This window comes from Escherichia sp. MR, from assembly GCF_005280595.1.
GTDB classification, from domain to species: domain Bacteria; phylum Pseudomonadota; class Gammaproteobacteria; order Enterobacterales; family Enterobacteriaceae; genus Escherichia; species Escherichia ruysiae.
In genome coordinates, this window is sequence record NZ_SZVK01000032.1 from 1 (window position 1) to 48,621 (window position 48,621).

At 51.0% G+C, this 48,621-nt stretch carries 51 protein-coding genes, 1 tRNA gene and 3 pseudogenes; 27 read left to right on the plus strand and 28 right to left on the minus strand.

The annotated features are described in order from the left end of the window. Positions 1-49: 49 nt before the first annotated feature. The 3 genes and pseudogenes from FC814_RS14300 to FC814_RS14315 form a co-directional block, all read right to left on the minus strand. Positions 50-567: pseudogene (locus FC814_RS14300) on the minus strand (integrase core domain-containing protein); the annotation flags it as partial. A 350-nt stretch (positions 568-917) separates the two neighbouring features. Beyond that, positions 918-993: transfer RNA gene (locus tag FC814_RS14310), tRNA-Phe, on the minus strand. Between the two features lie 104 nt (positions 994-1,097). Beyond that, entirely contained in the window at positions 1,098-1,805 is a 708-nt protein-coding gene (locus tag FC814_RS14315) for a DUF554 domain-containing protein (protein WP_000234488.1), read from the minus strand. A 152-nt stretch (positions 1,806-1,957) separates the two neighbouring features. Here FC814_RS14315 and FC814_RS23200 point away from each other — a divergent pair, with 152 nt between their 5' ends. Then, positions 1,958-2,041, plus strand: a complete 84-nt coding sequence (locus tag FC814_RS23200; protein WP_212741836.1) for a hypothetical protein — start codon at positions 1,958-1,960, stop codon at positions 2,039-2,041. 161 nt (positions 2,042-2,202) lie between these two features. Continuing rightward, entirely contained in the window at positions 2,203-4,338 is a 2,136-nt protein-coding gene (gene speC, locus FC814_RS14320; protein ID WP_137326086.1) for an ornithine decarboxylase, read from the plus strand. Positions 4,339-4,385: 47 nt separating this feature from the next. On the opposite strand, the gene nupG is transcribed toward speC, so the two are convergent. From nupG to mutY, 4 genes are all read right to left on the minus strand, one after another. After that, entirely contained in the window at positions 4,386-5,642 is a 1,257-nt protein-coding gene (gene nupG / locus FC814_RS14325; protein ID WP_001049785.1) for a nucleoside permease NupG, read from the minus strand. Positions 5,643-5,844: 202 nt separating this feature from the next. Further along, positions 5,845-6,924: a membrane-bound lytic murein transglycosylase MltC gene (mltC, locus tag FC814_RS14330; RefSeq protein ID WP_000760323.1), complete on the minus strand. Its 1,080-nt coding sequence runs from the start codon at positions 6,922-6,924 to the stop codon at positions 5,845-5,847. 64 nt (positions 6,925-6,988) lie between these two features. After that, positions 6,989-7,264, minus strand: coding sequence for an oxidative damage protection protein (locus FC814_RS14335; RefSeq protein WP_000091700.1), 276 nt, complete (start codon positions 7,262-7,264; stop codon positions 6,989-6,991). A gap of 27 nt (positions 7,265-7,291) precedes the next feature. Further along, positions 7,292-8,344, minus strand: coding sequence for an A/G-specific adenine glycosylase (mutY, locus tag FC814_RS14340; protein WP_137326087.1), 1,053 nt, complete (start codon positions 8,342-8,344; stop codon positions 7,292-7,294). Positions 8,345-8,504: 160 nt separating this feature from the next. On the opposite strand from mutY, the gene trmB reads away from it, so the two are divergent. From trmB to FC814_RS14365, 5 genes are all read left to right on the plus strand, one after another. Beyond that, positions 8,505-9,224 (plus strand): tRNA (guanosine(46)-N7)-methyltransferase TrmB, encoded by a 720-nt coding sequence (gene trmB, locus FC814_RS14345; protein WP_000786919.1) that lies wholly within the window; start codon positions 8,505-8,507, stop codon positions 9,222-9,224. Then, positions 9,224-9,550: a YggL family protein gene (locus FC814_RS14350; RefSeq protein ID WP_001107564.1), complete on the plus strand. Its 327-nt coding sequence runs from the start codon at positions 9,224-9,226 to the stop codon at positions 9,548-9,550. Before trmB ends, FC814_RS14350 begins: the two co-directional genes overlap by 1 nt. Positions 9,551-9,732: 182 nt before the next feature. Continuing rightward, positions 9,733-10,452, plus strand: a complete 720-nt coding sequence (locus tag FC814_RS14355; protein WP_000984799.1) for a DUF2884 domain-containing protein — start codon at positions 9,733-9,735, stop codon at positions 10,450-10,452. Positions 10,453-10,627: 175 nt separating this feature from the next. Further along, on the plus strand, positions 10,628-11,674 hold the full coding sequence (gene ansB, locus FC814_RS14360) for an L-asparaginase 2 (RefSeq protein WP_032226203.1): 1,047 nt from the start codon (positions 10,628-10,630) through the stop codon (positions 11,672-11,674). Positions 11,675-11,790: 116 nt separating this feature from the next. Next, positions 11,791-12,798, plus strand: coding sequence for a DUF1202 family protein (locus tag FC814_RS14365; RefSeq protein ID WP_000745197.1), 1,008 nt, complete (start codon positions 11,791-11,793; stop codon positions 12,796-12,798). 62 nt (positions 12,799-12,860) lie between these two features. Here the strand turns inward: FC814_RS14365 and hemW are convergent, their stop codons facing one another. The 5 genes from hemW to yggS are packed head-to-tail and all read right to left on the minus strand — an operon-like array spanning position 12,861 to position 16,166. Beyond that, entirely contained in the window at positions 12,861-13,997 is a 1,137-nt protein-coding gene (gene hemW / locus FC814_RS14370) for a radical SAM family heme chaperone HemW (protein WP_000239990.1), read from the minus strand. Beyond that, the gene (locus tag FC814_RS14375; RefSeq protein ID WP_001174758.1) at positions 13,990-14,583 is read right to left on the minus strand and encodes an XTP/dITP diphosphatase; all 594 of its coding nucleotides are present in this window, start codon (positions 14,581-14,583) and stop codon (positions 13,990-13,992) included. The genes hemW and FC814_RS14375 overlap by 8 nt, the downstream gene beginning before the upstream one ends. 7 nt (positions 14,584-14,590) lie before the next feature. Continuing rightward, on the minus strand, positions 14,591-14,881 hold the full coding sequence (yggU, locus tag FC814_RS14380) for a DUF167 family protein YggU (protein WP_001277222.1): 291 nt from the start codon (positions 14,879-14,881) through the stop codon (positions 14,591-14,593). Beyond that, positions 14,878-15,444 (minus strand): osmotic shock tolerance protein YggT, encoded by a 567-nt coding sequence (gene yggT, locus FC814_RS14385; protein WP_001094831.1) that lies wholly within the window; start codon positions 15,442-15,444, stop codon positions 14,878-14,880. Before yggT ends, yggU begins: the two co-directional genes overlap by 4 nt. Before the next feature lie 17 nt (positions 15,445-15,461). After that, the gene (gene yggS / locus FC814_RS14390; RefSeq protein WP_137326088.1) at positions 15,462-16,166 is read right to left on the minus strand and encodes a pyridoxal phosphate homeostasis protein; all 705 of its coding nucleotides are present in this window, start codon (positions 16,164-16,166) and stop codon (positions 15,462-15,464) included. Between the two features lie 17 nt (positions 16,167-16,183). Between yggS and FC814_RS14395 the strand changes: the two genes are divergently transcribed. Further along, a complete protein-coding gene (locus FC814_RS14395; RefSeq protein ID WP_137326089.1) occupies positions 16,184-17,164 on the plus strand; it encodes a PilT/PilU family type 4a pilus ATPase in 981 nt (326 codons plus the stop codon). Positions 17,165-17,372: 208 nt separating this feature from the next. Here the strand turns inward: FC814_RS14395 and ruvX are convergent, their stop codons facing one another. The 8 genes from ruvX to metK form a co-directional block, all read right to left on the minus strand. Beyond that, positions 17,373-17,789, minus strand: coding sequence for a Holliday junction resolvase RuvX (ruvX, locus tag FC814_RS14400; protein ID WP_000017102.1), 417 nt, complete (start codon positions 17,787-17,789; stop codon positions 17,373-17,375). After that, on the minus strand, positions 17,789-18,352 hold the full coding sequence (locus FC814_RS14405; RefSeq protein WP_137326090.1) for a YqgE/AlgH family protein: 564 nt from the start codon (positions 18,350-18,352) through the stop codon (positions 17,789-17,791). The genes ruvX and FC814_RS14405 overlap by 1 nt, the downstream gene beginning before the upstream one ends. 108 nt (positions 18,353-18,460) lie before the next feature. Next, entirely contained in the window at positions 18,461-19,411 is a 951-nt protein-coding gene (gene gshB / locus FC814_RS14410) for a glutathione synthase (protein ID WP_000593254.1), read from the minus strand. Between the two features lie 12 nt (positions 19,412-19,423). Further along, a complete protein-coding gene (gene rsmE / locus FC814_RS14415; protein ID WP_010350368.1) occupies positions 19,424-20,155 on the minus strand; it encodes a 16S rRNA (uracil(1498)-N(3))-methyltransferase in 732 nt (243 codons plus the stop codon). Positions 20,156-20,234: 79 nt separating this feature from the next. Next, entirely contained in the window at positions 20,235-20,942 is a 708-nt protein-coding gene (endA, locus tag FC814_RS14420) for a deoxyribonuclease I (protein WP_137326091.1), read from the minus strand. Between the two features lie 94 nt (positions 20,943-21,036). Then, positions 21,037-21,534 (minus strand): SprT family zinc-dependent metalloprotease, encoded by a 498-nt coding sequence (locus FC814_RS14425; protein ID WP_000858393.1) that lies wholly within the window; start codon positions 21,532-21,534, stop codon positions 21,037-21,039. Positions 21,535-21,610: 76 nt separating this feature from the next. Next, a complete protein-coding gene (gene galP / locus FC814_RS14430) occupies positions 21,611-23,005 on the minus strand; it encodes a galactose/proton symporter (protein WP_029399876.1) in 1,395 nt (464 codons plus the stop codon). A gap of 482 nt (positions 23,006-23,487) precedes the next feature. Beyond that, the gene (gene metK, locus FC814_RS14435) at positions 23,488-24,642 is read right to left on the minus strand and encodes a methionine adenosyltransferase (RefSeq protein WP_001062128.1); all 1,155 of its coding nucleotides are present in this window, start codon (positions 24,640-24,642) and stop codon (positions 23,488-23,490) included. A gap of 55 nt (positions 24,643-24,697) precedes the next feature. Between metK and FC814_RS23205 the strand changes: the two are divergent. The 6 genes and pseudogenes from FC814_RS23205 (at position 24,698) to speB (ending at position 29,346) form a co-directional block, all read left to right on the plus strand. Beyond that, positions 24,698-24,949, plus strand: a pseudogene (locus FC814_RS23205) (hypothetical protein). Positions 24,950-25,059: 110 nt separating this feature from the next. Further along, positions 25,060-25,203, plus strand: coding sequence for a hypothetical protein (locus tag FC814_RS23210; RefSeq protein WP_272941840.1), 144 nt, complete (start codon positions 25,060-25,062; stop codon positions 25,201-25,203). A 95-nt stretch (positions 25,204-25,298) separates the two neighbouring features. Further along, positions 25,299-25,430: an acid stress response protein YqgB gene (yqgB, locus tag FC814_RS14440; RefSeq protein WP_001338822.1), complete on the plus strand. Its 132-nt coding sequence runs from the start codon at positions 25,299-25,301 to the stop codon at positions 25,428-25,430. A gap of 8 nt (positions 25,431-25,438) precedes the next feature. After that, entirely contained in the window at positions 25,439-27,415 is a 1,977-nt protein-coding gene (gene speA, locus FC814_RS14445) for a biosynthetic arginine decarboxylase (RefSeq protein ID WP_010350365.1), read from the plus strand. A gap of 143 nt (positions 27,416-27,558) precedes the next feature. Beyond that, the gene (locus tag FC814_RS14450) at positions 27,559-28,290 is read left to right on the plus strand and encodes a hypothetical protein (RefSeq protein WP_000758924.1); all 732 of its coding nucleotides are present in this window, start codon (positions 27,559-27,561) and stop codon (positions 28,288-28,290) included. 135 nt (positions 28,291-28,425) lie between these two features. Next, positions 28,426-29,346, plus strand: coding sequence for an agmatinase (gene speB / locus FC814_RS14455; RefSeq protein WP_114007459.1), 921 nt, complete (start codon positions 28,426-28,428; stop codon positions 29,344-29,346). A 208-nt stretch (positions 29,347-29,554) separates the two neighbouring features. Here speB and loiP read toward each other — a convergent pair whose 3' ends face one another. After that, positions 29,555-30,313 carry a metalloprotease LoiP gene (gene loiP / locus FC814_RS14460; protein ID WP_010347931.1) on the minus strand — a complete coding sequence of 253 codons (759 nt, stop codon included), beginning with the start codon at positions 30,311-30,313 and terminating at the stop codon, positions 29,555-29,557. Between the two features lie 277 nt (positions 30,314-30,590). Here loiP and tkt point away from each other — a divergent pair, with 277 nt between their 5' ends. After that, positions 30,591-32,582 carry a transketolase gene (tkt, locus tag FC814_RS14465; protein WP_000098618.1) on the plus strand — a complete coding sequence of 664 codons (1,992 nt, stop codon included), beginning with the start codon at positions 30,591-30,593 and terminating at the stop codon, positions 32,580-32,582. A gap of 217 nt (positions 32,583-32,799) precedes the next feature. Here the strand turns inward: tkt and FC814_RS14470 are convergent. Then, positions 32,800-33,112: pseudogene (locus FC814_RS14470) on the minus strand (prohibitin family protein); the annotation flags it as partial. 353 nt (positions 33,113-33,465) lie between these two features. Between FC814_RS14470 and cmtB the strand changes: the two are divergent. The 6 genes from cmtB to FC814_RS14500 are packed head-to-tail and all read left to right on the plus strand — an operon-like array spanning position 33,466 to position 38,820. Beyond that, positions 33,466-33,909, plus strand: coding sequence for a PTS mannitol transporter subunit IIA (gene cmtB / locus FC814_RS14475; protein ID WP_001236693.1), 444 nt, complete (start codon positions 33,466-33,468; stop codon positions 33,907-33,909). 27 nt (positions 33,910-33,936) lie between these two features. Then, positions 33,937-35,325 carry a PTS mannitol transporter subunit IICB gene (gene cmtA / locus FC814_RS14480; RefSeq protein WP_000428775.1) on the plus strand — a complete coding sequence of 463 codons (1,389 nt, stop codon included), beginning with the start codon at positions 33,937-33,939 and terminating at the stop codon, positions 35,323-35,325. A 14-nt stretch (positions 35,326-35,339) separates the two neighbouring features. Continuing rightward, a complete protein-coding gene (locus tag FC814_RS14485; RefSeq protein WP_000853234.1) occupies positions 35,340-36,617 on the plus strand; it encodes a zinc-binding dehydrogenase in 1,278 nt (425 codons plus the stop codon). Then, positions 36,614-37,579 (plus strand): class II fructose-bisphosphatase, encoded by a 966-nt coding sequence (gene glpX, locus FC814_RS14490; RefSeq protein ID WP_000987295.1) that lies wholly within the window; start codon positions 36,614-36,616, stop codon positions 37,577-37,579. Before FC814_RS14485 ends, glpX begins: the two co-directional genes overlap by 4 nt. A gap of 21 nt (positions 37,580-37,600) precedes the next feature. Next, the gene (fumE, locus tag FC814_RS14495) at positions 37,601-38,110 is read left to right on the plus strand and encodes a fumarase E (RefSeq protein WP_137326092.1); all 510 of its coding nucleotides are present in this window, start codon (positions 37,601-37,603) and stop codon (positions 38,108-38,110) included. Then, a complete protein-coding gene (locus FC814_RS14500; RefSeq protein ID WP_137326093.1) occupies positions 38,107-38,820 on the plus strand; it encodes a nucleoside/nucleotide kinase family protein in 714 nt (237 codons plus the stop codon). The genes fumE and FC814_RS14500 overlap by 4 nt, the downstream gene beginning before the upstream one ends. Here the strand turns inward: FC814_RS14500 and FC814_RS14505 are convergent. The 5 genes from FC814_RS14505 to FC814_RS14525 are packed head-to-tail and all read right to left on the minus strand — an operon-like array spanning position 38,792 to position 41,868. Beyond that, positions 38,792-39,469, minus strand: a complete 678-nt coding sequence (locus tag FC814_RS14505) for an ABC transporter ATP-binding protein (protein WP_137326094.1) — start codon at positions 39,467-39,469, stop codon at positions 38,792-38,794. The two genes, FC814_RS14500 and FC814_RS14505, sit on opposite strands and share 29 nt — an antisense overlap. After that, positions 39,463-40,140, minus strand: coding sequence for an ABC transporter ATP-binding protein (locus FC814_RS14510; RefSeq protein ID WP_000256984.1), 678 nt, complete (start codon positions 40,138-40,140; stop codon positions 39,463-39,465). The genes FC814_RS14505 and FC814_RS14510 overlap by 7 nt, the downstream gene beginning before the upstream one ends. Next, positions 40,128-40,835 carry an energy-coupling factor transporter transmembrane component T gene (locus FC814_RS14515; RefSeq protein ID WP_137326095.1) on the minus strand — a complete coding sequence of 236 codons (708 nt, stop codon included), beginning with the start codon at positions 40,833-40,835 and terminating at the stop codon, positions 40,128-40,130. Before FC814_RS14515 ends, FC814_RS14510 begins: the two co-directional genes overlap by 13 nt. After that, positions 40,836-41,414 (minus strand): ECF transporter S component, encoded by a 579-nt coding sequence (locus FC814_RS14520; protein ID WP_000124032.1) that lies wholly within the window; start codon positions 41,412-41,414, stop codon positions 40,836-40,838. A gap of 22 nt (positions 41,415-41,436) precedes the next feature. Next, positions 41,437-41,868 (minus strand): PPC domain-containing DNA-binding protein, encoded by a 432-nt coding sequence (locus FC814_RS14525; RefSeq protein WP_137326096.1) that lies wholly within the window; start codon positions 41,866-41,868, stop codon positions 41,437-41,439. Between the two features lie 371 nt (positions 41,869-42,239). On the opposite strand from FC814_RS14525, the gene epd reads away from it, so the two are divergent. The 6 genes from epd to FC814_RS14555 all read left to right on the plus strand — a co-directional run bounded on the left by epd (position 42,240) and on the right by FC814_RS14555 (position 48,423). Beyond that, entirely contained in the window at positions 42,240-43,259 is a 1,020-nt protein-coding gene (gene epd / locus FC814_RS14530; protein ID WP_137326097.1) for an erythrose-4-phosphate dehydrogenase, read from the plus strand. A 49-nt stretch (positions 43,260-43,308) separates the two neighbouring features. Beyond that, positions 43,309-44,472, plus strand: a complete 1,164-nt coding sequence (pgk, locus tag FC814_RS14535) for a phosphoglycerate kinase (RefSeq protein WP_000111269.1) — start codon at positions 43,309-43,311, stop codon at positions 44,470-44,472. A gap of 214 nt (positions 44,473-44,686) precedes the next feature. Beyond that, positions 44,687-45,766 (plus strand): class II fructose-bisphosphate aldolase, encoded by a 1,080-nt coding sequence (fbaA, locus tag FC814_RS14540; RefSeq protein ID WP_000034372.1) that lies wholly within the window; start codon positions 44,687-44,689, stop codon positions 45,764-45,766. A gap of 190 nt (positions 45,767-45,956) precedes the next feature. Next, complete coding sequence (gene mscS, locus FC814_RS14545) at positions 45,957-46,817, plus strand: small-conductance mechanosensitive channel MscS (RefSeq protein ID WP_000389806.1); 861 nt, start codon at positions 45,957-45,959, stop codon at positions 46,815-46,817. A 137-nt stretch (positions 46,818-46,954) separates the two neighbouring features. Further along, a complete protein-coding gene (argO, locus tag FC814_RS14550) occupies positions 46,955-47,590 on the plus strand; it encodes an arginine exporter ArgO (protein ID WP_000493354.1) in 636 nt (211 codons plus the stop codon). 92 nt (positions 47,591-47,682) lie between these two features. Further along, complete coding sequence (locus FC814_RS14555; RefSeq protein ID WP_000669825.1) at positions 47,683-48,423, plus strand: oxidative stress defense protein; 741 nt, start codon at positions 47,683-47,685, stop codon at positions 48,421-48,423. A gap of 138 nt (positions 48,424-48,561) precedes the next feature. Here the strand turns inward: FC814_RS14555 and FC814_RS23535 are convergent. Further along, positions 48,562-48,621 (minus strand): IS1 family transposase (locus tag FC814_RS23535; RefSeq protein ID WP_071528444.1); only part of this gene is annotated, 60 nt, incomplete at its 5' end.

A 48,621-nucleotide genomic window follows, 5' to 3' on the forward strand; every position in this document is an offset into this window, starting at 1 on the left:
GCTGATAGAAACAGAAGCCACTGGAGCACCTCAAAAACACCATCATACACTAAATCAGTAAGTTGGCAGCATCACCCGGGCGTTTACCGTTATATTCTGACAACCATTTTTCCGTGATTTTCCGCACTTCATTCCGTGTTCTGAACAGATAAAAATCGGACGGTATGTCCGTTTATAACGCTCAATGAAAGCGTTCTGTGTCGGCTTATCCAGCTGAATAAACTCCAGTTTTACTGCATGTTTCTCTGTCCATTCAGCCATTGTGATTCCACAAATATCCCTCTCGCCGCAGAAAAGTGTCGGAAAACTGTATCGTGGATATCGCTCTTCCATCGCCTGCAAGACGACAATAACGGGTTCGTCACGCGTGGTATCCGGACGATAATGATAAACCGTTCTGCTCAGGTTCAGACTCCAGCAGGCCTGACGAATACTGAGTCTGAACGACGTTATCAGATGAGTGAGCAGCTCACGCTTAAAGGCTGGTTTTAAAGTTTGTTTCGATAACGTCTTTCAGGCTCGGTTCTTCAGGTTATGGTCGGCAATCATCTGTTTGAGACGGTGGTTTCCGGGCGCTGTTGGGTATGATTAATGTCATTGTGTGCAGGAAATTGCTGAGCCATGTCAGCATCACATCAACGCTGGAATCCATTGATGAAAGTGTTGATAGTCTGCGGGATATACTGGAAACAGAGTTGATGTAGTGGCCTGATGAATATGGCGTTGACACAATTTGATATTCGCAACGAAGAACTGTAAATATTACGGACGAAAAAAAACAGACTTGCGTCAACAAGTCTGTTCTTCAAGAGATTTTCTTTCAACTACGGTAACAACGTTACATCGTGTTTTTACTGGCTAGCTTTCGTGTCCGTCAGGATTGCATCTTGCAAAACTGACCAACCGGCTTTGAATAGTGGTGCCCGGACTCGGAATCGAACCAAGGACACGGGGATTTTCAATCCCCTGCTCTACCGACTGAGCTATCCGGGCAACGGGGCGCATTAAACCTGATTCGCCTCGTCTCGTCAATCAAATTTCTTCAAATTACTGCAGACTGCACAATCTATCATCACTTTGCCGCTATTACACACATTTCAGGCAAACCAGGCGGTCCAGGCGGCGGAAAGAGGCATTGCCAGAAGCAGTGCTGGAAGCATGTTGACTACCGGGAACATTTTAATGCCACAGATGCGCAAACCGGTCGCCAGAAGCAATAAACCGCCTACGGCGCTAAAGTCCGCCATCATCGCCGGTGTCGTTAGCGGTAATATCAGCGCGGCTCCCCAGGCCAGTGTTAACTGGATGATGAGCAATGGAATGCTAATCACTGATACCGCAATCCCCAGAGAGCAGGCGAAGATCATCGCCGTAAAGAAATCAAGAAATGACTTGGCGATTAAAATACTCGGATCGCCGGTCATTCCTTCATTCATCGCGCCGAAGATCCCTGTACCGCTGGCACAAAACAGGACGATAATCGCAACAAAATTTTGAATAAATGATTCATGCGCTGGCTTCTTGTGCGAGTGGCGAAACAGATTTTGCGCTCTGGCAACCGCTGTATTGACTCCTTTCTCCAGCAAACACATTTCGCCGATTAGAGCGCCAAGTAGCGTTGCTAAAACCATCGCCGGAAGGTTGGCGCATTTCACCACCAGTAAAATACCAATCCCCAACGATGCTAGACCAAAAATCGATGTCATTGAGACGCGGATACGTTCCGGTAAACGTTGGCTAAGCAGTGCGCCGAGAATGCCACCCAGTAATACTGCACTCGCGTTGATAAAAGGGCCGATGACCACAAGAGTTCCTGTTAACTGTATTGTTTGATTTTTTTATTATGAACTTTTTGCCCCGTTTATAGCTTGCCTGGACGCAAAGTCCTGGCTTGCACGCTTTAGCGAAAGGTGCCATGATTGCGCGAATTTTCTCCTCTCTGTACGGAGTTTGCCTGATGCATGCCACCTCCTTACATTCTCTCGCTCCTCGCCGTTTTGCGCGAAAATATTCCCTTTCCATGTTACTGCTCATGCGGTGAAGTTAACGCACGCTCACTGCAGGACAACAGTAAAATCAGAGCGTTTCTGCTTTTACTGATGTCTGGCGGTCGGAGCTGGTGACCAGTTTGACCCCCATCTCATGGGGCAAGGTTTTTCACCTTGTCCGATATTCTTACCTCCCCGAAACGGGTTTGCGTTTATGAAATCAATGAGTATTGCCGCCAGTAATGAACTGGTTTCCCGACTTTCTACCCATCGTCGCGTGGTGGCGCTGGAAGATACTGATTTTACGGACGTCGCGGCAGTCGTCATTACCGCTGCGGATAGTCGTAGTGGCATTCTTGCGTTACTTAAGCGAACCGGTTTTCATCTGCCGGTATTTTTGTATTCTGACAATGCTGTTGAAGTGCCTGCGGGCGTTACGGCGATTATCAACGGTAACGAGCAGCAGTGGCTGGAGCTGGAGTCTGCTGCTTGCCAGTATGAAGAGAATTTGCTGCCACCGTTTTATGACACGCTGGCGCAGTACGTTGAGATGGGCAACAGCACCTTTGCTTGCCCTGGGCATCAACATGGCGCGTTCTTTAAGAAGCATCCAGCTGGACGCCATTTTTACGATTTCTTTGGTGAGAACGTCTTTCGCGCCGATATGTGTAATGCTGACGTAAAATTGGGCGATCTGCTTATTCATGAAGGATCGGCGAAGGATGCGCAGAAATTCGCAGCCAAAGTCTTTCATGCCGATAAAACCTATTTTGTCCTGAACGGCACATCGGCAGCGAATAAAGTGGTGACGAATGCGCTGTTAACGCGTGGCGATCTGGTGCTCTTCGACCGTAACAACCATAAGTCGAATCATCACGGCGCGCTGATTCAGGCGGGGGCGACGCCGGTCTATCTGGAAGCTTCACGTAACCCGTTTGGTTTCATTGGCGGTATTGATGCGCACTGTTTTAATGAAGAGTATCTGCGCGAGCAAATTCGCGACGTTGCGCCAGAAAAAGCCGAGCAATCGCGCCCGTTTCGCCTGGCGATCATTCAGTTAGGGACCTATGACGGCACTGTCTACAACGCCCGTCAGGTGATCGATACCATTGGGCATCTGTGCGATTACATTCTGTTTGATTCCGCATGGGTTGGTTATGAACAGTTTATCCCGATGATGGCGGATAGCTCGCCGCTGCTGTTAGAACTTAACGAAAACGATCCGGGGATCTTTGTTACCCAGTCGGTGCATAAACAGCAGGCGGGATTCTCGCAGACGTCGCAGATCCATAAAAAAGATAACCATATTCGCGGGCAGGCGCGTTTTTGCCCACATAAGCGGTTGAATAATGCCTTTATGCTCCATGCTTCCACCAGTCCGTTCTATCCGCTATTTGCCGCGCTGGACGTCAATGCCAAAATCCATGAAGGGGAGAGTGGGCGTCGGCTATGGGCTGAGTGCGTTGAGTTGGGGATTGAAGCGCGCAAGGCGATTCTTGCGCGCTGTAAGCTGTTCCGTCCGTTTATTCCGCCCGTTGTCGATGGCAAATTGTGGCAGGATTATCCGACGTCAGTGTTGGCCAGTGACCGCCGTTTCTTCAGCTTTGAGCCAGGAGCAAAGTGGCACGGCTTTGAGGGATATGCCGCAGACCAGTATTTTGTTGATCCGTGCAAGCTGTTACTGACCACGCCGGGAATCAATGCCGAAACCGGTGAATATAGCGATTTTGGCGTACCGGCGACGATTCTGGCGCATTATCTGCGTGAGAACGGCATTGTGCCGGAAAAATGCGATCTCAACTCCATTCTGTTCTTATTAACGCCGGCTGAAAGTCACGAGAAGCTGGCGCAACTGGTGTCGATGCTGGCGCAGTTTGAACAGCATATTGAGGATGATTCGCCGCTGGCTGAGGTGCTACCGAGTGTTTATAACAAATATCCGGTACGCTACCGCGACTACACTTTGCGCCAGTTGTGTCAGGAGATGCACGATTTGTATGTCAGCTTCGACGTCAAAGACCTGCAAAAAGCGATGTTCCGCCAGCAGAGTTTCCCGTCAGTGGTGATGAATCCGCAGGATGCGCATAGCGCCTATATTCGCGGTGAAGTGGAATTGGTGCGGATTCGTGATGCCGAAGGGCGAATTGCGGCAGAAGGGGCGTTGCCTTATCCACCTGGCGTGCTTTGCGTGGTGCCGGGGGAAGTCTGGGGTGGAGCGGTTCAGCGTTATTTCCTTGCGCTGGAAGAGGGCGTGAATTTGCTGCCGGGGTTTTCGCCGGAGCTACAAGGTGTCTATAGCGAAACCGATGCGGATGGCATGAAACGGTTGTACGGTTATGTGTTGAAGTGAGAATAAAAAACGGGTCACCTTCTGGCGACCCGTTTCTCTTTGCGTAATTAGTGGCTAACAGTCTGTGTGCCCGCAGGGACACGAACGTGTTTGTATTTAAACATCGCCATGAACGCGAAGGCCAGAACCACAGAGTAACCTGCGAAAATCAGCCATACGGTCTGCCAGTCGGTAATGCCGTTTTGGGTGTACATCTCAACCACTTTACCGCTCACAATACCGCCGAGGATACAGCCGAAGCCGTTGGTCATCATCAGGAACATCCCCTGCGCACTGGCACGAATTGCCGGGCTGACTTCTTTTTCGACAAACACTGAACCAGAGATGTTGAAGAAGTCGAATGCGCAGCCGTAGACAATCATTGACAGCACCAACAGTACAGTACCGAACGGAGTCGGGTCGCCATAAGCAAACAGCGCAAAACGCAGGATCCACGCCACAATACTGATCATCATTACGTTCTTAATACCGTAGCGGCTTAAGAAGAACGGGATGGTCAGAATGAACAGAGTTTCCGAGATCTGCGAAATCGACATGATGATCGACGCATGTTGCACGATGAAGCTGCTGGCAAACATCGGATCTTTGTCGAAGCTGTGCAGGAAAGTATTACCGAACATGTTGGTAATCTGCAGTTCCGCACCCAGCAACATCGAGAAGATGAAGAAAATCGCCATACGCTTGTTTTTAAACAGCGCGAATGCATCAAGCCCCAGCAAAGTCGTCCAGCTCTGATTCGCTTGCTGTTTAGCAACCGGAATATGCGGCAGCGTAAAGGTAAATAGCACCAGAACGGCGGAGAGAGCTGCGCCAATATACAGCTGCATGTGGCTTAATTCGAAGCCAGACAGGCTCACCACCCACATCGCCATAATAAAGCCGATGGTGCCCCAGATACGGATTGGCGGGAAATCCGTCACAATATCCAGCCCGGCATTTTGCAGGCGATAGTAGGAGATAGTGTTGATTAACCCAAGCGTTGGCATATAGGCAAACGAGTTAATCAATATCACAAGGAACATCGCCTCCGGCGTGGTGACTTTCGCCGCCATGAAGAGAGTGATCGCACCAATAGTGTGACAAATGGCGTAAACCCATTTCGCACTTAACCATTTGTCGGCCACAATCCCCAGCAACGCAGGCATAAAGACAGCGGCGATACCCAGTGAACTATAAACTGCGCCGATAGAAGCACCGTCGAACTTCAGGGTAACAAACATATAGGAGCCGAGGGTCGTCAGCCAACTTCCCCACAGGCAGAACTGCAGAAAAGAGAGAATTTTCAGCTGCAGCTTAAGATTCATGTTAATTTCCTCACATCATGATGCGGATGAGTGTTTCAAAAAGCACATTTGACCGTGCAAGATGATGCGATTCTATCAACTTCACTGACTGTTTTTTTGTTACCCGTGGCAAATAATTGCAAATAATATCGTTTTGCAAAACATAATTGTGATGTGGATAACACTTTTGCCCCAGGACATCGTCAAGGGGCGATAAGTGCAATTATCGGCGACGGTAAGATTTTTGCGCCGTGTTCACTTTATAAAGATAGCGGCGAGATTCCGCAGAAGGATGGCGGGTCGTTAGCGTCTGATAAACATCGCCCGGGGTCATGGTATTAATAATATTAGCAGCTTGAATCTTATCGTTAGAGAAAACGCGTAACACGCTGCCTGCACCACCGTTATAAGCGGTGATGACGGCATAACGCCGCGACGTTGGGTTATCAATGCCGCCAAGATAAACATTGTTCAGCATCGCCAGATACGCAGTGCCGGTATCAATATTGCTGGCAGGATCAAACAAGAAACTGCGGCTCGGCGTGCCGGATTTCCCCTGCGAGCGGAACACATCTTTCCCGGCAGTATGTTGTACCACCTGCATTAATCCCAGCGCATCGGAACGGCTGACCGCATACGGGTTAAAGGAAGATTCGGTCTGCATAATCGCCAGAATCAGCGACTCATCAACGCCATATTTCCGTGACGCCTGGCGGACCATGCCGAGATATTTGTGCGCACGTTTATCAAGGTGGTTCGGCACCATGTTAATGGTGACGCTGTAGATGATACGCAGCCCGTTGCTGCGGCTTTTCAGACGGTTTTTCAGCAGATAATCCGCGAAGTTGCTTGCGCGACCTTCCCAGCGAATCGGCTGCCCGGTGTTGTCCACCACCTGACCGTAAAGAAAAGGTTCTTTCGAAATCGTAATATCATCAACGTCGGAATAGAGATCGACCGAACTCGGATCATCCCCCATCAGTAACGTTTTGATAATTGCCCGACGCAGATGTGCGGCAGGTTCTGTCCCGGCGATGGTTTCGATAGTGATCGTACCGTCATCAAAGTTGATGTGGCTGCGGGTCTGGTATTGATCGGTGTATTTCACGTAGTCCTTAGGACCGGCGATCACCACCTCTTTGAATCCCCAGATGTTCTCAATATTGTGGGCAAATTGCCCCATCAGAATATCAAAACCGTTGGTATCTTTGACCCAGGCTTCATTATAGGTATCGCCTTTTTTGGTCGTCGAGCAGGAGATGAGCAACGGCGCAATCAAAGCCAGCGCGAGATATTTTTTCATCATTCCGGGTGCGTGTTGTGTTTGTTTTTATGCAAGTTGCCGGAGGCGTACTCCGGCTCTGTTTTTATTTTTTATCTTCCGGCGTATAGCCCTCGATATGCACCTCTTTACCCTCGAACAGGAAGTTGACCATCTCCTGCTCCAGCAGCTTGCGGTGCTCGGCATTCATCATGTTGAGTTTCTTTTCGTTAATCAGCATGGTTTGTTTGTGCTGCCACTGCGCCCAGGCTTCTTTGGAAATCTCGTTGTAGATGCGTTTTCCCAGTTCGCCGGGGTATAGCTGAAAATCCTGACCTTCTGCTTCACGCTGCAGGAAAGTACAAAAAATCGTTCTGCTCATAAATCATCCTCTTTATCGACTCACGCGCTAAACCGGCGCGCCAGTGCGTAACTGCTGTAACAAACGCTCCACGGGAGCCGCCAGACCAACTGACGGCGGTTGCGCTAAGTTATACCAGAGCGCATTGCCTTCATCCATGCAACCGGTGAATGACGACACGGGAAGCCACATAGGCACAATATCTAAATGGAAATGGCTGAAGGTATGCCGAAACGCGGTGAGTTGCGTCAGGTTATCAGCAGCAATCTGCCGTTGCGCCAGCCACTGCCGCAAACTTTCTTCGTCGGCAAACTGCGGGAAACAGTATAAACCGCCCCACAATCCGCTCGGCGGACGCTGCGCCAGAAATACTTCATCTTCGTGCTGTAACAGCAAAAAGTAGCCGGTGCGCTCCGGTAATGTCTGTTTCGGTTTTTTGCCCGGATAAAGCGACCAGCTATTGTTGGCGGCGGCAATACACCCGTTTTGTAGCGGGCAGAGCGAACACTTCGGCTTCGAGCGCGTACAAATCATCGCGCCTAAATCCATCATCGCCTGATTAAACCGCTCCACGCCGACGGCGGGCGTAACCTGCTCGCTTAAACTCCACAGTTTGTTTTCGACCTCTTTTTTCCCTGGCCAGCCGCTTACAGCATAGCAGCGTGCTAACACGCGTTTGACGTTACCGTCGAGAATCGGAAAGTGCTTACCCAGAGAAAGCGAGAGGATCGCGCCTGCGGTGGAGCGTCCGACGCTAGGCAGCGCGGCGACTTCCTCAAAGGTTTCCGGGAATTTACCGCTGTGTAAGGTGGCAACTTGCTGTGCCGCTTTATGCAGATTGCGCGCGCGGGCGTAATAGCCAAGCCCGGTCCACAAGTGGAGAACTTCGTCCAACGGCGCATTGGCGAGATCGGTCACCGTCGGGAAGCGCGCCATAAAGCGTTCAAAATAGGGGATAACGGTCGCAACCTGAGTTTGTTGCAACATCACTTCTGAGAGCCATACTTTGTAGGGCGTCTTGTCAATTTGCCAGGGCAGAGTTTTTCGCCCGTATTTATCGTACCAGTCCAGAACCAGGGCTGAAAATTGCGACGCTTGCATGGTCACCGAATTCATTGTTGTTGGGGGCAAGATTGCAGCACAGCGACGGCAGGGTGTAAACCGGAACTTTCCGCAGCCACGGCCTTATCATGCTTGCATCCGGCAACTAACTTTGGATAATGCCCGTTTTCAGAACACTTTCACAAGCGACTAAATCTTTATGAAAAACGACGTCATCTCACCGGAATTTGATGAAAACGGCCGCCCATTGCGCCGTATCCGTAGTTTTGTGCGCCGCCAGGGGCGACTGACCAAAGGCCAGGAACATGCGCTGGAAAACTACTGGCCGGTGATGGGCGTTGAGTTCAGCGAAGATATGCTGGATTTCCCTGCGCTTTTTGGCCGTGAAGCGCCAGTGACGCTTGAGATTGGTTTCGGCATGGGCGCTTCGCTGGTGGCAATGGCTAAAGAGCGCCCGGAGCAGGACTTCCTCGGCATTGAAGTGCATTCGCCGGGCGTTGGCGCTTGTCTGGCTTCTGCGCATGAAGAAGGGTTAGATAACCTGCGTGTGATGTGCCATGACGCAGTCGAAGTGCTGCATAAAATGATTCCTGACAATTCATTGAGCATGGTTCAGCTCTTTTTCCCTGACCCGTGGCACAAAGCGCGCCATAATAAACGCCGTATCGTTCAGGTGCCGTTTGCTGAGCTGGTAAAAAGCAAACTGAAACTGGGGGGCGTATTCCATATGGCGACTGACTGGGAACCTTATGCGGAACATATGCTTGAAGTGATGTCTTCCATTGACGGTTATAAAAACCTGTCAGAGAGCAACGATTACGTACCGCGCCCGGCATCACGTCCGGTGACGAAATTTGAACAACGTGGTCATCGTCTTGGTCACGGAGTATGGGACTTAATGTTCGAGAGGGTGAAATAATGGCAAAGAACCGTAGCCGTCGTCTGCGTAAAAAAATGCACATCGACGAATTCCAGGAATTAGGATTTTCGGTGGCATGGCGATTCCCGGAAGGTACATCGGAAGAACAAATTGATAAAACCGTTGATGACTTTATTAACGAGGTTATCGAACCGAACAAACTGGCCTTTGACGGCAGCGGCTATCTGGCCTGGGAAGGTCTGATCTGTATGCAGGAAATCGGCAAATGCACTGAAGAACATCAGGCGATTGTGCGTAAGTGGCTGGAAGAGCGCAAACTGGATGAGGTACGCACCAGCGAACTTTTCGACGTTTGGTGGGACTAAGAAAACATACGGGCGATGACAAATGCAAAACTGCCTGATGCGCTACGCTTATCAGGTCTACAAAGATGCACGATCGAGTAGGCCGGATAAGGCGTTTACGCCGCATCCGGCATGGACAACGCGCACTTTGTTATCAATCTGGGCCAGCAAATGCTGGCCTGATTTGTTCTTGAGGGAAGATTATGATGCGCAAAATGCTGCTGGCGGCAGCACTTTCAGTGACGGCAATGACCGCTCACGCCGACTACCAGTGCAGCGTCACGCCGCGTGACGATGTGATTGTCAGCCCGCAAACCGTGCAGGTGAAGGGCGAAAACGGCAATCTGGTGATCACGCCAGACGGCAACGTGATGTATAACGGTAAGCAATATTCCCTGAATGCCGCCCAGCGCGAGCAGGCGAAGGATTATCAGGCTGAACTACGTAGCACCCTGCCGTGGATTGATGAAGGCGCGAAAAGCCGCGTCGAGAAAGCTCGCGTCGCGCTGGATAAAATTATCGTTCAGGAGATGGGCGAAAGCAGCAAAATGCGCAGCCGTCTGACCAAACTGGATGCGCAATTAAAAGAGCAGATGAACCGCATTATCGAAACGCGCAGTGATGGCCTGACGTTCCACTATAAAGCTATCGATCAGGTTCGCGCCGAAGGCCAGCAGTTAGTGAATCAGGCAATGGGCGGTATTTTGCAGGACAGCATTAATGAAATGGGCGCGAAAGCGGTGCTGAAAAGCGGCGGTAACCCATTACAGAACGTGCTGGGAAGCCTGGGGGGGCTGCAATCCTCAATCCAAACCGAATGGAAAAAGCAGGAAAAAGATTTCCAGCAGTTTGGCAAAGATGTCTGTAGCCGTGTCGTAACACTGGAAGATAGCCGCAAAGCCCTGGTCGGGAATTTGAAATAATCCTCTATTTTAAGACGGCATAATACTTTTTTATGCCGTTTAATTCTTCGTTTTGTTACCTGCCTCTAACTTTATAGATCTCCAAAATTCATTCACGTTGTAAATTGTTTAACGTCAAATTTTCCATACAAAGCTAAGGGATAATACGTAGCGTTCACGTAACTGGAGGAATGAAATGGAGTTTTTCAAAAAGACGGCACTTGCCGCACTGGTTATGGGTTTTAGTGGTGCAGCATTAGCATTACCGAATATCACCATTTTAGCGACCGGCGGGACGATTGCCGGCGGTGGTGACTCCGCAACCAAATCTAACTACACAGCGGGTAAAGTTGGCGTAGAAAATCTGGTCAATGCGGTGCCGCAACTGAAGGACATTGCGAACGTTAAAGGCGAGCAGGTAGTTAACATTGGCTCCCAGGACATGAATGATAATGTCTGGCTGACGCTGGCGAAAAAAATTAACACCGACTGCGATAAAACCGACGGCTTCGTTATTACCCACGGTACTGACACGATGGAAGAAACCGCTTACTTCCTCGACCTGACCGTGAAATGTGACAAGCCAGTGGTGATGGTAGGTGCAATGCGCCCGTCCACTTCCATGAGCGCAGACGGCCCATTTAATCTGTATAACGCGGTAGTGACCGCAGCCGATAAAGCCTCCGCCAACCGTGGTGTGCTGGTGGTGATGAACGACACCGTGCTTGATGGCCGTGATGTCACCAAAACTAATACCACCGATGTAGCGACCTTCAAATCTGTTAACTACGGTCCGTTGGGTTACATTCACAACGGTAAGATTGACTACCAGCGTACTCCGGCACGTAAGCACACCAGCGACACGCCGTTCGATGTCTCTAAGCTGAATGAACTGCCGAAAGTCGGCATCGTTTATAACTACGCCAACGCATCCGATCTTCCGGTAAAAGCACTGGTAGATGCAGGCTACGACGGTATCGTTAGCGCCGGTGTGGGTAACGGCAATCTGTATAAAACCGTGTTCGACACCCTGGCGACCGCTGCGAAAAACGGCACTGCGGTAGTGCGTTCTTCCCGCGTACCGACGGGCGCAACCACTCAGGATGCCGAAGTGGATGATGCAAAATACGGTTTCGTCGCCTCTGGCACGCTGAACCCGCAAAAAGCGCGCGTTCTGCTGCAACTGGCGCTGACGCAAACTAAAGATCCACAGCAGATCCAACAGATTTTCAATCAGTACTAATCGCCTCGCCCCGGTATCGTGCCGGGGCTTTTTCACTTCAGACTCACGTCCATTGCCAATTTTTATTACCCTGATGATAATAACTGGAATAAATTATTCCTCGCGAGGGTTTTCTGGTGAAAAAGCAATGGATTGTCGGCACGGCGCTGTTTGTGTTGATGTCTGGTAATGGCTGGGCCGATGGCGAACCGCCAACTGAAAATGTCTTAAAAGATCAATTCAACAAGCAGTATCACGGTATTCTCAAGCTTGATGCCATCAGTTTAAAAAACCTTGATGCGAAAGGTAATCAGGCCACCTGGTCAGCGGAAGGCGATGTTTCTTCCAGTGATGATCTCTATACCTGGGTTGGTCAACTGGCAGACTACCAACTACTGGAGCAGACCTGGACGAAAGATAAGCCCGTAAAATTTTCGGCGATGTTAACCAGTAAAGGAACACCTGCGTCTGGCTGGACGGTGAGCTTTTACTCTTTTCAGGCAGCAGCCAGCGATCGTGGACGGGTGGTCGACGATATCAAAACGAATAATAAATATCTGATCGTGAATAGCGAAGATTTCAATTATCGCTTTAGTCAGCTTGAGTCAGCGTTGAATACCCAGAAGAACTCGATTCCTGCGCTGGAAAAGGAAGTGAAAGAGCTTGATAAGCAAATGGCGGCGGCGCAGAAAGCAGCAGATGCATATTGGGGAAAAGATGCAAACGGCAAGCAAATGACCCGCGAAGACGCCTTTAAAAAAATTCACCAACAGCGTGATGAGTTTAATAAACAGAATGATAGCGAGGCGTTCGCGGTTAAATATGACAAAGAGGTTTATCAACCGGCGATTGCGGCATGTCATAAACAAAGCGAAGAGTGTTATGAAGTGCCGATTCAGCAGAAACGGGATTTCGATATCAACGAACAGCGGCGACAGACCTTTCTGCAATCACAAAAACTTAGCCGTAAATTGCAGGATGACTGGATAACGCTCGAGAAAGGGCAATATCCGTTAACGATGAAAGTTTCAGAAATAAACAGTAAAAAAGTCGCGATATTAATGAAGATTGACGATATCAATCAGGCGAGCGATCGCTGGAAAAAAGATACCGAACAATTACGACGTAATGGGGTGATTAAGTAATTATTGCGATGACGTATGACCTGTAGCCGGATGCTGCGTTCACGCCGCATCCGGCTACAAGTTTACTCCGCCAGAAAAAGCTCCAGCAGCGAATTTAAAAACAACTTCCCATGTTCCGTTATCTGCCAGTAATCCGCACACTCAGTAAGATAACCCTGAGCGATAGCCTCGTCTAACTGTGGACGTATCACCTCTTCAGAAAGACCTGTGTACTGGCTAAACTCCACGCGCGGTGCGGCTTCCAGCAAACGGAAGCGATTCATAAAGAACTCAAAGGGCTTGTCTGCGGCTTCCACATCGCGCTGGCTTTCCAGATACCTTCCCTGCATAAAGCCGCGCGGGTGTCGCGTTTTGGTGGTACGCAGAATGCGACCGTCCGGGAAGGTGACTTTGCCGTGCGCACCGCAGCCGATGCCAATATAGTCACCAAATCGCCAGTAGTTGAGATTGTGCTGGCATTGATAACCCGGTTTGGCGTAAGCGGAGGTTTCATATTGCTGATAACCCGCTGCGGTTAATAACTGATGCCCCTGTTCGAAAATATCCCACAGCGCGTCGTCGTCCGGCAGTACCGGCGGGCGTGAACCAAACAGCGTATTAGGTTCGATGGTCAGTTGATACCAGGAAAGATGCGGCGGATTCAGTTCAATAGCCTGGCGCAGATCGCCAAGCGCCTCTTCCAGCGATTGATCCGGCAGCCCATGCATTAAATCAAGGTTAAAGCTACGCAGCCCCAGCTCGCTTGCCAGTTTTGCAGCACGCTTCGCTTCTTGCGGGCCATGAATACGTCCCAGCCGTTTCAGCTTTTCTTCGCTAAAACTCTGTACCCCAATAGAGATACGATTTACACCGGCACGCTGATAATCAACAAAGCGATCGGCTTCTACCGTACCGGGGTTCGCTTCCATGGTAATTTCTGCATCCGCTGCCAGCGGCAAACGCGCACGCACGCCGTCCAGCAGCGTTTGCATCGCCGAGCCGGAAAGCAGGCTCGGCGTACCACCGCCAATAAAGATTGTCTTTACTTCACGGTTCTGTGCGTAAACGACATCGTTGTCCAGATCGCTAAGCAGATGCTGAACATAATCGTCGTGCGGCACTTCCCCTTTCAACGCGTGAGAGTTGAAATCGCAGTACGGGCATTTCTGCACGCACCACGGGATGTGAATGTAAAGACTCAGCGGCGGTAATTTAACCATTACGTAAAGCGTCCAGCAGCAGTTTCAATGCCTGACCACGATGGGAAATGGCGCTCTTTTCTTCGCGGGTCAGTTCGGCAGCGGTTTTGCCTTCGGAAGGCACGAAGAAAATTGGATCATAACCAAAGCCGCCAGTACCGGAAGGTTCACGGGTAATCACGCCCGGCCAGCTGCCGTGACATACCAGCGGAGTGGGATCTTCCGCGTGACGCAGATACACCAGCACACAGTGGAAGCGAGCCTGACGTTGGTCGTCCGGTACGTCTTTCAGTGTTTCCAGCAGTTTTTGCAGATTCTTTTGATCGGTCGCGTCTTCACCGGAATAACGCGCGGAGTAAATCCCTGGCGCGCCACCCAGCGCATCTACCGCCAGACCGGAGTCGTCGGCAATCGCCGGTAAACCGGTCGCTTTTGCCGCGTGGCGCGCTTTCAGAATCGCGTTTTCGATAAAGGTCAGGCCGGTTTCTTCGGCGGAATCAACGCCAAGCTCCGTTTGAGCCACGATATCAAGACCGAAGTCGCTAAGCAGCGACGCCAGCTCACGCACTTTACCGGCATTGCCGGTTGCGAGGACAACTTTTTGCATAGGATACCTAATTAATTAACGCCGCGATTTCTGGCGGGATTTGTTGCGGATTAATGATTTTAATTTGTTTGTGGCGGCCAAGTTCGCCTTTTTCTATCACCACCTGGCTTTTGGCTACCCGGAATTGCTTACCGAGAAATTTCACCAGATGGCTGTTGGCCTGGCCGTCAACCGGCGGCGCGGTAATGGCGACTTTTACCTCGTCGCCATGTAAACCGACAATAGAATCACGGCTGGCTTTTGGCTGAATATAAAGCCGCAAAACCAGACCGTCATCGTTAACTGTTACGGCACTCATAACGCCATCCACAGCCCCGGCAGCAGCATGTTTCCTGTCGCCTGTAATACTTCTGCGACACCCATATTGATGACATACAGCAGCAGAACGAGGATCATCGGCGAGAAATCAATCCCACCCATTGCCGGCAGCAGGCGGCGAATTGGACGCAGCAGCGGATCGGCAAGCTGAATCAGCACGTATTCAATCGGGCTACGACCCTGGCTTACCCAGCTCATAATCGCCATCACCAGCAGTACCCAGAAAATCAGCAGGCCGATGGTTTTCAGCAGAATTAATAAACCGGCAATCCAGATGATTGGCAGGAAGGTCACCACTTTAAACAGCACAATGGCTTTGATGAAACTGAGAATATAGGCAACCAGCAGCGAGGCACTGTCAATGGGTCCCATTGCCGGAATAACGCGGCGCAGTGGCCCGATAATTGGCTGTGTCACTTTCACCACAAACTGTGAGAAAGGGTTATAAAAATCACAATGAGCCCACTGCATCCAGATGCGTAATAACAGCACCATGGTATACAGCTCAATGACCGTTGAAAGCAGGAAAGTCAACGTATTCATGGCGTTCCTTTAATTCCTTATTTTTTAGAGTAATCACGCGCACCAAAGATGGCTGTGCCGATGCGAACCATTGTGCTACCTGCCGCAATGGCGGCTTCCATATCGTCCGACATCCCCAGAGAGAGCGTATCGACATGCGGGTAGCGCGTTTTCAGTCCGGCAAATGCTACAGCCATTTGGCGTGCAACTTCAAACTGCCTTACATATTCTGACTCAGGCGCCGGGATAGCCATCAGCCCGCGCAGGCGTAGACGCGGTAGTTCAGCAACCGCAGCCGCCAGTTCGTCCAGTTCTGCCAGTTGAATCCCGGACTTACTGTTTTCATCACTAATATTAATTTGAATCAGTACGTTAAGAGGGGGGAGTTCTGCCGGTCGCTGGTCGTTCAGGCGGGTAGCGATACGCAAACGGTCGATGGTATGACACCAGTCGAAATGCTCTGCCACCAGGCGACTTTTGTTGGACTGTAGCGGACCAATAAAATGCCATTCTAATCCTGTTACGCCCAGCTCCTGAAAGTGGCGAATTTTATCTACCCCTTCCTGAACGTAGTTTTCACCAAATTGACGCTGCCCGGCATCAATGGCTTCTGCGATGGCGCTCGCAGGTTTTGTTTTACTGACTGCAAGCAGCGTAATTTCTTCTGGAGAATGGCCGCAACGCGTTGCAGCCGCTGAGATTTTGTCCCGGACCTGTGCCAGGTTATGCGCAATATCGTTCATTTTCCGAGGATCTTAGTATGAATATGGAAGAAATTGTGGCCCTTAGTGTAAAGCATAACGTCTCGGATCTACACCTGTGCAGCGCCTGGCCCGCACGATGGCGCATTCGCGGCAGAATGGAAGCTGCACCGTTTAACGCACCGGACGTGAAAGAGCTACTGCGGGAGTGGCTGGATGACGAGCAGAGGGCGATATTACTTGAAAATGGTCAGCTTGATTTTGCCGTATCGCTGGCGGAAAACCAGCGGTTGCGCGGCAGTGCGTTCGCGCAACGGCAAGGTATTTCTCTGGCATTACGGTTGTTACCTTCGCACCGTCCACAGCTCGAACAGCTTGGCGCACCACCGGTATTGCCGGAATTGCTTAAGAGCGAGAATGGCCTGATTCTGGTGACGGGAGCGACGGGGAGCGGCAAATCTACCACGCTGGCGGCGATGGTTGGCTATCTCAATCAACATGTCGATGCGCATATTCTGACGCTGGAAGATCCTGTTGAATATCTCTATGCCAGCCAGCGATGTTTGATCCAGCAGCGAGAAATCGGTTTGCACTGTATGACGTTCGCATCGGGATTGCGTGCCGCATTGCGGGAAGATCCCGATGTGATATTGCTCGGAGAGCTGCGTGACAGCGAGACAATACGTCTGGCGCTGACGGCGGCAGAAACCGGACATCTGGTGCTGGCGACCTTACATACGCGCGGTGCGGCGCAGGCCGTTGAGCGGCTGGTGGATTCATTTCCGGCGCAGGAAAAAGATCCCGTGCGTAATCAACTGGCGGGGAGTTTACGGGCGGTGTTGTCACAAAAGCTGGAAGTGGATAAGCAGGAAGGGCGCGTGGCGCTGTTTGAATTATTGATTAACACGCCAGCGGTGGGGAATTTGATTCGCGAAGGGAAAACCCACCAGTTACCACACGTTATTCAAACCGGGCAACAAGTGGGGATGTTAACTTTTCAGCAGAGTTATCAGCAGCGGGTGGGGGAAGGGCGTTTGTGAGGCGAAATTGGTTGATTAGCTTCGTAAATATGCCTGATTCGCTACGCTTATCAGGCATACAAACTCAGCATCCGGCAATGAACGTCTGATGCGACGCTAACGCGTCTTATCAGACCTACAGCCGTTGCCACATGTAGGCTGGATAAGGCGTTTACGCCGCATCCGGCAAGATGACGGTAATGACAATTCGCCAGGCTTATAAATCGCCTTAATAACCCTGCTCGAAATAACTTTCGAGAATGATAACCGCAGAGGCAGAGTCGACTTTACCTTTGTTGAGTGCCCGGTAACCACCTTGTTCAAAAAGCCCGGAACGCGCTTCTACGGTGCTAAGACGCTCGTCATGTAGCTTTACTTCAATACCGAAACGACCATGAATACGGTTGGCGAATTTACGCGCCCTGGCGGTTAATGGCTGTTCGGTGCCGTCCATATTCAGCGGCAAACCGACGATGATTTCGTCCGGCTGCCATTCTTTCAGTAAACGTTCGATGATGTTCCAGTCCGGCGTACCGTCCTGAGCTTTAATTGCAGGCAAAGGGCGAGCGGTGCCGGTAATACGTTGACCTACCGCCACACCAATGCTTTTAGTGCCGAAATCAAAGGCGAGTAAGGTTCCGCTCATCAGGCGTGCCCCGCCACACCAGGCATAGTGAGAATATCAACACCAATCAGTCTTGCCGCATCGCGCCAGCGGTCGGCAATCGGCGTTTTGAACAGAATATTCAGATCTGCCGGGGCGGTTAGCCAGGCGTTGTCGAGAATCTCTTGTTCCAGCTGGCCTTTATCCCAGGAGGCGTAACCCAACGCCACCAATACGTCAGACGGTTGTTTATCGGTGCCGAGCGTTTCAAGTACATCGCGGGAGGTGGTCATCACCGTGTTGTCTGAAATGCGAATACTGGAAGCAAAATTAGAGGGCGGAGTATGCAAAATAAACCCGCGATCTTCAGCCAGCGGACCACCGAGCATAACCGGTTTATCCAGACGGATTGATTCATCACGCGGCTCCGGCGCGATCTTCAGCTTTTCCAGAATCCCTTCAATTTTGAGATTTTCCAGCGGCTTGTTGACGATGATCCCCATTGCACCATTGGTATTATGTTCGCAAATGTAGACCACGGAACGACGGAAAATCGGATCCTGGAGAGCAGGCATGGCAATAAGAAAGTGATGCTGTAAATTCATTGTCAGAGGTTCTGTTTCCTGGTTCAAAAAAGCAACAGCGCCCAGTATGCGTGGAAAGAAGGGCGCTGTCACTCAGAGTCTCAACGAGATCCCTCTCGTTAAACTGGGTTATTGCTGCTGTAAACGTGCTTCTATGGCATCCATTAACATTCCGGTGATCGAGACCGGAAACTCTGCTTCAATCTCACGAATACAGGTTGGGCTGGTGACGTTAATTTCAGTCAGACGGTCGCCGATAATATCCAGGCCAACAAAGATAAGCCCTTTTTCTTTCAGCGTCGGCCCGACCTGGCGGGCGATTTTCCAGTCACTTTCAGTTAGCGGACGAGGTTCGCCACGACCACCGGCAGCCAGATTGCCTCGGGTTTCGCCACCCTGCGGAATACGTGCCAGACAGTACGGCACCGGCTCGCCATCGACGACCAGCACGCGCTTGTCGCCATCTTTAATGGCAGGCAGATAATTCTGCGCCATGCAGTAGCGCGTGCCGTGTTCAGTCAGGGTTTCGGCTATTACGCCGAGGTTCGGATCGCCTTCTTTCACCCGGAAAATAGACGCACCGCCCATACCGTCCAGCGGCTTAAGGATGATGTCGGTGTGTTTTTCCCAGAACGCTTTTAACTGTGCTTTATTGCGTGTGACCAGCGTTTCTGGTGTTAAGTCAGAGAACCAGGCGGTAAACAGTTTTTCGTTACAGTCGCGCAGGCTCTGCGGCTTGTTAACGATCAGCGTACCTTTCTCTTCGGCACGTTCCAGAATGTAAGTGGCGTAGATAAACTCGGTATCAAACGGCGGATCTTTACGCATCAGGATCACGTCGAGATCGGCCAGTGGCAGATCTTGCTCCCCCGTAAACTCGTACCATTTATCGTAGTTTTGTTCAACGCTCAGAGTACGCGTATGAGCACGGGCTTCACCGTTAATCAAATAGAGATCGGCCATCTCCATATAGTGAAGTTCGTAACCACGACGTTGTGCTTCCAGCAACATAGCGAAACTGGAATCTTTCTTGATGTTGATGTTTGCGATGGGGTCCATCACGATGCCGAGCTTGATCATTATTCTTCTCCGTTAGCCCAAATCGCCAAATCGTACTTGTAGCGCGGTAATGGCGGTGAGCGCAGTTGTCTCTGTACGCAAAACGCGAGGTCCCAACAGGATATCAGTAAATTGATAGCGGGCAGTCATGGCAATTTCATCTGCCGATAAACCGCCTTCCGGGCCAATCAGCAGGCGGACGCGTTCAACCGGTAACGGCAACGTATTGATGCTGTTACTGGCGCGCGGGTGAAGATTCAGTTTCAGCCCTTCATCCTGCTCTGCACACCAGGCTTCCAGATCCATCGCTGGACGGATTTCCGGCACCCGGTTACGACCACACTGCTCACAGGCAGCAATTGCAATCTTCTGCCACTGCTGGAGCTTCTTGTTCAGACGTTCGCTATCCAGTTTAACGCCGCAGCGTTCAGAAAAAAGTGGCGTAATGAGGCTTACTCCAAGTTCGATCGATTTCTGGATAGTAAATTCCATTTTTTCACCGCGCGACATCACCTGACCGAGATGAATATGCAACGGGGATTCACGATCGTCGAGCTGACCTTCCAGCACTTTTACTTCGACACTTTTTTTGCTGGCGCTGGTAATTTCTGCGTCAAAGACCTGGTTGCTGCCGTCAAACAACTGCAACGCCTGTCCAGGTCCCATACGCAGTACACGTCCGATATGGTTGGCGGCATCTTCGCAAAGCGCAATGTGAGAGTTGCTGATAAGTGGTTCTGGATGATAAATGCGGGGGATACGCATGGTTAAAAATCCGCGTCGTCTCCCCACGCGGTTGTCCGCGTGGGGTAGGGGTTAACAAAAAGAATCCCGCTAGTGTAGGTTAGCTCTTTCGCGCCTGGCAAGCGCGTTGCACATACGGGTTATGATTGCCTTGAATCTTTGCAATACGTTCGTCGCGCTCGCACTCCCAGTCGGTCACCGGATACATCTTGTTCCAGGCGTTAAAAAGCTGCGTTTGTTGGCGTGAGAGAGTCAGGTTGTACTGGTCACGCATGTAGAAATAAGTTCGTGCAATGATGCCTCGCGTATGAGCGGGTGGTTCAGCCACTTTTTCTTTGAAATCCACCTTCATGGCACACTGCCCGTACTGCCCTTCGCCGCCGTTCCACTGACTATACATAAAATTGCCGCGATCGCCGTTCACTTCGCCTATTGCGGGCTGAAGGTTATGCATATCGCTTTCCATTTTGCGATAAACCGGATCTTTGGCGCAGTTTTTACGTCCACCGTCTTGCCAGCACTGACGCTGGTGACCGAACTGCCAGGCAGGAACCACATGTTCCCACTCTACGCGGCTGGCGCGGTTTTCATTTTTGCGTACTTGGTATCCGCACGACTCCAGATCCACGATGCCTTTTTTACCCTGCCAGTTGATTTTACATCCGCAGTAAAATGTTCCTGGCACATCAGCGTAGACTTTTACCGCTGCTGTTTTCGCCTGGGAAAAACTATTGATGCTTTCGGCCAATGCAGGGCCGGAAAATGCTGCGCTCAGTACCACCGCAGCCACAGACAAATTACGGTACATCACTTACTCCGTGTTAAAACGAGCGAGCAACGTAGCGAAAGTTGTTTTGGTATGCAATCAGCCAGATCAGTAAAATTCCTGATAGTTCTACTGGTTATTGGGCAACCAGTTGTTCACCGCAGTGAACGCAGCGATAGACGGCCTCTCCACGCACCACGCGGTTATGGCGGCGCACGGTAAGCTGATGCTCCTGGCATTTACAGCGGTAAGGGAAGGTGTTGCGGCGCACGGATTGTAGCTCAAACTGATGCGTGCGGCGGGCGGGAACGCCCAGCACGCTTTCCATCATCCACTTCCACTCTTTACCATGCGGCGCCACGCGACCGAAGTGTTTCCAGACCAACAGATGCGCCAGTTCGTGCGGCACCACTTCTTCTATAAAAGCCTCGCTGTTTTCCATCAGCAGCACCGGATTGAGGCGAATTTCATAGCTGTCCAGCCATGCTGTTCCGGCGGATGTACCACGCTGGGTGTACGAAATTTTTGGCTCCGGGTAATTACGCCCCAGCTTCAGGTTGGCCTGGGCGAGTTTTTCCCGCAGGCGACGCATAACGGCCTGTTGGATGGCGATAGGGAGACGGGAAGTTTTCATAGCGGCTGAGGATAAAGCGAAGAAAAGATGACTGCAAGAGGCGGCTTCCTCCGCGACGGGAGGAAGCCTGAGGAGATTAATCGTGAGCGCCGATTTCGCGCAGTTTACGACCTTTCATCAGATTACGTTCAATATGTTCCAGCGAAACGTGTTTGGTTTCCGGCACCAGCCACAGCGTCAGCAGGATAAACAGCACGTTCAGAGCCGCATACACCCAGAAGGTGTTGGCGTTGCCCAGCGTGTTGAGCATGGTCAGGAACGTTGCGCCGACGATCATGTTGGCAATCCAGTTGGTGGTGGTGGAGCAGGTGATGCCAAAATCGCGGCCTTTCAGCGGCTGAATTTCGGAGCACAGTACCCAAATCAGCGGACCGGCGCTCATCGCAAAACCGACAATAAACATCAGCAGCATGGCGATGGCGAAATACTGTGCCGACGGAGAGTGGATACCGATATGCATCATTGTACCCAGCACGCCCATGCCCGCAGCCATGACGAGGAAACCCAGCGTCAGCGTTGGTTTACGTCCCCAGCGGTCAACAAGGCCGATAGCGATAAAGGTAGCGAGTACGTTGGTCAGGCCGACAATCACTGTCCCCCACATTTGCTCTGTGGTGTTGGTATAACCCGCCAGTTCGAAGATTTTCGGCGCGTAATACATGATGACGTTCATGCCGGTGAACTGCTGCATCACCTGCAACAGTACGCCAAGGAACACCGCGCGGCGGAAGTTGCTGTTCTCTTTAAACAGCGCCCAGCCACTCTGTTTAACCTGCAAACTTTCACGGATTTCATCCAGTTCACGTTTCGCTTCCGCGCTGGTGTCACGCAGGCGTAGCAGCACGCGTTCGGCATCAACAAAACGGCGTTTGGCGGCAAACCAACGTGGGCTGTCTGGCAGGAAGAAGACACCAATCAGCAGCAAAATTGCCGGGATGATAATCACACCCAGCATCCAGCGCCATGCGCCGGTGTAGCTGAAGGCGGTATCAGAAAGATAAGCACCGAGGATGCCGATGGTAATCATCAGCTGATACATCGAAATCATACTGCCGCGAATTTTTTCCGGTGCAATTTCAGAGAGGTAAAGCGGCGCGGTATAAGAGGCAACACCCACCGCCAGCCCCAGCAGAACGCGGGAAAGAATCAGCACTTCAACGTTCGGCGCAGCCGCAGAAAACAGCGAACCGGCAACAAACAGGATTGCGCCGATCATCAGGCTCTTTTTGCGCCCGAGTTTAAAAGAGAGCCAGCCACTGCCTACCGCACCGACTGCCGCACCAAACATCATGGAGCTTACGACCCATTCTTGCGTGTGCGAGGTTATCTGGAATTCATCTGCAATAAACGGCAATGCGCCAGCAATTACACCGATATCCAGGCCAAAGAGTAATCCCGCCAGAGCGGCAAGGAAGCAGACAAAAAACGTCATTGCCTTGTTTGACCGCCCCTGTTTTTTAGCGTCAGGCATGATGCCCTCCAATATGTTATTTTTTATTGTGAATTAAGATAGGTGAGTACGACGTAAAAAGATGTGAGGCAAATCACATTGGTGTAATCGCTTACACTAACATTTATAGTGATTATAATTTAAGTACATGAAAATAATTGAGTTATATCATCATAGATTAAACGCAGTTATCTGCAATTAAGACTTTACTGAAAAGAAATGTAACAGCTGTGAAAACTGAATAATATAGTGAAAATAGTATAAATATTTTGTTGGTGTGGTGGGTGTAATCGGTTTCAGTAGTGGTGATAATTTGCGGGTAAACGTGTTCAGCAACGGAATGTTGCTATCGTGTAGGCGGCTTTTTGCCGGATGCGGCGTGAACGGCTTATCCAGTCTACATGTAGCGATGGTTGCAGGCCTGATAAGCGTAGCGCATCAGGCTTTCTCTAGAAAAGAAAAGGCCAGCGCGAGGCTGGCCTTTGAAAACTGGTGTTGAAATATTATTTCAGACCGGCAGCATCGCGCAGCAGTTGCGCTTTGTCGGTTTTTTCCCATGGGAAATGTTCGCGACCAAAGTGACCGTATGCTGCGGTTTCTTTGTAGATCGGGTGCAGCAGATCCAGCATCTGAATCAGACCGTATGGACGCAGGTCGAAGAACTCACGTACCAGCAGGGTCAGCTGTTCAGAAGGTACTTTCTCAGTACCGAAAGTTTCGACCATGATGGAGGTCGGTTCTGCCACGCCGATCGCGTAGGAAACCTGAATTTCACAACGGTCGGCCAGACCTGCAGCAACGATGTTTTTCGCCACGTAACGTGCCGCGTAGGCTGCGGAGCGGTCCACTTTTGATGGATCTTTACCAGAGAACGCACCGCCACCGTGGCGAGCCATGCCGCCGTAGGTATCAACGATGATTTTACGACCAGTCAGACCGCAGTCACCCATCGGGCCGCCGATAACAAAACGTCCGGTCGGGTTGATGAAGAATTTGGTTGCGGAAGTCAGCCATTCAGCGGGCAGAATGGGCTTGATGATCTCTTCCATCACCGCTTCTTGCAGGGATTTCTGGTCGATCTCTTCAGAATGCTGGGTGGAAAGCACTACAGCATCGATGCCGACGATTTTGCCGTCGTCATACTGGAAAGTCACCTGGCTTTTCGCGTCCGGGCGCAGCCACGGCAGAGTGCCGTTTTTACGCACTTCAGCCTGACGCTGTACCAAACGGTGTGCATAGGTGATTGGTGCTGGCATCAGCACGTCGGTTTCATTGGTCGCGTAGCCAAACATCAGACCCTGGTCACCCGCGCCCTGTTCCAGCGGATCGGCACGGTCAACGCCCTGGTTGATGTCAGGAGACTGTTTGCCGATGGCGCTCAGAACCGCACAGGAGTTAGCGTCAAAGCCCATGTCGGAATGCACATAGCCAATTTCACGAACGGTGTTACGGGTGATCTCTTCGATGTCTACCCAGGCGCTGGTGGTGATTTCACCGCCAACTAAGACCATGCCGGTTTTTACGTAGGTTTCGCAAGCAACGCGTGCTTTCGGATCCTGTTCGAGGATCGCATCTAAAACAGCATCAGAGATTTGGTCAGCAATTTTGTCAGGATGCCCTTCAGAGACGGACTCGGACGTAAAAAGGTGTTTTGCCATATTTAATATCACCAAAAGAGAATTTAGTTAGCTCAAACTGTTGTGTGGATTTTCTGTGGTAGCGGATCCTACCACGACTCTGCAGATTAAAAACACTGGCAGTCTGAGTGTTAATCAGTATGGATGGATTAACATCTGGACGGCTATTTTAGGTCACTTCTTCACCCAATTTCCACTTTTTTTTGAATCGTGTCTCATTCTGCTAAAAACGTAGCTGGAAATTTTTCCTGACAATGCTGGCATTCTGCGCATTTATCTTTTGCAATTTTCTGCCATTGTGGGGTATAAAACGCGGCGCGCGGCTTAAATAAAAAGCACACGACGTTTCTTTCGTGTTGCCACTTCCAGCCGGGTTGAAATCAGTGTTTTAGCTTGTTGGTTCGTCTTCGCAGGCGGCCGTGGAGGTGATACGAAATAATGAATCGTTGTCTGCTGCTTAATCTGTCGCACCGTTCTGGTGTAGATTCGTTCCCCGCATTCTGCATCTCTGCATTGCATACCTGCCGATGTTATACCCATCTCGGCGCTTCTCAGGATTCAAGAGCTGGCAACAGTTACTGAAGACTGAACAAGGGCGCTCTTGTAAAAAAACAAGAGTTTTCTCGTGGTTTCGCCGAACTGTCACACTTACGTTCGGTTATGTGTTTAATAATGTTATGAAAAAGAAACCGGTTGCGCAGTCGGAGCGTCAGCATACGCTGCTGGAAAATCCGTGTGCTTATGGGTTGTTATCGCAGTTTCAGGCTGCGATAGTGGTTAACTGTTTTACACTTAATAAAATAATTTGAGGTTCGCTATGTCTGACGACATGTCTATGAGTTTGCCTTCGTCAGCGGGCGAACACGGTGTACTACGCTCCATGCAGGAGGTTGCAATGAGCTCCCAGGAAGCCAGCAAGATGCTGCGTACTTACAATATTGCCTGGTGGGGCAATAACTACTATGACGTTAACGAGCTGGGTCACATCAGCGTGTGCCCGGACCCGGACGTCCCGGAAGCTCGCGTCGATCTCGCGCAGTTGGTGAAAACCCGCGAAGCGCAAGGGCAGCGCCTGCCAGCACTGTTCTGCTTCCCGCAGATCCTCCAGCACCGTTTGCGTTCCATTAACGCCGCGTTTAAACGTGCGCGGGAATCCTACGGTTATAACGGTGACTACTTCCTCGTTTATCCGATTAAAGTTAACCAGCATCGTCGCGTGATTGAATCCCTGATTCATTCAGGTGAGCCGTTGGGACTGGAAGCAGGTTCAAAAGCCGAGTTGATGGCGGTGCTGGCTCATGCAGGCATGACCCGTAGCGTTATCGTCTGTAACGGTTATAAAGACCGCGAATATATCCGCCTGGCGCTGATTGGCGAGAAAATGGGCCATAAGGTCTATCTGGTTATTGAGAAAATGTCAGAAATCGCCATTGTGCTGGATGAAGCTGAACGCCTGAACGTTGTTCCGCGTCTGGGTGTGCGCGCGCGTCTGGCCTCACAAGGTTCTGGCAAATGGCAGTCTTCCGGCGGGGAAAAATCGAAGTTCGGTCTGGCGGCAACCCAGGTACTGCAACTGGTTGAAACGCTGCGTGAAGCCGGACGTCTCGACAGCCTGCAACTGCTGCACTTCCACCTCGGTTCGCAGATGGCGAATATTCGCGATATCGCTACCGGCGTTCGGGAATCTGCACGCTTCTATGTTGAGCTACACAAGCTCGGCGTCAATATTCAGTGCTTTGACGTCGGCGGTGGCCTGGGCGTGGATTATGAAGGCACTCGTTCACAGTCCGATTGTTCGGTGAACTATGGCCTCAATGAATACGCCAACAACATCATCTGGGCGATTGGCGATGCCTGTGAAGAAAATGGCCTGCCGCATCCGACGGTAATCACCGAATCGGGTCGTGCGGTAACTGCGCACCATACCGTGCTGGTGTCTAATATCATCGGCGTGGAACGTAACGAATACACGGTGCCGACCGCGCCCGCAGAAGATGCGCCGCGCGCACTGCAAAGCATGTGGGAAACCTGGCAGGAAATGCACGAACCGGGGACTCGCCGTTCTCTGCGTGAGTGGCTGCATGACAGCCAGATGGATCTGCACGATATTCATATCGGATACTCTTCGGGCACTTACAATCTGCAAGAACGTGCATGGGCTGAACAGCTCTATCTGAGCATGTGCCATGAAGTGCAGAAGCAGCTGGATCCGCAAAATCGCGCTCATCGTCCGATAATCGACGAACTGCAGGAACGTATGGCGGACAAAATGTACGTCAACTTCTCGCTGTTCCAGTCAATGCCGGACGCATGGGGGATCGACCAGTTGTTCCCGGTTCTGCCGCTGGAAGGGCTGGATCAAGTGCCGGAACGTCGCGCTGTGCTGCTGGATATCACCTGTGACTCTGACGGTGCTATCGACCACTATATTGATGGTGACGGTATTGCCACGACAATGCCAATGCCGGAGTACGATCCAGAGAATCCGCCGATGCTCGGTTTCTTTATGGTCGGTGCCTATCAGGAGATCCTCGGCAACATGCACAACCTGTTCGGTGATACCGAAGCGGTTGATGTGTTCGTCTTCCCTGACGGCAGCGTAGAAGTGGAGCTGTCTGATGAAGGCGATACCGTTGCGGACATGTTGCAATATGTACAGCTCGATCCGAAAACGCTGTTAACCCAGTTCCGTGATCAAGTGAAGAAAACCGATCTGGATGCTGAGCTGCAACAACAGTTCCTGGAAGAGTTCGAGGCAGGGTTGTACGGATATACCTATCTTGAAGATGAATAATTAAGATTATTCCGCTGGCGGGTCGATTTATTTACGTAAATCGGCCCGCTTTCTTTTTATATATTCTTAAAAATAATTTGACTGCTTTTATTATTAAATAATCCCCCTACAATCGCTGTATTAATTAAATAGAGGGAACGGTTATGAAAAAATGGAAAGTACGTAGCGCGTTGGTGGCATTAGTCGTGTTGTTGGCTGGTTGCTCAAGTAATGCGCAGTATAATAGCAGTGCATCGGGCAATGTCGGCACCGCCTGGGGTGGAGATGTGCACTCAACGGTTCAGGGCGTATCTGCTGAACGCGCCTGGCGCGATCCGGCAGAGATGATCGTTATTAATTATTCGACAAATATTCCTTCCGGCTACGACCGTGTTTATAGTATTCGTATTAACGAACTGGAATATGCTATTCGTGATGCTAATTTTAATTCTCTACCTATTACGCGAGTTTATGATTCATCAAATAATGAACCGCGATATATTGTTCATGCCAGAGTGGGGATGAATTATCAATTATATGTCCGTAACTACAGCCGGAACACCAATTACGAGATCGTTGCTACGGTTGATGGCCTGGATGTTCTGAATGGTAAACAAGGTTCGTTGAATAACAATGGCTATATTGTGAACGCTGGTGATTCGTTAGCGATTAAAGGATTCCGCAAAGATAAACATACCGAAGCGGCTTTTCAGTTCGCCAATGTTGCAGATTCCTACGCCGCCAATTCGGCGCAAGGCGATGTGCGTAATACCGGGGTGATCGGCTTTGCCGCCTTTGAATTGCAAGGCCCGGCGAAAAACGCGCTGCCGCCGTGCTCTGGACAAGCCTTTCCGGCAGACAACAATGGCTATGCGCCGCCACCGTGTCGTAAATAGCAACCTCGCTTGATGCCTCGCCCATTTAAGGCGATAATTAGCGCAAACTTGTGTTTCGCAAATCCAACCCTTCCTCGTCGGGCCTAACGACGCGGAAGGGTTTTTTTATATCGACTTTGTAATAGGAGCCCATCCATGAGCACCTTAGGGCATCAATACGATAACTCACTGGTTTCCAACGCCTTTGGTTTTTTACGCCTGCCGATGAACTTCCAGCCGTATGACAGCGATGCTGACTGGGTGATTACCGGCGTACCGTTCGATATGGCCACTTCTGGTCGTGCGGGTGGTCGTCACGGTCCGGCGGCTATCCGTCAGGTATCAACTAACCTGGCCTGGGAACACAACCGTTTCCCGTGGAATTTCGACATGCGCGAGCGCCTGAACGTCGTGGACTGCGGCGATCTGGTATATGCCTTCGGCGATGCTCATGAGATGAGCGAGAAATTGCAGGCGCACGCCGAGAAACTGCTGGCTGCCGGTAAGCGTATGCTCTCCTTCGGTGGTGACCACTTTGTTACGCTGCCGCTGCTGCGCGCCCATGCAAAACATTTCGGCAAAATGGCGCTGGTACACTTTGACGCCCACACCGATACCTATGCGAACGGTTGTGAATTTGACCACGGCACCATGTTCTATACCGCGCCGAAAGAAGGGCTGATCGACCCGAATCATTCCGTACAGATTGGTATTCGTACCGAGTTTGATAAAGACAACGGCTTTACCGTGCTGGACGCCTGCCAGGTGAACGATCGTAGCGTGGATGACGTTATCGCCCAGGTGAAACAGATTGTGGGTGATATGCCGGTTTATCTGACTTTTGATATCGACTGTCTTGATCCGGCATTCGCGCCAGGAACCGGTACGCCAGTGATTGGCGGCCTGACCTCCGATCGCGCCATTAAACTGGTACGCGGCCTGAAAGATCTCAACATTGTTGGGATGGACGTTGTGGAAGTGGCTCCGGCATACGATCAGTCGGAAATCACCGCTCTGGCAGCAGCGACGCTGGCGCTGGAGATGCTGTATATTCAGGCGGCGAAAAAGGGCGAGTAAGCGCCGGATAAGATGCGCACGGTGTAACAAATGTGCCATTAATGTCAGATGCGGCGTGAACGCCTTATCCGACCTACGTTCGGCACCCGTAGGCCGGATAAGATGCGTCAGCATCGCATCCGGCAATGCGCGCGGGGTGACAAATGTGCCATTCGTGTCAGATGCGGCGTGAACGCCTTATCTGACCTACGTTCGGTACTACCGGACCTTACTTAATCCCATCCGCGCTCATACGATCGCGAATATGCTGGGCGCGTTCGGCGGATGCCGGATGGTCGTCAAACATTGAGCTTTGGCGACCTTCTTCCAGTTTCGCCAGTTTTTCAAAGCTGGTGGCGAGACCTGCCGGGCTGATGCCGCGTTGGCGCAACAAATCGTAGGAATAATCATCCGCTTCCGCTTCCTGGCGTTGAGAGAATTGCGAATTGACTAGCTTTTCGCCCAGGTCACCAAGTTGTGATTGCGATAAACTGCCGACAATCCCACCCGCAGAGGCCGCTGCGACACGCACGGCGTTTGTACCAAGTGCCACCTGCATCCCTTTCTTCACATGGCCTAACGCCACGTGCCCCATTTCGTGACCGATCACCGCTTCAACTTCGTTATCCGTCATCATATCCATCAGCCCGCTATAGACGCGGATACAGCCGTTGGCCATTGCAAAGGCGTTTACATCTTTCGCCATATACACTTTGTAATTCACCGGCTGACCGTTGATATTGTTGCCTAGCGCGTTGGCTATGGTGGTCAGACGCTTAGCATATTCACTATTGGCTGGCGCAATCGTCGCCTTGCTGTCCATCTCCTGACATGCCTGATCGCTCAGGGCTTTCACCTGGGCGTCACTCAAACTGTAAGCCTGAAAAGCTTCCGCTCCTGATGAGAGCAGTCCACTGGAGTCCATATTCTGGCAACCGGTCAGTACCGTTGCCACGCTCATTGCTACCAATAAGGCGCGAATTTTCATGTTTTCTCTTCCGCACAAGGTCAGGATTATTCTAAAAATGCGCCGTTTGCAGGTGAATCGACGCTCAGTCTCAGTATAAGGAAAAGCGCAGCGGACGGGCGAGCAGATTGCGCAACATGCGAGCATGATCCAGAGATTTCTGAAGCGGCAAAAGGATGTTCCATGTACATGACGCGCGGCTTGCGGTAAATTGTTGGCAAATTTTCCGGCGTAGCCCAAAACGCGCTGTCGTCAAGTCGTTAAGGGCGTGCCCTTCATCATCCGATCTGGAGTCAAAATGTCCTCACGTAAAGAGCTTGCCAATGCTATTCGTGCGCTGAGCATGGACGCAGTACAGAAAGCCAAATCCGGTCACCCGGGCGCCCCGATGGGTATGGCTGACATTGCCGAAGTCCTGTGGCGTGATTTCCTGAAACACAACCCGCAGAATCCGTCCTGGGCTGACCGTGACCGCTTTGTGCTGTCCAACGGCCACGGCTCCATGCTGATTTACAGCCTGCTGCACCTCACTGGTTACGATCTGCCGATGGAAGAACTGAAAAACTTCCGTCAGCTGCACTCCAAAACTCCGGGCCACCCGGAAGTGGGCTACACCGCAGGTGTAGAAACCACCACTGGTCCGCTGGGGCAGGGTATTGCGAACGCAGTCGGTATGGCGATTGCAGAAAAAACGCTGGCGGCGCAGTTTAACCGTCCGGGTCACGACATTGTCGACCACTACACCTACGCCTTCATGGGCGATGGCTGCATGATGGAAGGCATTTCCCACGAAGTTTGCTCTCTGGCGGGCACGCTGAAGCTGGGCAAACTGATTGCGTTCTACGATGACAACGGGATTTCTATCGATGGTCACGTTGAAGGTTGGTTCACCGACGATACCGCAATGCGTTTCGAAGCCTACGGCTGGCACGTTATTCGTGATATCGACGGTCATGACGCGGCATCTATCAAACGCGCAGTAGAAGAAGCGCGTGCAGTGACTGACAAACCGTCCCTGCTGATGTGTAAAACCATCATCGGTTTCGGTTCGCCGAACAAAGCTGGTACGCACGATTCCCATGGTGCGCCGCTGGGCGACGCTGAAATCGCGTTGACCCGCGAACAGCTGGGCTGGAAATATGCACCGTTCGAAATCCCGTCTGAAATCTATGCTCAGTGGGATGCGAAAGAAGCAGGCCAGGCGAAAGAATCCGCATGGAACGAGAAATTCGCTGCTTATGCGAAAGCTTATCCGCAGGAAGCCGCTGAATTTACCCGTCGTATGAAAGGCGAAATGCCGTCTGACTTCGACGCGAAAGCGAAAGAGTTTATCGCGAAGTTGCAGGCTAATCCGGCGAAAATCGCCAGCCGTAAAGCGTCTCAGAATGCCATCGAAGCGTTCGGTCCGCTGTTGCCGGAATTCCTCGGCGGCTCCGCTGACCTGGCTCCGTCTAACCTGACCCTGTGGTCTGGTTCTAAAGCAATCAACGAAGATGCTGCCGGTAACTACATCCACTACGGTGTTCGCGAGTTCGGTATGACCGCGATTGCTAACGGTATCTCCCTGCATGGCGGCTTCCTGCCGTACACCTCCACCTTCCTGATGTTCGTAGAATACGCACGTAATGCGGTACGTATGGCTGCGCTGATGAAACAGCGTCAGGTGATGGTTTACACCCACGACTCCATCGGTCTGGGCGAAGATGGCCCAACTCACCAGCCGGTTGAGCAGGTTGCTTCTCTGCGCGTGACCCCGAACATGTCTACATGGCGTCCGTGTGACCAGGTTGAATCCGCTGTAGCGTGGAAATACGGCGTTGAGCGTCAGGACGGCCCGACCGCACTGATCCTCTCCCGTCAGAACCTGGCGCAGCAGGAACGTACTGAAGAGCAGCTGGCAAACATCGCGCGCGGTGGTTATGTGCTGAAAGACTGTGCCGGTCAGCCGGAACTGATCTTTATTGCTACTGGTTCTGAAGTTGAGCTGGCTGTTGCCGCTTACGAAAAACTGACTGCCGAAGGCGTGAAAGCGCGCGTGGTTTCCATGCCGTCTACCGACGCATTCGACAAGCAGGACGCTGCTTACCGTGAGTCTGTACTCCCGAAAGCGGTTACTGCACGCGTTGCAGTAGAAGCGGGTATTGCTGACTACTGGTACAAGTATGTTGGTCTGAACGGTGCTATCGTCGGCATGACCACCTTCGGTGAATCTGCACCGGCAGAGCAACTGTTTGAAGAGTTCGGCTTCACCGTTGAAAACGTGGTAGCGAAAGCAAAAGAACTGCTGTAATCGGTAAGATGCTTTGTGAGAAGGGTCGCGAAAGCAGCCCTTCATATTGTTGGCAAAGTGCGTGTTGTTCATACCGGATGCGGCGTGAACGCCTTATTCGGCCTACAAAATCATGCAAATTCAATAAATTGCAGGGACTGTGTAGGCCTGATAAGCGTAGCGCATCAGGCAGTTTAGCCTTTGCCATCAGTCTCAAGAGCCGCAAACGCGGCTCTTTTTACTTGGTCGAGATAAACGGAACGGTACTGCCGGGGTTCATGGTATCGGGTAATTTGCCATCTCAACGCTCAGCAGTGGTAAGGGCACAAGACCGGGATTGTCCCGCAGAGCTTCACCCCGCAGGCGAATAGTTTCGGCTTCAGCCGCACCTCTTACGCAATAGTCTCCGCTTTAGCTGCTGTCTGCTTCTGCCTGAGCCTGCGTTACGGCAATTGCGCCAGGATCTTCTCTGTTTCCAGATTTTGTTTACGTATGGCAATGGCGACTTCCGCTTTCATTCGATCTTCAATCGACTTCTCATAAGCGTCAGAAATTGAGCAAAGCAAGGAATATGCCCCCCTGATGTGAGGATAACAGTCAACCTCGAACAATTAAGAATCTATAAAGAAGGGACTGTAAGATTTAATTTTATCTGTTTTCGGACTTTCAAGCTATAAATGGTGAGCATGATCACAAACACAACAATCATAAATTTGTCTTATTTGCAATCCAACTCACAAACAGAAAGTTGACTTTATAATTGTTAATTGCAACTTATTGTTATTTATGGTTTGTTTATTTTTCCTCTTCTGGTGGTTCGCCTTTTTAGCCCAATTGCTTTCAATTTTTTGCGCGCGTATTTTATTTTCACCGACAGTCGGTACTCTAAAAATAGGGATAATTTATGCGGCTTATTGATTATTTTCCAGAATCATCAATCTCAGTGATACATGCAGCTAAAGACTGGCAGGAGGCTATTGATTTTTCGATGGCATCATTATTAACAAAAAATTATATCAACGAGAATTACATTCAGGCTATTAAAGATTCCACCATTAACAACGGATCTTATTATATTCTCGCAGCAGGCGTAGCAATGCCTCATGCGCGACCAGAATGTGGGGCGCTCAAAACCGGAATGTCTTTGACGTTACTTAAACAAGGTGTTTATTTCCCTGGGAATGACGAACCGATTAAATTACTCATCGGGCTTTCTGCTGCCGATGCCGATTCGCACATTGGCGCTATTCAGGCGTTAAGTGAATTACTGTGCGAAGAAGAAATACTTGAACAACTCTTAACAGCATCATCAGAAAAACAATTAGCGGACATTATCAGCCGCGAATAATAACTCTCTCCTCTACAGGATAATATTATGGAAAACAAGTCTGCTCGTGCAAAGGTTCAGGCTTTTGGGGGTTTTTTGACCGCTATGGTCATTCCCAATATCGGTGCTTTTATTGCCTGGGGTTTTATTACTGCATTATTTATTCCTACCGGCTGGCTGCCTAACGAACATTTCGCCAAAATTGTCGGTCCAATGATTACCTATTTATTACCGGTGATGATTGGTTCTACCGGTGGTCACCTGGTCGGCGGTAAACGCGGTGCGGTGATGGGGGGAATAGGGACGATTGGCGTAATTGTGGGTGCTGAAATCCCCATGTTCCTGGGTTCGATGATTATGGGACCGCTTGGCGGCCTGATGATTAAATATATCGATAAGGCACTGGAAAAACGCATCCCCGCTGGTTTTGAGATGGTTATCAATAACTTCTCATTAGGTATCGCCGGGATGGCTCTCTGCCTGCTAGGTTTTGAAGTTATCGGTCCAGCGGTGTTAATTGCCAATACTTTCGTCAAAGAGTGTATTGAGGCGCTGGTACATGCGGGATATCTGCCTCTGCTGTCTGTTATCAATGAACCCGCGAAAGTGCTTTTCCTCAATAACGCGATAGATCAGGGCGTCTATTACCCGTTGGGGATGCAACAGGCTTCGGTTAACGGCAAATCCATCTTCTTTATGGTGGCGTCGAATCCGGGGCCAGGGTTGGGGTTGCTGCTGGCGTTTACCTTGTTTGGTAAAGGGATGAGTAAACGTTCTGCGCCCGGGGCGATGATTATTCACTTTCTTGGCGGCATCCACGAACTGTATTTCCCGTATGTGTTGATGAAGCCGCTGACCATTATCGCCATGATTGCGGGCGGTATGTCTGGAACCTGGATGTTTAATTTGCTGGACGGTGGTCTGGTGGCAGGCCCAAGTCCGGGGTCTATCTTTGCCTACCTGGCACTGACGCCGAAAGGTTCGTTCCTGGCGACAATCGCCGGTGTTACGCTCGGCACTCTGGTGTCCTTTGCCATCACTTCCCTGATACTGAAGATGGAAAAAACGGTGGAAACGGAGAGCGAAGATGAGTTTGCTCAGTCAGCCAATGCGGTTAAAGCGATGAAACAAGAAGGTGCATTCTCGTTATGCCGGGTTAAGCGTATTGCCTTTGTTTGCGATGCGGGGATGGGCTCCAGCGCGATGGGCGCAACCACCTTCCGTAAGCGCCTGGAAAAAGCGGGGCTGGCAATAGAAGTAAAACATTACGCGATAGAAAACGTGCCTGCGGATGCCGATATTGTGGTCACACACGCCAGTCTGGAAGGACGCGTGAAACGTGTGACGGATAAACCGCTGATATTGATTAATAACTATATTGGTGATCCAAAGCTCGACACCTTATTTAATCAATTAACCGCCGAACATAAACACTGATTACAGAGATAAAAATGAAAACCAAAGTTGCTGCTATTTATGGCAAGCGGGACGTCCGTCTGCGCGAATTTGAACTGCCCGAAATTACCGATAATGAACTGTTAGTGAGTGTAATTTCTGACAGCGTCTGTTTATCGACCTGGAAAGCGGCGTTACTCGGTAGTGAACATAAACGCGTACCCGACGATTTAGAAAATCATCCGGTCATTACCGGGCATGAATGTGCCGGGGTTATTGTCGAAGTGGGTAAAAATCTCACTGGCAAATATAAAAAAGGCCAGCGTTTTGTATTGCAACCAGCAATGGGATTACCCAGTGGATATTCAGCCGGATACAGCTACGAATATTTCGGCGGTAATGCCACCTATATGATTATTCCCGAAATCGCCATTAACCTGGGCTGTGTATTACCTTATCACGGTTCTTATTTTGCAGCGGCGTCGCTGGCGGAGCCGATGTGCTGCATTATTGGCGCTTATCATGCCAATTATCACACCACACAATATGTTTATGAGCACCGCATGGGCGTCAAACCTGGCGGCAATATTGCGCTGCTGGCGTGTGCTGGCCCGATGGGAATTGGCGCTATCGATTACGCCATTAACGGCGGCATACAACCGTCGCGGGTAGTGGTGGTCGATATCGACGAAAAACGCCTGGCACAGGTGCAGAAGTTGCTGCCGGTAGAACTGGCGGCCAGTAAAGGCATTGAGCTGGTGTATGTGAATACCAAAGGGATGAGCGATCCAGTCCAGACGCTGCGGACGCTGACAGGAGATGCCGGGTTCGATGACGTGTTTGTCTATGCAGCGGTGCCTTCGGTCGTTGAGATGGCTGATGAGTTGCTGGCAGAAGACGGCTGCCTGAACTTCTTTGCCGGCCCGACGGATAAAAACTTCAAAGTGCCGTTTAACTTCTACAACGTCCATTACAACAGCACGCACGTCGTCGGTACATCCGGCGGTTCAACGGACGATATGAAAGAGGCGATTGCCCTTAGCGCCACGGGGCAGTTGCAACCGTCGTTTATGGTGACCCATATTGGTGGGCTGGATGCGGTGCCAGAAACCGTGCTCAATCTGCCGGATATCCCCGGCGGTAAAAAACTCATTTATAACGGCGTGACCATGCCGCTCACTGCCATTGCCGATTTTGCCGAAAAAGGCAAAACCGATCCGCTGTTTAAAGAGCTGGCGCGGCTGGTTGAGGAAACGCACGGCATCTGGAATGAACAGGCCGAGAAATATCTGCTGGCGCAATTTGGCGTTGATATCGGGGAGGCCGCGCAATGATGTCCCTGGCGTGGCCATTATTTCGCGTTACGGAACAGGCAGCGTTGGCTGCCTGGCCGCAAACCGGATGTGGCGACAAAAATAAAATTGATGGCCTGGCGGTCACCGCGATGCGCCAGGCATTAAACGACGTCGCTTTTCGTGGACGAGTGGTTATCGGCGAGGGAGAAATTGACCATGCGCCGATGCTGTGGATTGGCGAAGAGGTGGGCAAAGGCGATGGGCCAGAAGTCGATATCGCGGTTGACCCGATTGAAGGCACGCGGATGGTGGCGATGGGGCAGAGCAATGCGCTGGCGGTCATGGCCTTCGCCCCACGAGACAGCTTGCTACATGCGCCCGATATGTATATGAAAAAACTGGTCGTTAACCGACTGGCTACCGGGGCAATCGATCTGTCTTTGCCCCTTACAGAAAACTTGCGCAACGTGGCGAAAGCGTTAGGCAAACCTCTGGATCGGTTACGTATGGTTACGCTTGATAAACCGCGCCTGAGTGCCGCGATTGAGGAAGCGACGCAGCTTGGCGTGAAGGTTTTTGCTCTGCCGGATGGCGATGTCGCCGCCAGTGTACTGACCTGCTGGCAGGATAATCCTTACGACGTGATGTACACCATCGGCGGCGCGCCGGAAGGCGTTATCTCTGCCTGTGCTGTTAAAGCATTAGGCGGGGATATGCAGGCGGAATTAATCGATTTTTGCCAGGCCAAAGGTGACTACACAGAAAATCGGCAAATTGCAGAGCAGGAGCGCAAGCGTTGTAAGGAAATGGGGGTTGACGTTAACCGTGTGTACTCACTCGACGAACTGGTGAGGGGGAAAGATATCCTCTTTAGCGCCACAGGCGTCACGGGCGGAGAGCTGGTGAACGGTATACAACAGACGGCGAATGGAGTGCGGACGCAGACATTACTGATCGGCGGCGCGGACCAAACGTGTAATATAATTGATTCCCTGCATTGATGGTGATCTATCGGAAGACGAATGGCGACGCTGACAGAAGATGATGTGCTTGAGCAACTGGACGCACAGGACAATTTATATTCATTTATGAAAACTGCGCATTCTATTTTGCTCCAGGGGATACGCCAGTTTCTGCCGTCGCTATTTGTCGATAACGATGAAGAGATCGTCGAATATGCAGTGAAACCGTTACTCGCCCAAAGCGGCCCGCTTGACGATATTGATGTTGCGCTGCGTTTGATTTATGCGCTGGGGAAAATGGATAAATGGCTGTACGCCGATATCACGCATTTTTCCCAGTTCTGGCATTACCTGAACGAACAGGATGAAACGCCCGGATTTGCCGATGACATGACCTGGGATTTTATCAGCAACGTCAATAGTATAACCCGCAATGCGACGCTCTATGATGCGTTAAAGGCGATGAAGTTCGCCGATTTCGCCGTCTGGTCAGAGGTGCGTTTTAGCGGGATGGTCAAAACGGCGCTGACGCTGGCAGTAACAACCACCTTAAAGGAATTAACGCCGTGAAAATTGAATTAACGGTGAATGGGCTGAAGGTACAGGCGCAGTACCATGATGATGAGATAAAAAATGTACATAAACCGTTGCTGCGCATGTTGGCGGCCTTACAGACGGTAAATCCACAGCGGCGTGCGGTGGTATTTCTTTGCGCTCCGCCGGGGACGGGTAAATCTACCCTAACCACCTTCTGGGAATATCTCGCGCAACAAGACCCGGAACTACCCGCTATTCAGACGCTCCCGATGGATGGTTTTCACCATTACAACATCTGGCTGGATGAGCATCAGCTTCGCTCTTATAAAGGCGCACCGCAGACGTTCGACGTGGCGAAACTGGCGGAAAATCTGCGCCGGGCAGTGGAAGGGGATTGTACGTGGCCGCAGTACGATCGACAAAAGCATGATCCCATAGAAGATGCATTACACGTTACTGCACCGATCATTATCGTAGAAGGAAACTGGCTGTTATTGGATGACGAGAAATGGCGCATGCTTGCGCAATTTTGTGATTTCTCGATCTTTATCAACGCGCCCGCAGCTGCGTTACGGGAACGGCTGCTGGGGCGCAAGCTGGCGGGAGGGTTATCGCTGGCAGACGCTGAAGCCTTTTATGAACGTACCGACGGCCCAAATGTTCGGCGGGTGCTTGAACAGAGTCTGCCCGCAAATTTGACCTTAATGATGACGGCTAGCGGCGAATATCGTCTGGCAGATTGACCTCTTTCACAGTGCCGTCTTCCAGACGGATAACACGGGAAAAATGACGCCGGGTAAATGCGGCGTCATGACTGATTGCCACGACACTCGCGCCTTGTTGGCGGCATTTTTCCAGCCAGCACTCAAACACGCCCAGCCAGTTTTCGTCAAAATCCCGACTGGGTTCATCCAGCAACAACAGTGACGGGGCGAGAGCTTCCAGACTGGCGACGGCGACCATCCGTCGCTGTGCGCTATGCAGGTCTAACGGATGTGCGCTGGCAACGTCTGCTAACTGACAACATTGCAGGGCGTATTCGGTGCGTTTCGCGATGTCTGCGGGTGAGTATTTTTGTAATTTCAGGCCAAAGGCGACCTCTTCAGCGACGGTGCTATGAAATAGCTGGTTTTCCACTTCCTGAAACAGTACGCCAATCTTTGCCGCGCGCTGGCGGTTCTTAAGCGTATGTAATGCCTGTTGTTGCAATATTACTGTACCGGAAGATGGGGGAAGAAGACCCGCCATGATGCGTAACAGTGTCGATTTTCCCGCGCCGTTGTCGCCGGTCAGCGCCAGCCATTCACCTTGTTTAAGTTGCAGCGAAATGTCGCAAAGACAATCTGTTGCCGCGCCAGACCAGCGATAAGTCACCTGATTTAACGTTAACATAATGGCTGGAGTACTCCGTCATGTAACCGCCAGGAATGCTGGCAATAGTTCAGAAAAGGTGTGGGATGACGTTCAAACAGAATAACCAGCGAACCGCATTCCATCGCCCAGTGCTGCAAACGCTGCAACAGAATTTCGCTGGCTTGTGATGTCAGGCGGCTAAAGGCTTCATCAAGAATTAATAGTTTTGGTTGCATAGCGATGGCACAGGCGATAACCACGCGTTGGGTTTCTCCACCGGAGAGTGTTGCCGGATGGCGATGACGCAACGGCTGGCACTCGGTCAGGGTCAGGGCAGCGTCAATGCGCGCCATAACCTTTGCTTCATCAAGACACAGATTTTCTGGCCCAAAGGCAACCTCTTCTTCCACGCTAAAGGTACAGCCGGAAAGCTGCAAATAGGGAGATTGCTGGACGAGTTGAATGGTAGCGGCTTGTTCGCTTAGCGAGAGTTGCCCAATGGGCGTATTGAGGAGCATTCCCGTGCCAGCGATGTCACCCGGCAGGAAGTCCGGATACCAACCCGCCATCAGTTGCGCCAGCGTGCTTTTGCCGCTGCCGTTGTCTCCAAAAATGGCGACCATCCCCGGGTTGTCATAGTGAAAGTCATAACAGAATGGAGAGTGCGTTGAGTGCGTCGGGCAATAGCGAAACTGTTCTAACGTAACCATAGCCACACTCCCGGTTCTGCCAGCATCAGCAATATCATGGTGTAACGAGCCACTTTTTGTAATTTACTGTCAGGTGGTGCCCATAGCGTAGTGCGCCGGTTATGTAAGCGAAATGCCCGCATATCCAGCGCCGCACCACGGATCGCCAGATCGTTAAGCGCATTATGGGTTAATGGTATGATTAACGCCGGCATCGCACATAAGCGTTGATACCAGCTTTCATCCAGCGGCACGCCACGCGCACGCTGTGCTTCATGAATAATCGCTAATTGCCGTTTTAACTGCTCAACGACCAGCAGCGGTCCGACAAACAGATAAGCGACGCCCGGCGGCAGGCGAGAAGCAAACAAAGCGCGGATAAATCGTTGCACGGGGACGTACTGCATCCACAACTGCGAAGTGGAAACAATCGCCAGAATGCGCAGCCAGAGCGTAATAGCAAATGCCCAACGTTCTGGATTGCGCGGTGTTCCGCTTATCCATTCTGTCAGCCAGCCACCGTGCACCAGCCACAGGCCGCCCCCCAGCGAAAACATCAGCCAGGCGACATATTTTGCTCGACGCCGCGTGGCCTTTAACGCAATAAGGCAGAGAAAGGTCACCGCGCTATAGACCGGCAAAATGGTCTGCGCGGGCAGGATTAGCGTGGTGCAGGCTGCCAGCGCCCACAGCGTTAATGAGGTAAACGGATGCATTTAGCGCACGGCAGCCATTGCCGGAAAATGACGCGTGGTGCGAATCGGCAGCTGGCGCAGTAAAAGCCAGACAATCACCGCTGTAAGAATTTTATCGACCAGGTTTGCGCCTATCACCGTAATCGCCACCGACTCCACCAGGTTTTGCCCCATAGAGTGCATCCAGGCAACGAACAAATCGGCTCCGCTACCGGTGACACCGCCGAACAGCGCAGTACGTAACGGTACAGCAACGACTGTGACCGCAAGCGTAATAATCACGCCGCTGACAACGACTTTCGGCAGGGTGCGAAACCAACCCGCTCGCGCCAGCCAACCGGCGACCAGGCCGATGACCATCGCGACGGGCGCAAATGCGGCGGCGATCGGGTCGGTCAGCAATCCCCAGAGTAAATTGGTCAGTAAGCCGGTCAGCATCCCGATCACCGGACCAAGCAGTACCGCGCTAATAAGCGTGCCGATGGAGTCGAGAAATATAGGTAATTTGACCATGCTGGCCAGTTGCCCGCCGATCATATTGATAGCGATAGAGATAACGATCAGCACCAGGGCCTGGCTGGAAAAGCGGCGACGCGCCATAAGAAAACCTCTCTGAAAATAGTTATTTAATGGGGGAAATATGCAACTCATCGTAACCAGAAAGCGCGCAAGGCTGGCGGCTAAACGCCAGTTCCTCAAGGCAGCCGATCACCAGTTCAAGCGTGGTGCGCACGGTACAGCCGGGCATCATATGACCGCCAAGCATCGCGCCGTGTGGATCGGAAACGCAGAGATGAAGATGCTCACCACTCTGTTCCAGCGTGCCGTTCAATGCGATGACTTCAAACTTACCGCTTAGAAGGGTGGTGTTTTCTTGCCCGGCATAGCGCAAAACGACATCAGTCAGACTGCCGGTACAACCTGCAATCCACGCGGCGTGGAGTTGTTGTTGCTGCGCGAAGACGCGCAATTGGGAGAGAACTTCCTGCCCGGGGAGCAGGCGCAGCGCGTAAAAGCGTGCGGAGGAAGAATATGGGTAGGGCAATGTCATCATTGGAGTACTCCGAAACTCGGACGTATTGCGGATAATATCGACGCTGCATCAGTCATATTCTGATATAAGTCAGGGTTTGTGACGGCACAACGAAAAGATTTTGCTACGCTTATTCGTGATTCTGCAAAGTGGAATAAATTCCACAGGGGCGGGGCTGAAAACGTGACGTAAGTCAGATAATTGTCTTCTTTGACTGGACAATCATTCCTTTTATTCCACGTTTCGCTTATCCTAGCTGAAGCGTTTCAGTCGATTAAATGTTCGACAATTAACCAATCAGTCGCAGTTTGCGACAGGTAAGGTTTCCCCGGACGATTTGCTGGATTACTCTGTCTGGCAAATTTGCTCAGGGAAAACCTTGCAGGAGATCTATGACCGTACGCGTAGCGATAAATGGCTTCGGTCGCATCGGGCGTAATGTGGTTCGTGCTTTGTATGAATCCGGACGCCGGGCGGAAATTACCGTGGTGGCAATCAACGAACTGGCGGATGCTGCGGGCATGGCGCATTTGTTGAAATATGACACCAGTCATGGCCGTTTTGCATGGGAAGTACGTCAGGAACGCGATCAACTTTTTGTTGGTGATGACGCCATCCGCGTATTGCATGAACGTTCACTGCAATCGCTCCCCTGGCGCGAACTTGGTGTCGATGTGGTTCTCGACTGCACCGGCGTATATGGCACCCGCGAGCATGGCGAAGCGCATATTGCCGCCGGAGCCCAAAAAGTGCTCTTTTCACATCCTGGCAGTAACGATCTCGACGCGACCGTTGTTTACGGCGTCAATCAGGATCAACTTCGTGCGGAACACCGCATCGTTTCTAACGCTTCCTGTACCACGAATTGCATAATTCCCGTCATCAAATTGTTAGATGATGCGTACGGTATTGAGTCCGGCACTGTGACCACAATTCACTCCGCCATGCACGATCAACAGGTTATTGATGCATACCATCCTGACCTGCGTCGCACCCGGGCAGCCAGCCAGTCGATCATTCCGGTCGATACCAAACTGGCCGCCGGTATCACACGATTTTTTCCGCAATTTAACGATCGCTTTGAAGCGATTGCGGTACGTGTGCCAACCATAAATGTGACGGCAATCGATTTAAGCGTGACGGTGAAGAAACCTGTAAAAGCCAATGAAGTCAACCTGTTGCTGCAAAAAGCAGCACAAGGTGCATTTCATGGTATAGTTGACTATACGGAATTGCCGTTGGTCTCTGTAGATTTTAACCACGATCCGCACAGTGCCATTGTCGATGGCACCCAAACCCGGGTCAGTGGTGCACACCTGATCAAAACGTTGGTCTGGTGCGATAACGAATGGGGCTTTGCTAACCGAATGCTCGACACGACGTTAGCTATGGCTACTGTTGCTTTCAGGTAAGACGCAAGCAGCGTCTGCAAAACTTTTAGAATCAACGAGAGGATTCACCATGTCTGTAATTAAGATGACCGATCTGGATCTTGCTGGGAAACGTGTATTTATCCGTGCGGATCTGAACGTACCAGTAAAAGACGGGAAAGTAACCAGCGATGCGCGTATCCGTGCTTCTCTGCCGACCATCGAACTGGCCCTGAAACAAGGCGCAAAAGTGATGGTAACTTCCCACCTGGGTCGTCCTACCGAAGGCGAGTACAACGAAGAATTCTCTCTGCTGCCGGTTGTTAACTACCTGAAAGACAAACTGTCTAACCCGGTTCGTCTGGTTAAAGATTACCTCGACGGCGTTGACGTTGCTGAAGGTGAACTGGTTGTTCTGGAAAACGTTCGCTTCAACAAAGGCGAGAAGAAAGACGACGAAACCCTGTCCAAAAAATACGCTGCACTGTGCGACGTATTCGTAATGGACGCATTCGGTACTGCTCACCGCGCGCAAGCTTCTACTCACGGTATCGGTAAATTCGCTGACGTTGCGTGCGCAGGTCCGCTGCTGGCGGCTGAACTGGACGCGCTGGGTAAAGCACTGAAAGAACCAGCTCGCCCGATGGTGGCTATCGTTGGTGGTTCTAAAGTATCTACCAAACTGACCGTTCTGGACTCCCTGTCTAAAATCGCTGACCAGCTGATTGTTGGTGGTGGTATCGCTAACACCTTTATCGCGGCACAAGGCCACGATGTGGGTAAATCCCTGTACGAAGCTGACCTTGTTGACGAAGCTAAACGTCTGCTGACCACCTGCAACATTCCGGTTCCGTCTGATGTTCGCGTAGCAACCGAGTTCTCTGAAACTGCTCCGGCTACTCTGAAATCTGTTAACGACGTGAAAGCTGACGAGCAGATCCTGGATATCGGCGACGCTTCTGCGCAAGAACTGGCTGAAATCCTGAAGAATGCGAAAACCATTCTTTGGAACGGCCCGGTTGGCGTGTTCGAATTCCCGAACTTCCGTAAAGGCACTGAAATCGTGGCTAACGCTATCGCAGACAGCGAAGCGTTCTCCATTGCTGGTGGCGGCGACACTCTGGCAGCAATCGACCTGTTCGGCATCGCTGACAAAATCTCCTACATCTCCACTGGCGGCGGCGCATTCCTCGAATTCGTGGAAGGTAAAGTACTGCCTGCAGTAGCGATGCTCGAAGAGCGCGCTAAGAAGTAAAAAATCACAGGGCAGGGAAACCTGCCCTTGTTTCAGCGCGCTTTTAGAGCACGCATTTTTTCATACTCTAAATAATTCGAGTTGCAGGAAGGCGACAAGAGAGTGAATCCCCAGGAGCTTACATAAGTAAGTGACTGGGGTGAGCGAACGCAGACGCAGCACATGCAACTTGAAGTATGACGAGTATAAGGCCCGACGATACAGGACAAGAGACATGTCTAAGATTTTTGATTTCGTAAAACCTGGTGTAATCACTGGTGATGACGTACAGAAAGTTTTCCAGGTAGCAAAAGAAAACAACTTCGCACTGCCAGCAGTAAACTGCGTCGGTACTGACTCCATCAACGCCGTACTGGAAACCGCTGCTAAAGTTAAAGCGCCGGTTATCGTTCAGTTCTCCAACGGTGGTGCTTCCTTTATCGCTGGTAAAGGCGTGAAATCTGACGTTCCGCAGGGTGCTGCTATCCTGGGCGCGATCTCTGGTGCGCATCACGTTCACCAGATGGCTGAACATTATGGTGTTCCGGTTATCCTGCACACCGACCACTGCGCGAAGAAACTGCTGCCGTGGATCGACGGTCTGCTGGACGCGGGTGAAAAACACTTCGCAGCTACCGGCAAGCCGCTGTTCTCTTCTCACATGATCGACCTGTCTGAAGAATCTCTGCAAGAGAACATCGAAATCTGCTCTAAATACCTGGAGCGCATGTCCAAAATCGGCATGACTCTGGAAATCGAACTAGGTTGCACCGGTGGTGAAGAAGACGGCGTGGACAACAGCCACATGGACGCTTCTGCACTGTACACCCAGCCAGAAGACGTTGATTACGCATACACCGAGCTGAGCAAAATCAGCCCGCGTTTCACCATCGCAGCGTCCTTCGGTAACGTACACGGTGTTTACAAGCCGGGTAACGTGGTTCTGACTCCGACTATCCTGCGCGACTCTCAGGAATATGTTTCTAAGAAACACAACCTGCCGCACAACAGCCTGAACTTCGTATTCCACGGTGGTTCCGGTTCTACTGCTCAGGAAATCAAAGACTCCGTAAGCTACGGCGTAGTGAAAATGAACATCGATACCGATACCCAATGGGCAACCTGGGAAGGCGTTCTGAACTACTACAAAGCGAACGAAGCTTATCTGCAGGGTCAGCTGGGTAACCCGAAAGGCGAAGATCAGCCGAACAAGAAATACTACGATCCGCGCGTATGGCTGCGTGCCGGTCAGACTTCGATGATCGCTCGTCTGGAAAAAGCATTCCAGGAACTGAACGCGATCGACGTTCTGTAAGATATTCCTTTCTGCTTATCTCAAGGCCCGCTCTGCGGGTCTTTTTTTCGCCAAAAGCAAGGTGATGGACAGGAGAAATCTGTGATCTATTTGGCAAAATTATGCTTTATTGTTTACCCTTGTCAGACTGCCCGTCATAAGGCAGCGGAGTGTATTTCTCCATTTTGAGTCAGTTAAAAAGGAATATTGAATGGAAGATTTGAATGTTGTCGATAGCATACACGGTGCAGGTTCCTGGTTGGTGAACAACCAGGCGCTGTTGCTGAGTTATGCTGTAAACATCGTGGCGGCTCTCGCGATCATCATCATTGGTTTGATTATCGCGCGGATGATCTCCAACGCGGTGAATCGCCTGATGATCTCCCGTAACATAGATGCCACCGTTGCTGATTTTATCTCTGCATTAGCCCGATATGCGATTATTGCTTTTACGCTGATCGCAGCGTTAGGTCGTGTGGGGGTACAAACTGCATCGGTTATCGCCGTGCTGGGTGCCGCAGGTTTAGCTGTAGGTTTGGCGTTGCAGGGTTCTCTGTCTAACCTGGCCGCTGGTGTGTTGCTGGTACTGTTCCGTCCGTTCCGTGCCGGTGAATATGTCGACCTCGGCGGTGTTGCCGGTACAGTGCAGAGCGTGCAGATTTTCTCTACGACTATGCGCACTGCAGACGGTAAAATTATCGTTATTCCGAACGGTAAAATTATTGCCGGTAATATTATTAACTTCTCTCGCGAGCCTGCGCGCCGTAACGAATTTATCATTGGTGTGGCGTATGATTCCGATATCGATCAGGTGAAGCAGATCCTGACCGATATTATCCAGTCTGACGATCGCATTTTAAAAGATCGCGAAATGACCGTGCGTCTGAACGAGCTTGGCGCATCTTCGATTAATTTCGTGGTCCGCGTCTGGAGTAACAGCGGCGATCTGCAAAACGTTTACTGGGATGTGCTGGAGCGTATTAAACGCGAGTTTGATGCCGCTGGTATCAGCTTCCCGTATCCGCAAATGGATGTGAATTTTAAGCGGGTGAAAGAGGACAAAGCTGCATAATCAACGCTGAGGCCAGATAATTTATCTGGCCTCTCTCTTATTAGTTATTCTGATTGCCAATTAATAATATCAATTTCCACTAATAACATTCCCGCGCTATAGTCTCTGCATCAGATACTTAATTCGGAATATCCAACGTGTTTTCTTATTACTTTCAAGGTCTTGCACTTGGTGCGGCTATGATCCTGCCGCTCGGTCCACAAAATGCTTTTGTGATGAATCAGGGTATTCGCCGCCAGTACCACATTATGATTGCCTTACTTTGTGCAATCAGCGATTTGGTTCTGATTTGCGCCGGGATTTTTGGCGGTAGCGCGTTACTGATGCAGTCACCGTGGTTGCTGGCGCTGGTCACCTGGGGCGGCGTTGCCTTCTTGCTGTGGTATGGTTTTGGCGCTTTTAAAACGGCGATGAGCAGTAATATTGAGCTGGTTAGTGCTGAAGTCATGAAACAGGGACGCTGGAAAATTATTGCCACCATGCTGGCAGTGACCTGGCTGAATCCCCATGTTTATCTGGATACCTTTGTGGTATTGGGGAGCCTCGGCGGGCAGCTCGATGTTGAACCAAAACGCTGGTTTGCGCTTGGGACGATTAGCGCCTCTTTCTTGTGGTTCTTTGGTCTGGCTCTTCTCGCAGCCTGGTTGGCACCGCGTCTGCGTACCGCCAAAGCGCAGCGTATTATTAATATTATTGTTGGTGGCGTAATGTGGTTTATCGCCCTACAGCTGGCGAGAGATGGTATTGCCCATGCACAAGCCTTGTTCAGTTAGGCGCTATCTGATGGAAAATAAAAACAGAGACGCTAAGCTTGCCTACAGAGGTTTTGAATTTTGGGCAAGTAAATAAACACGGAGAGACTAACGTGAAGTTCAAAGTTATCGCCCTGGCGGCATTGATGGGTTTCAGCGGGATGGCAGTACAGGCCAATGAACTACCGGATGGTCCGCACATTGTCACTTCAGGAACGGCAAGCGTAGATGCGGTGCCAGACATTGCCACTCTTGCTATTGAAGTTAATGTGGCCGCGAAGGATGCTGCTACCGCCAAAAAACAAGCGGATGAGCGCGTGGCGCAATATATCTCTTTCCTTGAACTCAATCAGATCGCGAAAAAAGATATCAGTTCTGCGAATTTACGTACCCAGCCAGATTACGATTACCAGGATGGCAAAAGTATTCTGAAAGGCTACCGGGCAGTGAGAACGGTAGAGGTAACAGTTCGTCAGTTAGACAAGCTGAATTCTTTGCTGGATGGCGCGCTGAAGGCTGGTCTTAATGAAATTCGTTCTGTTTCGCTGGGAGTAGCGCAACCGGATGCCTATAAAGATAAAGCGCGTAAGGCCGCGATTGATAACGCGATTCATCAGGCGCAGGAGTTGGCGAATGGCTTTAATCGCAAACTGGGACCGGTGTATAGCGTGCGCTACCATGTTTCCAACTATCAGCCCAGCCCGATGGTTCGGATGATGAAAGCTGATGCCGCGCCGGTTTCTACTCAGGAAACTTACGAGCAGGCCGCTATTCAGTTTGATGACCAGGTGGATGTGGTCTTCCAGTTAGAACCCGTTGATCAGCAACCGGCAAAAACACCTACCGCACAATAATACATTTAGCCCGACTCATTTGTCGGGCTAATGTCTTCACCTTATATCGTCTCCTTTTTCTGTAATTTTCTGTAAAACCATGATGCAATTACCTATCTTTGCTCGCGATATCATCAAAGATTGGGTAATGACTCCAACTTATTGATAGTGTTTTATGTTCAGATAATGCCCGATGACTTTGTCATGCAGCTCCACCGA

Coding starts and splice junctions, on each gene's coding strand:
- FC814_RS23200 (WP_212741836.1), top strand. CDS start 1,958: ATGCATGCCACCTCCTTACATTCTCTCGCTCCTCGCCGTTTTGCGCGA.
- speC (WP_137326086.1), top strand. CDS start 2,203: ATGAAATCAATGAGTATTGCCGCCAGTAATGAACTGGTTTCCCGACTT.
- nupG (WP_001049785.1), bottom strand. CDS start 5,642: ATGAATCTTAAGCTGCAGCTGAAAATTCTCTCTTTTCTGCAGTTCTGC.
- mltC (WP_000760323.1), bottom strand. CDS start 6,924: ATGAAAAAATATCTCGCGCTGGCTTTGATTGCGCCGTTGCTCATCTCC.
- FC814_RS14335 (WP_000091700.1), bottom strand. CDS start 7,264: ATGAGCAGAACGATTTTTTGTACTTTCCTGCAGCGTGAAGCAGAAGGT.
- mutY (WP_137326087.1), bottom strand. CDS start 8,344: ATGCAAGCGTCGCAATTTTCAGCCCTGGTTCTGGACTGGTACGATAAA.
- trmB (WP_000786919.1), top strand. CDS start 8,505: ATGAAAAACGACGTCATCTCACCGGAATTTGATGAAAACGGCCGCCCA.
- FC814_RS14350 (WP_001107564.1), top strand. CDS start 9,224: ATGGCAAAGAACCGTAGCCGTCGTCTGCGTAAAAAAATGCACATCGAC.
- FC814_RS14355 (WP_000984799.1), top strand. CDS start 9,733: ATGATGCGCAAAATGCTGCTGGCGGCAGCACTTTCAGTGACGGCAATG.
- ansB (WP_032226203.1), top strand. CDS start 10,628: ATGGAGTTTTTCAAAAAGACGGCACTTGCCGCACTGGTTATGGGTTTT.
- hemW (WP_000239990.1), bottom strand. CDS start 13,997: ATGGTTAAATTACCGCCGCTGAGTCTTTACATTCACATCCCGTGGTGC.
- FC814_RS14375 (WP_001174758.1), bottom strand. CDS start 14,583: ATGCAAAAAGTTGTCCTCGCAACCGGCAATGCCGGTAAAGTGCGTGAG.
- yggU (WP_001277222.1), bottom strand. CDS start 14,881: ATGAGTGCCGTAACAGTTAACGATGACGGTCTGGTTTTGCGGCTTTAT.
- yggT (WP_001094831.1), bottom strand. CDS start 15,444: ATGAATACGTTGACTTTCCTGCTTTCAACGGTCATTGAGCTGTATACC.
- yggS (WP_137326088.1), bottom strand. CDS start 16,166: ATGAACGATATTGCGCATAACCTGGCACAGGTCCGGGACAAAATCTCA.
- FC814_RS14395 (WP_137326089.1), top strand. CDS start 16,184: ATGAATATGGAAGAAATTGTGGCCCTTAGTGTAAAGCATAACGTCTCG.
- ruvX (WP_000017102.1), bottom strand. CDS start 17,789: ATGAGCGGAACCTTACTCGCCTTTGATTTCGGCACTAAAAGCATTGGT.
- FC814_RS14405 (WP_137326090.1), bottom strand. CDS start 18,352: ATGAATTTACAGCATCACTTTCTTATTGCCATGCCTGCTCTCCAGGAT.
- gshB (WP_000593254.1), bottom strand. CDS start 19,411: ATGATCAAGCTCGGCATCGTGATGGACCCCATCGCAAACATCAACATC.
- rsmE (WP_010350368.1), bottom strand. CDS start 20,155: ATGCGTATCCCCCGCATTTATCATCCAGAACCACTTATCAGCAACTCT.
- endA (WP_137326091.1), bottom strand. CDS start 20,942: ATGTACCGTAATTTGTCTGTGGCTGCGGTGGTACTGAGCGCAGCATTT.
- FC814_RS14425 (WP_000858393.1), bottom strand. CDS start 21,534: ATGAAAACTTCCCGTCTCCCTATCGCCATCCAACAGGCCGTTATGCGT.
- galP (WP_029399876.1), bottom strand. CDS start 23,005: ATGCCTGACGCTAAAAAACAGGGGCGGTCAAACAAGGCAATGACGTTT.
- metK (WP_001062128.1), bottom strand. CDS start 24,642: ATGGCAAAACACCTTTTTACGTCCGAGTCCGTCTCTGAAGGGCATCCT.
- FC814_RS23210 (WP_272941840.1), top strand. CDS start 25,060: ATGAATCGTTGTCTGCTGCTTAATCTGTCGCACCGTTCTGGTGTAGAT.
- yqgB (WP_001338822.1), top strand. CDS start 25,299: ATGAAAAAGAAACCGGTTGCGCAGTCGGAGCGTCAGCATACGCTGCTG.
- speA (WP_010350365.1), top strand. CDS start 25,439: ATGTCTGACGACATGTCTATGAGTTTGCCTTCGTCAGCGGGCGAACAC.
- FC814_RS14450 (WP_000758924.1), top strand. CDS start 27,559: ATGAAAAAATGGAAAGTACGTAGCGCGTTGGTGGCATTAGTCGTGTTG.
- speB (WP_114007459.1), top strand. CDS start 28,426: ATGAGCACCTTAGGGCATCAATACGATAACTCACTGGTTTCCAACGCC.
- loiP (WP_010347931.1), bottom strand. CDS start 30,313: ATGAAAATTCGCGCCTTATTGGTAGCAATGAGCGTGGCAACGGTACTG.
- tkt (WP_000098618.1), top strand. CDS start 30,591: ATGTCCTCACGTAAAGAGCTTGCCAATGCTATTCGTGCGCTGAGCATG.
- cmtB (WP_001236693.1), top strand. CDS start 33,466: ATGCGGCTTATTGATTATTTTCCAGAATCATCAATCTCAGTGATACAT.
- cmtA (WP_000428775.1), top strand. CDS start 33,937: ATGGAAAACAAGTCTGCTCGTGCAAAGGTTCAGGCTTTTGGGGGTTTT.
- FC814_RS14485 (WP_000853234.1), top strand. CDS start 35,340: ATGAAAACCAAAGTTGCTGCTATTTATGGCAAGCGGGACGTCCGTCTG.
- glpX (WP_000987295.1), top strand. CDS start 36,614: ATGATGTCCCTGGCGTGGCCATTATTTCGCGTTACGGAACAGGCAGCG.
- fumE (WP_137326092.1), top strand. CDS start 37,601: ATGGCGACGCTGACAGAAGATGATGTGCTTGAGCAACTGGACGCACAG.
- FC814_RS14505 (WP_137326094.1), bottom strand. CDS start 39,469: ATGTTAACGTTAAATCAGGTGACTTATCGCTGGTCTGGCGCGGCAACA.
- FC814_RS14510 (WP_000256984.1), bottom strand. CDS start 40,140: ATGGTTACGTTAGAACAGTTTCGCTATTGCCCGACGCACTCAACGCAC.
- FC814_RS14515 (WP_137326095.1), bottom strand. CDS start 40,835: ATGCATCCGTTTACCTCATTAACGCTGTGGGCGCTGGCAGCCTGCACC.
- FC814_RS14520 (WP_000124032.1), bottom strand. CDS start 41,414: ATGGCGCGTCGCCGCTTTTCCAGCCAGGCCCTGGTGCTGATCGTTATC.
- FC814_RS14525 (WP_137326096.1), bottom strand. CDS start 41,868: ATGATGACATTGCCCTACCCATATTCTTCCTCCGCACGCTTTTACGCG.
- epd (WP_137326097.1), top strand. CDS start 42,240: ATGACCGTACGCGTAGCGATAAATGGCTTCGGTCGCATCGGGCGTAAT.
- pgk (WP_000111269.1), top strand. CDS start 43,309: ATGTCTGTAATTAAGATGACCGATCTGGATCTTGCTGGGAAACGTGTA.
- fbaA (WP_000034372.1), top strand. CDS start 44,687: ATGTCTAAGATTTTTGATTTCGTAAAACCTGGTGTAATCACTGGTGAT.
- mscS (WP_000389806.1), top strand. CDS start 45,957: ATGGAAGATTTGAATGTTGTCGATAGCATACACGGTGCAGGTTCCTGG.